This is a genomic window from Pseudomonas paeninsulae (assembly GCF_035621475.1).
GTDB lineage: Bacteria > Pseudomonadota > Gammaproteobacteria > Pseudomonadales > Pseudomonadaceae > Aquipseudomonas > Aquipseudomonas paeninsulae.
This window is the reverse complement of record NZ_CP141799.1, coordinates 2,980,375-3,038,045: the sequence shown is the minus strand read 5'-3', so window position 1 is coordinate 3,038,045 and position 57,671 is coordinate 2,980,375. Positions and strand designations below refer to the sequence as shown.

31 protein-coding genes and 4 pseudogenes (2 of these 35 only partly in view) are annotated in these 57,671 nt (G+C 56.2%); 33 read left to right on the top strand and 2 right to left on the bottom strand.

From position 1 onward, the window contains the following. A protein-coding gene (cysK, locus tag VCJ09_RS13875) for a cysteine synthase A (RefSeq protein ID WP_079202282.1) crosses the window boundary here: on the top strand, positions 1-383 show its end. Its footprint begins 592 nt before the window's first position; only the last 383 of its 975 coding nucleotides appear in the window; the start codon falls outside the window, past its left edge; it ends in the stop codon at positions 381-383. A gap of 118 nt (positions 384-501) precedes the next feature. On the opposite strand, the pseudogene rpoS reads toward cysK, so the two are convergent. Next, positions 502-1,362: pseudogene (gene rpoS / locus VCJ09_RS13870) on the bottom strand (RNA polymerase sigma factor RpoS); the annotation flags it as partial. A gap of 435 nt (positions 1,363-1,797) precedes the next feature. Here rpoS and VCJ09_RS13865 point away from each other — a divergent pair. Continuing rightward, entirely contained in the window at positions 1,798-2,511 is a 714-nt protein-coding gene (locus VCJ09_RS13865; protein ID WP_324730761.1) for a response regulator transcription factor, read from the top strand. Positions 2,512-2,631: 120 nt separating this feature from the next. Here the strand turns inward: VCJ09_RS13865 and VCJ09_RS13860 are convergent, their stop codons facing one another. Next, positions 2,632-4,182: a sensor histidine kinase gene (locus tag VCJ09_RS13860; RefSeq protein WP_324730760.1), complete on the bottom strand. Its 1,551-nt coding sequence runs from the start codon at positions 4,180-4,182 to the stop codon at positions 2,632-2,634. Between the two features lie 517 nt (positions 4,183-4,699). Here VCJ09_RS13860 and ihfB point away from each other — a divergent pair. The 31 genes and pseudogenes from ihfB to VCJ09_RS13705 form a co-directional block, all read left to right on the top strand. Then, on the top strand, positions 4,700-4,984 hold the full coding sequence (ihfB, locus tag VCJ09_RS13855; protein WP_079202277.1) for an integration host factor subunit beta: 285 nt from the start codon (positions 4,700-4,702) through the stop codon (positions 4,982-4,984). A 1,018-nt stretch (positions 4,985-6,002) separates the two neighbouring features. Further along, positions 6,003-16,355 (top strand): peroxidase family protein, encoded by a 10,353-nt coding sequence (locus VCJ09_RS13850; RefSeq protein ID WP_324730759.1) that lies wholly within the window; start codon positions 6,003-6,005, stop codon positions 16,353-16,355. A gap of 577 nt (positions 16,356-16,932) precedes the next feature. Next, positions 16,933-19,971 (top strand): hypothetical protein, encoded by a 3,039-nt coding sequence (locus VCJ09_RS13845; RefSeq protein ID WP_456107304.1) that lies wholly within the window; start codon positions 16,933-16,935, stop codon positions 19,969-19,971. A gap of 1,589 nt (positions 19,972-21,560) precedes the next feature. Further along, positions 21,561-31,931, top strand: a complete 10,371-nt coding sequence (locus VCJ09_RS13840; RefSeq protein WP_324730757.1) for a peroxidase family protein — start codon at positions 21,561-21,563, stop codon at positions 31,929-31,931. 142 nt (positions 31,932-32,073) lie between these two features. Beyond that, a pseudogene (locus tag VCJ09_RS13835) lies at positions 32,074-32,385 on the top strand (Wzz/FepE/Etk N-terminal domain-containing protein); the annotation flags it as partial. A gap of 796 nt (positions 32,386-33,181) precedes the next feature. Then, entirely contained in the window at positions 33,182-33,562 is a 381-nt protein-coding gene (locus tag VCJ09_RS13830) for a GNVR domain-containing protein (RefSeq protein ID WP_324734664.1), read from the top strand. 269 nt (positions 33,563-33,831) lie between these two features. Then, positions 33,832-33,942 (top strand): annotated as a pseudogene (locus tag VCJ09_RS13825) (VapC toxin family PIN domain ribonuclease); the annotation flags it as partial. A gap of 357 nt (positions 33,943-34,299) precedes the next feature. Further along, positions 34,300-35,574, top strand: coding sequence for a Wzz/FepE/Etk N-terminal domain-containing protein (locus tag VCJ09_RS13820; RefSeq protein WP_324730756.1), 1,275 nt, complete (start codon positions 34,300-34,302; stop codon positions 35,572-35,574). A 286-nt stretch (positions 35,575-35,860) separates the two neighbouring features. Then, complete coding sequence (locus VCJ09_RS13815; RefSeq protein WP_324730755.1) at positions 35,861-36,919, top strand: LPS O-antigen chain length determinant protein WzzB; 1,059 nt, start codon at positions 35,861-35,863, stop codon at positions 36,917-36,919. 510 nt (positions 36,920-37,429) lie between these two features. Continuing rightward, positions 37,430-38,932 (top strand): MBL fold metallo-hydrolase, encoded by a 1,503-nt coding sequence (locus tag VCJ09_RS13810; RefSeq protein WP_324730754.1) that lies wholly within the window; start codon positions 37,430-37,432, stop codon positions 38,930-38,932. Between the two features lie 319 nt (positions 38,933-39,251). Beyond that, positions 39,252-39,734, top strand: coding sequence for a transcription/translation regulatory transformer protein RfaH (gene rfaH / locus VCJ09_RS13805; protein ID WP_324730753.1), 483 nt, complete (start codon positions 39,252-39,254; stop codon positions 39,732-39,734). Positions 39,735-39,873: 139 nt separating this feature from the next. After that, positions 39,874-40,368 (top strand): hypothetical protein, encoded by a 495-nt coding sequence (locus VCJ09_RS13800; RefSeq protein WP_324730752.1) that lies wholly within the window; start codon positions 39,874-39,876, stop codon positions 40,366-40,368. A 101-nt stretch (positions 40,369-40,469) separates the two neighbouring features. Continuing rightward, entirely contained in the window at positions 40,470-41,564 is a 1,095-nt protein-coding gene (gene rfbB / locus VCJ09_RS13795; RefSeq protein WP_324730751.1) for a dTDP-glucose 4,6-dehydratase, read from the top strand. Then, a pseudogene (rfbD, locus tag VCJ09_RS13790) lies at positions 41,561-42,454 on the top strand (dTDP-4-dehydrorhamnose reductase). The gene rfbB and the pseudogene rfbD overlap by 4 nt, the downstream one beginning before the upstream one ends. A 1-nt stretch (position 42,455) precedes the next feature. Continuing rightward, a complete protein-coding gene (gene rfbA / locus VCJ09_RS13785; RefSeq protein WP_324730750.1) occupies positions 42,456-43,337 on the top strand; it encodes a glucose-1-phosphate thymidylyltransferase RfbA in 882 nt (293 codons plus the stop codon). After that, complete coding sequence (gene rfbC / locus VCJ09_RS13780) at positions 43,334-43,909, top strand: dTDP-4-dehydrorhamnose 3,5-epimerase (RefSeq protein ID WP_324730749.1); 576 nt, start codon at positions 43,334-43,336, stop codon at positions 43,907-43,909. Before rfbA ends, rfbC begins: the two co-directional genes overlap by 4 nt. 86 nt (positions 43,910-43,995) lie before the next feature. Further along, positions 43,996-44,655, top strand: a complete 660-nt coding sequence (locus tag VCJ09_RS13775; protein WP_324730748.1) for an acetyltransferase — start codon at positions 43,996-43,998, stop codon at positions 44,653-44,655. Further along, positions 44,652-45,338, top strand: a complete 687-nt coding sequence (locus VCJ09_RS13770; RefSeq protein WP_324730747.1) for a WbqC family protein — start codon at positions 44,652-44,654, stop codon at positions 45,336-45,338. The genes VCJ09_RS13775 and VCJ09_RS13770 overlap by 4 nt, the downstream gene beginning before the upstream one ends. Continuing rightward, positions 45,335-46,453: a dTDP-4-amino-4,6-dideoxygalactose transaminase gene (gene rffA, locus VCJ09_RS13765; protein ID WP_324730746.1), complete on the top strand. Its 1,119-nt coding sequence runs from the start codon at positions 45,335-45,337 to the stop codon at positions 46,451-46,453. Before VCJ09_RS13770 ends, rffA begins: the two co-directional genes overlap by 4 nt. A gap of 47 nt (positions 46,454-46,500) precedes the next feature. Then, entirely contained in the window at positions 46,501-47,748 is a 1,248-nt protein-coding gene (locus VCJ09_RS13760) for an O-antigen translocase (RefSeq protein ID WP_324730745.1), read from the top strand. Positions 47,749-47,793: 45 nt separating this feature from the next. Next, positions 47,794-49,059, top strand: a complete 1,266-nt coding sequence (locus VCJ09_RS13755; protein ID WP_324730744.1) for a glycosyltransferase — start codon at positions 47,794-47,796, stop codon at positions 49,057-49,059. A 1-nt stretch (position 49,060) separates the two neighbouring features. Beyond that, positions 49,061-50,020: a hypothetical protein gene (locus VCJ09_RS13750; RefSeq protein WP_324730743.1), complete on the top strand. Its 960-nt coding sequence runs from the start codon at positions 49,061-49,063 to the stop codon at positions 50,018-50,020. Positions 50,021-50,066: 46 nt separating this feature from the next. After that, a complete protein-coding gene (locus VCJ09_RS13745) occupies positions 50,067-51,101 on the top strand; it encodes a polysaccharide biosynthesis protein (RefSeq protein ID WP_324730742.1) in 1,035 nt (344 codons plus the stop codon). 3 nt (positions 51,102-51,104) lie between these two features. Then, a complete protein-coding gene (gene wbjC / locus VCJ09_RS13740; RefSeq protein ID WP_324730741.1) occupies positions 51,105-52,223 on the top strand; it encodes a UDP-2-acetamido-2,6-beta-L-arabino-hexul-4-ose reductase in 1,119 nt (372 codons plus the stop codon). A gap of 23 nt (positions 52,224-52,246) precedes the next feature. Then, on the top strand, positions 52,247-53,380 hold the full coding sequence (gene wecB, locus VCJ09_RS13735; RefSeq protein ID WP_324730740.1) for a non-hydrolyzing UDP-N-acetylglucosamine 2-epimerase: 1,134 nt from the start codon (positions 52,247-52,249) through the stop codon (positions 53,378-53,380). An 8-nt stretch (positions 53,381-53,388) separates the two neighbouring features. Beyond that, entirely contained in the window at positions 53,389-54,639 is a 1,251-nt protein-coding gene (locus VCJ09_RS13730) for a glycosyltransferase family 4 protein (RefSeq protein WP_324730739.1), read from the top strand. Continuing rightward, a complete protein-coding gene (locus VCJ09_RS13725) occupies positions 54,636-55,604 on the top strand; it encodes a UDP-glucose 4-epimerase family protein (protein ID WP_324730738.1) in 969 nt (322 codons plus the stop codon). Before VCJ09_RS13730 ends, VCJ09_RS13725 begins: the two co-directional genes overlap by 4 nt. Positions 55,605-55,696: 92 nt before the next feature. Further along, positions 55,697-55,954 carry a type II toxin-antitoxin system prevent-host-death family antitoxin gene (locus VCJ09_RS13720; protein ID WP_324730737.1) on the top strand — a complete coding sequence of 86 codons (258 nt, stop codon included), beginning with the start codon at positions 55,697-55,699 and terminating at the stop codon, positions 55,952-55,954. A gap of 5 nt (positions 55,955-55,959) precedes the next feature. Next, positions 55,960-56,214, top strand: coding sequence for a Txe/YoeB family addiction module toxin (locus VCJ09_RS13715; RefSeq protein WP_324730736.1), 255 nt, complete (start codon positions 55,960-55,962; stop codon positions 56,212-56,214). A 327-nt stretch (positions 56,215-56,541) separates the two neighbouring features. Beyond that, positions 56,542-57,576, top strand: coding sequence for an MraY family glycosyltransferase (locus tag VCJ09_RS13710; protein ID WP_324734663.1), 1,035 nt, complete (start codon positions 56,542-56,544; stop codon positions 57,574-57,576). Next, positions 57,573-57,671, top strand: the 5' portion of a protein-coding gene (locus tag VCJ09_RS13705) for an acetyltransferase (RefSeq protein ID WP_324730735.1). The gene runs 483 nt beyond the window's last position; 99 of the gene's 582 nt are visible here — the first part of the coding sequence; it begins with the start codon at positions 57,573-57,575; its stop codon lies off the right edge, out of view. The genes VCJ09_RS13710 and VCJ09_RS13705 overlap by 4 nt, the downstream gene beginning before the upstream one ends.

Below are 57,671 nucleotides of genomic sequence, written 5' to 3'. Positions count from 1 at the left end.
CGATTCTCTCCGTGGCGGTCGAGCCGATCAGCTCGCCGGTGATCAGCCAGACCATCGCCGGCGAGGAACTCAAGCCCAGTCCGCACAAAATCCAGGGCATCGGCGCCGGCTTCGTGCCGAACAACCTCGACCTGGCCATGGTCGATCGCGTCGAGCAGGTCAGCGACGAGGATTCCAAGGCAGTGGCGTTACGTCTGATGCGTGAGGAGGGCATCCTTTGCGGTATTTCTTGCGGCGCAGCCATGGCCGCAGCCCTGCGCATCGCCGTCGAGCCGGAGATGCAGGGCAAAACCATCGTGGTCATTCTGCCGGACTCTGGCGAACGCTACTTGTCGAGTATGTTGTTCAGCGACATGTTCAGCGATCAGGAACTGCTGCAGTAAGGGCGGTAAGGAAATTGCGGCGTTGCGCAGAGCTATTTTCCCGACAGCTTCAAACCAACGCCCCGTAACCTGCGGGGCGTTGGTGTATTGATCGCGACGCTTTCCACGTCGCAGGTTGTTATTCGAACAATGCGGCGCTGGAAAGACCATTTCTCTCAAGAATGGTCCGCAGGCGCTTGAGTGCCACGGCCTGAATCTGCCTGATCCGCTCGCGTGTTAGACCGATGCTCTGGCCCATTTCCTCCAGCGTGCACTCCTCCTCATTGCCACGCAAACCGAAGCGGCGTATGACCACCTCACTCTGTCTCTCGGTGAGTTCCGCCAGCCACTCCCTGATGCTGTGTGCCAACTCGCTGTCCTGTACCAACTCGCACGGGTCGTTAGGGTGTTCGTCAGGAAGCGTGTCCAGCAGGGGCTTCTCAGAGCCGAGCGTTGTGTCCAACGAAGCCACGCGAATATTCAAGTCGCGTATGCCCTCGATCTCACTGACGTTTTTTTCCATGAGGTTGGCGATCTCTGCGCTCGAGGGGTCATGATCGAGCTTGCGCGTCAGTTCGCGACCCGCGGCGAGGTATGCGTAGAGCCTCTTGACGATATAGGTCGGCAAGCGGATGGTACGAGTCTGATTCATCAGCGCTCGCTCGATGGCTTCGCGAATCCACCAAGTGCCATAGGTCGAGAAACGATAACCAAGTTCGGGGTCGAACTTGTCCACCCCATGGATCAGGCCGAGATTGCCTTCTTCGATCAGATCTAGCAGGGACAGACCGCGATTGAGGTAGCCACGAGCAATCTTCACCACTAGGCGCAAGTTGCCCTCGATCATACGTTGGCGTGCCTGCGCATCGCCTTGCTTTGTCAGGCGAGCGAAGTGTTGCTCTTCCTGCGGGGTGAGCAGCGAGGAAAATCCGATTTCATTCAAATACAGGCGAGTTGCATCAAGGGCCTGGGTGAAATCGATGGATTTATGATCCTTTGCAGAATTGGGCTTTGCAGGATTGAGCCTGTACTTGCCCGGCGTGAGGGAAGCTGCTGCAGCCTTCTTCGAGGGAGGCTGATTGGCGTAACTGCTAGAGGCGCCAGGTTGTTGGCGTTGGTCAACAGCAAGGTCAGTTCCGAATATTAAGGTCATGTTATTTATCCAGATATTCCTTTAGACCTTAAGATGTAGCAGTACCTGCTTAGCGGGAAGATTCGGAAGTCGAGTCAAATTGTGCGACCTTGGTCTGCTATAAGTACTGGACTATGGTCTGATCGAGTTTTGGCTAGGTGTACAGGTAATGACCGCTCTGATGCTGTCGCGCGCGTGATTTCGCGGCAGGTGAGGAGGTCGCAGGCTGTTAGAGGCAAGTCGTTGCGGTACGGCAAGTGCTTGCACTCACGTCAAAAGTTCGGGGCGACGGAGGAACGATTAATGAGTTCCAGAATAAGGATTTGCATAGTCGACGATCATCCGCTCTTGAGGCAGGGCGTCGCTGCGGCGCTCAGGAGAGTTGCCGAGTTCGAGGTGGTGGAGCAGGGTGGTTCTGCCGATGAAGCCAAAGCTATTGCCAGCAAACACACGCCGGACGTGATGTTGATGGACGTGAACATGCCCGGTGACAGCTTTGCTGCCGTGCGTTCCATCGTTATAGAGACGCCAACGGTCAAGGTTTTGATGTTGACTGTGTCCGAATCCGAAGACGATGCTTACGCCGCTTTGGAGGCTGGTGCCAAAGGTTATGTGCTCAAAGGTATAAGCGGGCCGGAACTGGTGCAGGCGATTAAGAGCGTGGCGCTGGGACAAACCTTTATCACCCCAGGTTTTGCCAGCAAGCTGATCAGCAACCTCAAGAAGCAGAACGACGATGAAAAGGGTATTGCTGAACTTACCCACCGCGAGGAGCAAATCATCCGTGAGGTCGCCAACGGGTTGACCAACCGCGAAGTTGCCGAGAAATTCTCGCTGAGCGAAAAAACCGTTAAGCACTACATGACCAGCGTGATGCAAAAGCTCCATGTGCGTAATCGGGTTGAGGCGGTCACGGCTATCAGGCACCACTGGGATAGTCAGCAAACATCGCGAGTCAGGCAGCGTCAGGCCAGCCAGCGACTGATGCCCTTCCCGCCAGGCAGTGGTATGGATTAGGTGCCACTAGCCGGTTGTCGGAAGAGTAGCCATTGATTCCCCATTAATCTGTTGGGCTTCGTGTGGCTCAGTTGGCGCGGAGCGGCTCAAGCGACAAGCTTGGTATTCTCGGACAGGCGCCTAGACGCTAGTCGCCTCAGAGGGACGCTTGTTTCGGTAGCCCAGCTTGAATTGCGCGCATACCCCGGTGCCAGCGCCGGGCATGGATTGGATGTGGAACTTCCCTCCCAGCGACTCTACGCGGTAGCGCATACCGGCCAAGCCCAGACGCGTCCTGCCTTCACTTGTGGCCATCAGTCTGTCGCTCTCCATGCCGTCCCCGGTATCGGTCACTTGGATGGTCAGCAGCCCCCGGGCATAGGACACGAGGACGGCCTGGCCCTTGGCGTCGGCATGACGATAGGAATTGTTCAACGCTTCCTGGATAAAACGATAGATACAGACCTTGTGCGGTGCCGGCACGTTTTCTGGCAGCGCTATGCAGGTGAGATCGACCTCGGTTTCGGTTCGCTGTCGATGTCGCTGTACCACGAGCTCCAGCTCCTGGCGCAAGCTCATACCGTTGATTTCTGGCAGGGCCAAGCCACGGGAAATTTCGCGAACCTCTCGAAGTGCGTCCTGAGCGGCATTTCTTATTGTCTCAAGTGCATCTCCTTCCGGTTGGGCTCCGTTCTTGTTGTTGCGCCCTTGCACGGTGTTGAGCTCATCGACCCTGACCAGGATCAGGGTCAGCAACTGGGCGGGTCCGTCATGTAGGTCTGCGCCGATACGGCGCAAGGTGAGTTCGTTGATGCGCGAGAATGCCTGGTTTGCGGTGGTGATTTTACGCTGCAGGCCGATATTCTTTGCATGCAGCAGGGCCTGTTCATGCATGTGTTCGCTGAGCGCCTGCTGTTGCCGTACGATGATCCGTTCGCCACGGTGCACGATGGCGAACAGTAGCAACAACATCGAGACGGTAGCGGTGCCAACGATGACCCACACTTCCCGACGGACCTGATTTATTTCTTGCTCAAGCACTTCCGCCAGTTCGTAGAACTCGCCAACGGCAATGATTCGGCCCGTGCCGAACTCGCGCAGTGGGGCATAAATCTCATAGAGAGGAATGCCCAGACTGCGTTCATAGCTATTTTCTTCTTCGTTCAGCTCGCCCCATTCCGTTACCGTTTTTCCCTGTAATGCCAGGGCGATCTCCGTTGTCGAAAACGACTTGTTCACCAGGTCCTTGTTGGTGCTGTAAAGAATTGTGCCGTCCGGGCTCCAGATTTTCACCGAGATCACATGAGCGCTCAGCGTGGGGCTGGTCATCAGGTGGTCAATGGCTTGAGCCGTCTGCACGGAAAGGCTGCTGGTCGTTGTCAGATCCTGTACATAGGGCTCGAGGAAGGTGGTCATGTACAAGGCGCCAGTATCTGCTGCCGCCTGCACTGCCGAGCGTTCGATGGTCTTACTGACGAGGTTGCCGACGAAGGTCATGGTCAACCCCAGAATGATCGACGCGGCAATGACGAATTGACTCGAGCGACTCAAGCGGCGCAGTGCTGCGCATACCCTTTGCCACCCCGGCAGGCGCGAATTCAACGTAGGCGCCGAACTCGATCCGGATACGCCCTGGCTGGCCTTTGGTGGTAAGGCCTGAGATGGGGATGCGATATTCTCCTCGATGGACATCCACACGGCTCCTGAATGCTCTTGCATTAGCGCAACCAGACACAGGCGCTTGATCGCTTGATCTGCCGCCAGACACACGATTGCCCAGGCTACTGGAGCACACCTGACACGATTCGCGCCTGCGCTGATGCCGCACCGTCCGTGTCTGGGGCCAACCAGAGATCCGCATACACGCCTTGATCCTTAAGACTAGTTCAGCCACAGAATTTGCGCAGGCAAGGGAGTCCGCGTGGCGCGGCTTTTGGCTCCTCACTAGCCATCAATAGCGGCTGCGTCGCACCGATCAGGGGGAGGGATGGCGGCCATTTGCCGGGTCAACCTGCTTGATTCATGCAGGAGTGACCTGGCGGTGCTCCTGCAGCAGGCGGCGACGCCAGATCAATCTGCTCACGCGTGGGTGGAGGGGCGCCGAGTCACTCAGCCGAAATCCATTGTTTTATGGGCTGTTCAAATGCTGATCAGCATGCTAAAACAAGTCTATCGAGTGATCTAGCCGCTTGAAAAAGAAGGGAAAACCATGACCAAGTCGGAGTTGATCGAAAGGATCGTCACCCATCAGGGGCAGCTCTCAAACAAAGATGTCGAGCTGGCCATCAAGACCATGCTGGAGCAGATGTCCCAGGCATTGGCTACGGGGGACCGCATTGAAATTCGCGGCTTTGGCAGTTTCTCGCTGCACTACCGCGCCCCTCGCGTGGGCCGTAACCCAAAAACCGGCCAGTCGGTACCACTGGATGGCAAGTTCGTGCCGCATTTCAAGCCGGGTAAGGAGCTGCGCGATCGGGTCAACGAGGACGAGTAGAGTCGCTTGCAAGGTGCTGAACCCACTGAAGTGGGCTCAATGTGCTGATGTTCTCGGTCTTTCCCTGGTTAGCTATCGATATTTCCGCTTCTGATGCCCCTTTGCTAACGCGCTGAGCTGTCGGCAAAGATCTGCAGTGCCCTCCTTCTATGAGCTGGTGGTCCCTAGTACGGTGGCCGCGCACCTCTCCTCACACACTTCCCTAGTGCGTACCCGCTGGCCTGTCAGTAGCAATGGCGCCGTCAGCCAGATGTGTTCTTCCTATTTACTGCTGATTCTGCTGATTATCAGGTTGCATAACGCCTGGATGGCATATGCGTCGAATCGGTAAAGCTAAATAGTGGACTTCAACATAAGCCATAAGCCATAAACCAGGGCGGCCGCGGAAGCGGAGTGTAACTAAGTGAGGCACCACAGCAGGAAAATTTCACATCTAGCTGATTAAATGTGAAGAGTTAGTTAGTGAGTTGTGAAAAATTCGTTAGTTAAATGTGAAAAGTTTGTTATTTTTTGCTAGCAATTTGTTTTTTAATATTCGTGATATAAATCAGTCGCTTGCGATATCGCATTGGTAAGAAAATATTTATTGGCGATATATTGACATGGTCCACTTCCCGGACTTTAGTCTAGGCGTGAGTGATTGCTGACGAAGCATATTGCGCAGGAGAGGGCGCAGTGGCTTATGCCAGCCACCGACGGAAGAGACACACTATGAACAGTGTTTCGCGTCACCTGAAAGCACAGCTTTCATTGCTAGGGCATTTCTTCGATCCACAACTCCGTGGACCACCCTATGCCTGAGGCTCAACGCCGAGCCTTGTTTCGGCGTTGATGGGATAAAGCCAAATCATGTTGGGCGCTGATCAGCACAGGCTATCGGTGTAGAGAGCGTTTGGTCCTATCCCTGGCATTAGCCATTTTCTGAATTGCAACGCTGAGCCACGCCTTTGCGAGGTCGATGCACGTCCGTGGCTTTCTGTTTTTGCGCTTCCGCGCTTTGAGCATTGAGGTAACAGCCATGGCCACCTTCATCAAGTCCGATCTTGAGTTCATTCTTCAGCAGATCCTCATTTCCGAAGCGCATGCCGCTGGTGGTGATCTCCTCGATTTGCTGCCTAACGTACAAGTGCCCTGGGGCCTTCGCACCATCGACGGGAGCTACAACAATCTCTTGACCGGGCAGAACGGCTACGGCGCCGCCGACACGATTTTTCCGCGCCTGACCCCGCCAGTATTCAACCCGGCGGAGGCGGGCACCTCCTACAGCCAGGCCAGTGGTTTGGTGATCGACTCACAGCCGCGCATCATCAGCAACCTGATCGTCGATCAGACCGCCAATAACCCGGCAGCGGTTGCTGCCGCGGCGGGTAATCCTGGGGGCACCACTGTTGTCAGTCCCGGCCTGGATGGCGTATTTGGCACGCCCGACGATACCGATGTCTTCTTTATCCCGAACATCAAGCCGGACTTCGGTCTGACTGCGCCGTTCAACCAGTGGATGACCTTCTTTGGCCAGTTCTTCGACCACGGCCTCGATCTGGTGACCAAAGGCGGTAGTGGCACCGTATTCATACCGTTGCAGCCGGATGACCCGCTTTACGTACCGGGTAGCCCGACCAACTTCATGGTGCTCACCCGGGCCACCAATTTGCCCGGCCCGGACGGCATCCTGGGTACTGCCGACGACATCCACGAGCAGGCAAACACTACTTCGCCCTTTGTCGACCAGAACCAGACTTACGGCTCGCATGCCTCGCAACAGGTATTTCTGCGCGCCTATCAACTCAACAGTTCCGGTGCGCCGGTGGCCACTGGCAAGCTGATCACCAATCGCGACCTGGGTGCCGATGGCAAGTTTGGTACTGCCGACGATAGCGAAATCGGTGGCATGGCGACCTGGAAGGTGGTCAAGGCGCAAGCCCGTGACCTGCTCGGGATCAACCTGACCGACGCCGACTTCGACAACGTGCCGCTGCTGGCCACCGATCAATACGGCAATTTCATCAAAGGGCCGAACGGTTATGCGCAGGTAGTGATGCGTACCCCTGGCGCCAACGGCATCCTCGGCGATGCCGACGACGGCACCACGCTGGTTGAAGGCAATCCACTGGCTCCAGTCGACCTGACCAATGCCGTGCGCACGGGTCACCAGTTTTTGATCGACATCGCCCACAACGCCGTGCCGGTGGGTCAGGCCGGCAACATGCTTACACCGGATGCCGACAGCGTAGCCGGCGGGCCGGTAGCCGCAGGTTTCTACGACAACGAATTGCTCGACGCGCACTACATCGCTGGCGATGGCCGGGTAAACGAGAATATCGGCCTGACAACTGTGCATCACGTCTTCCACTCCGAGCACAATCGACTGGTCGAGGTGAGCAAGAGCGTGGCGCTGCAGTCGAATGACCTGGCTTTTCTCAATCAGTGGTTGCTGACGCCAGTGGTTTCACTGCCGACGACCCAAGCTGAGATAAACGCCCTGCAGTGGAACGGTGAGCGGTTGTTCGCGGCGGCGAAATTCGGCACTGAAATGCAGTATCAGCACTTGGTGTTTGAGGAGTTTGCCCGGACTGTCTCGCCACAAGTCGATATCTTCCTCGCGCCGAATGGCTACGACACCCAGGTTGATCCATCGATCGTTGCCGAGTTCGCGCATACGGTGTATCGCTTCGGCCACTCGATGCTGCTTGAGACCATCGATCGCCTCGATCCAAACTTCGCCTCAAGCGAGATCGGCCTGATCGCGGCCTTCCTCAACCCGCTGGAGTTTGCCAACAGTGGCCCGACTCCTGACGAGGCTGCCGGCGCCATTGTGCGTGGCGTGACCCGTCAGGTCGGTAACGAGATCGATGAGTTCGTCACCGAGGCCTTGCGTAACAACGTGCTGGGCCTGCCACTCGACCTGGCCGCGATTAACCTGGCCCGCGGCCGTGACACCGGCATCCCATCACTGAACGCGGCGCGCAAGACTTTTTACGAGATGACCCACGACAGCCAGCTGACACCCTATACCAGCTGGGCCGATTTCGTGATGCACATGAAACACCCCGAATCCTTGATCAACTTCATCGCCGCCTACGGCACCCACGCGAGCATTACCTCGGCGACAACGCTCGACGGCAAGCGTGCCGCTGCCACCGCCATCGTGCTCGGCGGCGCCGGTGCGCCGGCGGATCGGCTCGACTTCCTCAATAGCACCGGGGTTTGGGTCAGCGGACCTGGCGGTGTCACCATCACCGGTCTGGATGCGGTGGATTTCTGGATCGGCGGCCTGGCCGAGCAGCAGATGCCGTTCGGTGGGTTGCTCGGTTCGACCTTCAACTTCGTCTTCGAGACTCAGCTGGAGGCCTTGCAGAACGGCGACCGCTTCTATTACCTGTCGCGCACTGCGGGGCTCAATTTCGGCACCGAGCTGGAGAACAACTCCTTTGCTCAGTTGGTGATGCTCAATACCACCGCCAGGCATCTGCCGGGCAACATCTTCCTGACCCCGGACTTCATCCTTGAGGTCGATCAGAGCAAGCAGTTCAATGCGGGGCTGGGCAGCGCCGATCCGTCAAACGGCAATTTGCTGATGCCGTTGGTGATTCGCGATAACCCCAACACACCGGGGCCTGACTCGAATTACCTGCACTACACCGGTAGCGCCACTGTGGTGCTCGGCGGTACGGCCGGCGATGACATCCTGATTGCCGGCGACAGCGACGACGACACCCTCTATGGCGACGCCGGCAATGACCGCCTCGAGGGCGGCTACGGCAACGACCTGCTGTTTGGTGGCGACGGCGACGACATCATCACCGATATCGGTGGCGACGACGTGATCCACGGCGATGCCGGCAACGACGTCATCCATGCCGGCAATGGCCTCAACCTGATTTTCGGCGGGACGGGCAATGACTTCATCGTCACCGGTGAAGACATTTCCGAGGTGTTCGGTGGCCCTGGTAATGACTTCATCCTCGGCGCCAAGGTCAACGGGCAGATGGCCGGTAACGAAGGCGACGACTGGATCGAGATCGGCAGCCAGGACGGTGCGCCCGGCGATAACTTCGATCCGTTCGCCCGTGATCAGATTATCGGCAACGATGTGTTTATCGGCGGTGGTGGCTTCGACGAATTCATCGGCGAGGGTGGCGACGACATCATGGTCGGCAGCCAGGGCGAGGATCGCTATGGCGGCATGTCCGGTTTCGACTGGGTCACCTATCAAAGCGATAAAACCGGCGTGTTTGCCGATATGAATTTCCGCTTCGTCAATGTACCGGCGCTGCCGGCGTCGAACGGCTCTGTCCTGGATCGCTTCGAACAGATCGAAGGGCTGTCGGGCTCGAAGTTCAACGACGTCTTGATTGGCGACAATGCCGACGCGACCTTTATCGCCACCGCCGGTGCCTATGGCAGCGTGATGACCAACATCGCCCTGATCGACGGCATGCAGGCATTCCTCGACAGCATGCTCGGTGCCGGGCAAACCTCGTTCGGCGCCGGCAACATTCTGTTGGGCGGCGATGGCAGTGACATCATCGAGGGCCGTGGCGGCGACGACTTGATCGACGGTGACAAATCGCTGAGTGTGCGGATCAGCGTGCGGGCCAATATCGACGGTAGCGGGGCCGAAATTGCCAGCTATACCAGCATGGTGCCGATGGTTCCGCTGATGCTCAACGGCACCTACAACCCCGGACAACTGGTGATCGTTCGTGAGCTCCTCGCGGGATCAGGGGGGTTCGATACGGCGGTGTACACCGGCTTGATGTCGGAATACATCGTTACGCAAAATGCCAACGGCACCTATACCGTTGCAGACACCCTGATCAATGGCGACGGCGTCGATACGCTGCGCAATATCGAACGGATTCAGTTCAACGATCAGGCACTGGTGCTGGCTCCGGGCTTGAACGCCGAGCCAGTGGGGCAGTTGACCATCCTCGATGCCGCCACCAATACCGTGGACAACACCCCGGCCAAGGGGCAACTGTTGCGCGTGTCGGCTGCCGGCGTCAGTGACGGCGACAATATTAATGTAGGCAATCCGGGCGGGACGATCAGCGGAGGTATCTCCTACGTCTGGCAGTTTGAGGCAGTGCCGGGTAGCGGTATTTATGAAGACATCAAATCGGCCTTCGGTGGCGGCTTTCTCAGCGTAACGGGCCCGACCTTCAAGGTGACAGCGGATCTGGTCGGCTTCGCGCTGCGCGTCAGGGCGGTCTACACCGATGGCCACGGCGTGCTGGAGCAGGCTTTCTCGGCGCCGAGCGCGGTGGTTATCGACGCACCTACTCCTGCGCCGGCACCTGCGCCTATTGTTACTGAGGTTTTTAGCGGTGGTGCCGGCGTGCATTTCATTCGCGCCGACCTCGATTTCATTCTTGATCAGATCCGTATTTCGGAGCGGCAAGTAGCCGGCGAAGACCTGCTTAACCTGCTGCCGAACATTGAAGTGCCGTATGGCTTGCGCACCGTTGATGGCTCCTTCAATAACCTGGTGACCAAGCAAAGCGGCTACGGTGCGGCCGACACGGTGTTCCCGCGCTTGACCGATCCGGTGTTTAACAACGCGCAGCCCTTGTCGCCCTCGTTGGGCGGCGATGGCGTAACGCCTACCTCGTATAGCCAGACCAGCGGCCTTGTGCAGGATTCGCAGCCGCGCACCATCAGTAACCTGATCGTCGATCAGACCAATAACAACCCCGCGGCGCTGGCGGCTGCGGCGGCCAATCCTGGCTCGCAGCTTGTCGTCAGCCCCGGCCTGGACGGTATCTTTGGTACCGCCGACGACACCCTGGTCAACTTCATCCCCAATGTGACGCCGGACGCCGGTTTCACCGCGCCGTTCAACCAGTGGATGACCTTCTTCGGCCAGTTCTTCGACCACGGCCTGGACCTGGTGACCAAGGGCGGCAGCGGTACGGTGTTCATACCGCTGCAGCCGGACGATCCACTGTTCAACCCGGCTCCGGGGGCACCTAATTTTATGGTGTTGACCCGGGCCACCAACCTGCCGGGACCGGATGGCATCCTCGGTACTGCCGACGACATTCACGAGCACAGCAACACCGACTCGCCGTTCGTCGACCAGAACCAGACCTACGGTTCGCATGCCTCGCAGCAGGTGTTCCTGCGCGCTTATGAGGCGAATGGCGCTGGTGCGCCGGTTGCCACCGGTAAGCTGATTGTCAACCGCGACCTCGGTGTCGACGGCCAGTTCGGCACTGCCGACGATAACGTGATCGGCGGCATGGCCACCTGGAAGGTGGTCAAGGCGCAAGCACGCGACATGCTCGGCATCAACCTGACGGATGCCGACGTCGACAACATTCCACTGCTCGCCACCGATGCTTATGGCAATTTCATCAAGGGGCCTAATGGTTTCCCGCAGGTGGTGATGAAGGGCGCCGACGGCATTGCCGGCACCGCAGATGATGTGCTGGTGGAAGGCAACCCGCTGGCCCCGATCGACCTGACCGATGCCGTGCGCACCGGTCACCAGTTCCTGGTCGACATCGCCCACAATGCGGTGCCGGTGTTCGTTGGCGGTGTTTTGGCGCCGGACAGTGACAGCGTGGTGGGCTTGTCCGAGCCGGGCACCTACGACAACGAGTTGCTCGACGCGCATTACATCGCCGGCGACGGCCGGGTCAACGAGAACATCGGCTTAACCGCCGTGCACCACATCTTCCACTCCGAGCACAATCGGCTGATTGATCAGACCAAGGAAATCGTACTCGCCCAGAATGATTTGACCTTCCTCGCCGAGTGGCTGCTACCCGGCACCGCACCGGTCTCACTGCCGGCCAGCCAGGTGCAGATCGATGCCCTGCAATGGAACGGCGAGCGGTTGTTCCAGGCAGCGAAGTTCGGCACCGAGATGCAGTATCAACACCTGGTGTTCGAGGAGTTCGCGCGCAAGATATCACCGCTGGTAGATCCGTTCTTCGCGCCGAATCAGGTGTATGACACTGCAATCGATGCCTCGATCGTCGCCGAATTTGCCCATACGGTGTATCGCTTCGGCCACTCGATGTTGCTCGAGACCATCGATCGCCTCGATCCGAACTTCGCTTCCAGCGAGATCGGCTTGATCGCGGCTTTCCTCAACCCATTGGAGTTTGCTCCGAATGGATTGACCCCTGATGAGGCGGCTGGCGCCATTGTCCGTGGTGTGACCCGTCAGGTTGGCAACGAAATCGACGAGTTCATCACCGACGCCCTGCGTAACAACCTGGTCGGTCTGCCGCTCGACTTGGCGGCGATCAATATTGCCCGTGGTCGCGACACCGGCATTCCATCGTTCAACGCGGTACGTCGGGAGTTCTACGCCGCGACCGGTGACGCCCAACTGAAGCCTTACATCAGTTGGGTCGACCTGCTGCAGCACCTCAAGCATGCCGAGTCGGTGATCAACTTCATTGCCGCCTACGGTACCCATGCCGAGTTGCTAGCAACCGATGTGAATACATTGGTCGAAATGCGCGCGGTGGCGACCGCACTGGTGATGGGCGGCAGCGCGGTGATCAACGCCGGAGGGGTGGGCGGAACCGAGCGCACCTTCACCGCCGATGATGCCGACCGCATGGCCTTCCTCAACAGTGCGGGTATCTATGCCAACGTAGCGGGGGTGACCACCACCGGTGTCGATGCCATCGACTTCTGGATCGGCGGCCTGGCCGAGAAGCAGCAGCCGTTCGGCGGCCTGCTCGGCTCGACCTTCAATTTCGTCTTCGAGAACCAACTCGAAAAGCTGCAGGACGGCGACCGCTTCTACTACCTGAACCGCACGGCTGGGCTTAACTTCGGCACCGAGTTGGAGAACAACTCGTTCGCCCGTTTGATCATGGCCAATACCAATGCCACTCACCTCTCGGGCCTGGTGTTCCTGACCCCTGAGTTGATCCTTGAGGTCGACCAGAGCAAACAGTTCAATGCGGGCTTGGGCAATGCCGATCCATTGGGCAGCAATCCGCTCATCCCGCTGGTGATTCGCGACAATCCCAACACTCCGGGGCCAGACTCGAACTACCTGCGCTACACCGGTGCAGCGACCGTGGTGCTCGGCGGCACACCCGGCGATGACATCCTGATCGCGGGTTCCAGTGACGATGACACCGTCTATGGTGACGCGGGCAATGACTGGATCGACGGAGGTTACGGCAATGACATGCTGTTCGGTGGCAGCGGTGACGACATCATCACCGACATCGGCGGCGACGATGTCATTCACGGCGACGATGGCAACGATGTGATTCAGGGTGGTCCTGGCATCAACCTGATCTTCGGTGGCTTTGGCCAGGACTTCATCATCACCGGTGAGGACGCATCAGAAGCCTCAGGCGGCGGAGGTAATGACTTCATCCTCGGCAGTCGCGCCAACGAGCAGGATATGGGTAACGAAGGCGACGACTGGCTAGAGGGAGGCACCGCCGACGGCTCGCCGGGCGACAACTTCGACCCGTTCGGGCGGGACAATGTAATCGGTAACGATGTGTTCATCGGCGACGCTGGCCCCGACAAGTTCAATGGCGAAGGCGGCGACGACATCATGGTCGGTAGCGCCGGCGAGGGGGACCGTTACATTGGCGGCTCTGGTTACGACTGGGCCACCTTCAAGAATGCGCTGGGTGGTGTCGAGGTCGATATGGACAATATCCTCTTCGATCAAGTACCGGTGCCAGGGGCTAGTGGTTCGATTTTGACCCGTTTCCAACTGATGGAAGGGCTATCTGGCTCGGCGTACGGCGACATTCTGCATGGCGATAACTCGACACCGACCACGCTCGCCGCGGCCGGTGCCTATGGCAGCGTGCTGACCAATATCGGCTTGATCAATGGCCTGCAGGCGTTCCTCGACAACATGCTGGGAGCCGGTCAGACCTTCTTCGATGGCGGCAACATTCTCCTCGGCGGCGATGGCAGTGACATCATCGAAGGCCGCGGCGGCAACGACCTGATCGATGGTGACAAGTGGCTCAACGTACGCATCAGCGTACGCGCCGGTGTCGACGCCAATGGCCTGCCAACAGGACCTGAGATCGCCACCTTCGACAGCATGGTTCCGCTGATCCCGTTCATGATGAACAGAACCTACAACCCGGGACAACTGCAGATCGTCCGAGAAATCCTGCCCGGCTCCGGCGGCTTCAACTTCGACACCGCGATGTTCACCGGACCGCTGGCGAACTACACGGTGGTCGAGAACACCAACGGTACCTACACGGTCATCGACAACGTCGGCCTGGATGGCATCGACACGCTGCGCGGTATCGAGCGCTTGCAGTTCAACGATCAGTCGATTGTGTTGGTCGATGGCCTGAACGCAGAACCCGTAGGTTTGGCCACGATCAACGACAGCACCCCGGAAGTCGGCTCCTTGCTGGCGGCCAATGTGGCGGGGGTGACCGATGCCGACAATCCGGGTATCGGTCGAGTCACCGGGCCGGTGAGCTATTTCTGGCAGGTCGACCGTGGCACCGGTGTCTTTGAGGACATCACCGTCATCGTCCTGGGGCAGGTAACGCGTATGTCCGGGCCGACTTATCGGGTGACAGCCGATCTCGCCGGCCTGCAATTGCGGGTAAAGGCCATCTACCAGGATGCCCACGGCGTGCTGGAGACCGTGTTCTCAACCCCGACCGCCACGGTTTCGGCAGTGGCAGTCAACGACGCACCGGTCGGCACCATGCTGATCAGTGACACCACGCCGAATGTCGGCCAGCTGCTGACCGCTACTCGAGCCTTCACCGACCCGGATGGCCCGGCCAACCCGGTGCTGTCGTTCCAGTGGCAGTCGGGTAACGGTGGCGTCTTCAGCAACATCGCCGGCGCGACCATCGCAACCTTCACCCCGACCCTGGCGCTGACCGGGCAGCAACTGCGCGTAGTGGTTACCTACACCGATGACCTTGGCACGCTGGAGACGGTGACCTCGGTGGCCACCTCGGTGGTGACGAATTTGATTGTCGGCACGGCAGGGAACGATGTGCTGAACGGTACGGCGTTCGCTGATGAGATCCAGGGGTTGGCTGGGAATGACGTGCTGAATGGGTTGGGGGGGGATGACGTTCTGGACGGTGGCGAGGGAGATGATGTACTCATTGGTGGTGCGGGAGCCGACATCATGATCGGCGGTGCAGGTAACGACGTCTATGAAGTCACTGAGCTTGGGGACGTTGTGGTCGAAGGGGTAGGGGGCGGCATAGATACAGTTTGGACCTCGCTGGCGAGTTACACGCTGAGTGCCAACGTCGAGAACCTGTTCTTCGGAGGTAGCGGCAACTTCACCGGCATTGGCAACGCCCTCAATAACACGATTGTGGGCGCTGCTGGTGACGACGTACTTATTGGTGGTGCGGGAGCCGACATCATGGTGGGTGGCGCCGGTAACGACGTCTATGAAGTCACCGACCTTGGCGATGTAGTGGTCGAAGGGGTAGGGGGCGGCACGGACACGGTGTGGACCTCGTTGGCGAGTTACACGCTGAGTGCCAACGTCGAGAACCTGTTCTTCGGAGGTAGCGGCAACTTCACCGGTATTGGCAACGCCCTCAATAACACGATTGTGGGCGCTGCTGGTGACGACGTACTTATTGGTGGTGCGGGAGCCGACATCATGGTGGGTGGCGCCGGTAACGACGTCTATGAAGTCACCGACCTTGGCGATGTAGTGGTCGAAGGGGTAGGGGGCGGCACGGACACGGTGTGGACCTCGTTGGCGAGTTACACGCTGAGTGCCAACGTCGAGAACCTGTTCTTCGGTGGTAGCGGCAATTTCACCGGCATTGGCAACGCCCTCGATAACACGATTGTGGGCGCTGCTGGTGACGACGTACTTATTGGTGGTGCGGGAGCCGACATCATGGTTGGTGGCGCCGGTAACGACGTCTATGAAGTCACCGACCTTGGCGATGTAGTTGTCGAAGGGGTAGGGGGCGGCATAGACACGGTGTGGACCTCGCTGGCGAGTTACACGCTGAGTGCCAACGTCGAGAACCTGTTCTTCGGTGGTAGCGGCAACTTCGTGGGTACCGGTAACGCGCTCAATAACGTGATCGTAGGCGGGAGCGGTGACGATACTCTGACTGGCGGTGCCGGCAACGATACTCTGATCGGTGGTCTCGGTAACGACACCTTCATGTTCGGAGCAGGCTTTGGCAATGACATGATCATGGACTTCGACGCCAACCCGGTCGGCGGCCAGGACCTGCTCAACATCGCGGCACTGGGTGTTACCGCGGCGAACTTCGCGGCCAACGTGGTCATCGCCGATGTTGGTGCTGACACCTTGGTTTCGGTTGGTGGTGGCTCCATCCGCTTGGTGGGCATCAATGATGCGACCACCATCACTCAGGCTGACTTTATCCTGGCGGTATGAGGAGACTCTGAGACAGGAGCTGGCCAAAAGCTGTTGCGAAGTGCGGCGTAACAAGCCGCACTTCGCATTTATTAACCCACTGCTGGCTGAAGCGAAGGAGGGATGATGAATCAGGTATGTTGGACCGGCCTAAATAGACGATTGAGCTGGCTTGCAAAGGTGAAGGAGCGAGCTTTGCATCGCGATGTTTTTTCGCCAGCCGCAATTGTTCAGACGGATCCCAGCCGGCGTATGCGCAATCAACCACAGCAACGGCGGTGGTGGTTGCCCCTACCTAAGCTCATCGAAGATTAATTGCAGCAATGCAACATGCCCAAAAATGGAAGCCATACCCTCGGCGCCTTGCTTCAGGTGCCCCCAGCCTCTGCGCTGAGGGGGAACAGGGAAACCGGTGCGTGCTGCGCTTGATCACTCAGGTCAATAGCCGCAAGACAATTAACCCCTCCTCCCTGAAAAGCTGATGCGAGCTGCGTAGAGAGCATGCTGGGGTAGCAGGATCGCCGCCCCGGATGCTCGTCCCTCGGTTCCGGCCGCGATAAACAATCATGTCCAAACGACGCACTTTTCAACCCGCAGCTTGTCCAATTCGTTGCAAAACCGTGTTTACCATTTCGTTCAATGCGAGGGTATATTCATGGCTCTTATCACAGGAACAGAAGCAAACGACGTCCTATTAGGCACCCCGGGAGATGACCAAATATTCGGCCTGGGTGGCGCCGACACGCTCATCGGTGGCGCGGGTAACGACACGATGGCCGGCGGCGCCGGCAACGATACCTATGAAGTCACCGAGTCCGGGGATGTGGTGCTCGAAGGCGCCGGCGAAGGCACGGACACGGTGTCGACCTCGCTCGCGAGCTACACGCTGGGTGCCAATGTCGAAAACCTGAACTTCGACGGTAGCGGCAACTTCACCGGCATCGGCAACGCGCTCGACAACACGATCGTGGGCGGCGCCGGCGACGATACGCTCATCGGCGGCGCGGGAGCCGATACGATGGTTGGCGGCGCGGGCGACGATACCTATGAAGTCACCGACCTTGGGGACGTGGTGGTCGAGCTTGCCGACGAAGGCACGGACAGGGTGCGGACCTCGCTCGCGAGCTACATGCTGGGTGCCAATGTCGAAAACCTGAACTTCAGCGGTAGCGGCAACTTCACCGGCACCGGCAACGCGCTCGACAACACGATCGTCGGGGGGGCAGGCAACGACACGCTCATCGGCGGCGCTGGGGCCGATACGATGGTCGGTGGCGCGGGCAACGATACCTATGAAGTCACCGACCTTGGGGACGTGGTGTTCGAGCTTGCCGGCGAAGGCACGGACACGGTGTGGACCTCGCTCGCGAGCTACACCCTGGGTGCTAATGTCGAAAACCTGTTCTTCGGCGGCATCGGCAACTTCACCGGCGCCGGCAACGAGCTCGACAACACGATTGGCGGCGGCGCCGGCAACGACACTCTCATCGGCGGCGCCGGCAACGACACGCTCATCGGCGGCACCGGCAACGACACGCTCATCGGCGGCACCGGCAACGACACGCTCATCGGCGGCGCCGGTAACGACACGCTCATCGGCGGCGCCGGGGCCGACACCATGGCGGGTGGCGCGGGCAACGATACCTATGAAGTCACCGACCTTGGGGATGTGGTGATCGAGCTTGCCGGCGAAGGTACGGACACGGTGCGGACCTCGCTCACGAGCTACACGCTGGGTGCCAATGTCGAAAACCTGAACTTCGACGGTAGCGGCAACTTCACCGGCATCGGCAACGCGCTCGACAACACGATCGTGGGCGGCGCCGGCGACGACACGCTCATCGGCGGCGCGGGAGCCGATACTATGGTTGGCGGCGCGGGCAACGATACCTATGAAGTCACCGACCTTGGGGACGTGGTGGTCGAGCTTGCCGACGAAGGCACGGACACGGTGTGGACCTCACTCGCGAGCTACACCCTGGGTGACGATGTCGAGAACCTGTTCTTCGGCGGTAGCGGCAACTTCACCGGCATCGGCAGCGCGCTCGACAACACGATCGTGGGCGGCGCCGGCGACGACAACCTCCAGGGGCTGCGTGGTAACGATGTGCTCATCGGCGGTGCCGGGGCCGATACGATGGCGGGTGGCGAGGGCAACGATACTTATGAAGTCACCGACCTTGGGGACGTGGTGGTCGAGCTTGCCGACGAAGGCACGGACACGGTGCGGACCTCGCTCGCGAGCTACACGTTGGTTGCCAATGTCGAGAACTTGATATTCAGTGGTAGCGGCAACTTCACGGGCATTGGTAACGCGCTCGACAACACCATTGTAGGCGGCGCCGGCGACGACACGCTCATCGGCGGCGCGGGTAACGACATCATGGCCGGCGGTGCCGGTAACGATACCTATGAAGTCACCGACCTTGGGGACGTGGTGGTCGAAGGCACAGGAGCAGGCACGGACACGGTCTGGACCTCGCTGGCGAGCTACGCGCTGAGTGCCAATGTCGAAAACCTGTTCTTCGGCGGTAGCGGCAACTTCACCGGCACCGGCAACGCGCTCGACAACACGATCGTGGGCGGCGCCGGCGACGACACGCTCATCGGCGGTGCGGGTAACGACATCATGGCCGGCGGTGCCGGTAACGATACCTATGAAGTCACCGACCTTGGGGACGTGGTGGTCGAAGCCGCAGGAGCCGGCACGGATACGGTGCGGACCTCGCTCGCGACTTACACCCTGGGTGCCAATGTCGAAAACCTGCTCTTCGTCGGTAGTGGCAACTTCGTGGGCATCGGCAACGCGCTGGCCAACACGATCGTGGGCGGCGCGGGCAACGACACGCTCATTGGTGGCGCGGGAGCCGACATCATGGCCGGCGGTGCCGGTAACGATACCTATGAAGTCACCGACCTTGGGGACGTTGTGGCCGAGCTTGCCGGCGAAGGCACGGACACGGTATGGACCTCGCTCGCGAGCTACACGCTGGGTGCCAATGTCGAAAACCTGTTCTTCGGCGGTAGCGGCAACTTCACTGGCATCGGCAACGCGCTCGACAACACGATTGTGGGCGGCGCCGGCGACGACACGCTCATCGGCGGTTCGGGTGCCGACACCATGGCTGGCGGCGCCGGTAATGACACCTATGAAGTTACTGATCTAGGGGACGTAGTCAGTGAAGGTGCCGGAGCCGGCACGGACTCGGTGTGGACCTCGCTGGCGAGTTACACGCTGAGTGCCAACGTCGAGAACCTGTTCTTCGGTGGTAGCGGCAACTTCGTGGGTACCGGTAACGCGCTCAATAACGTGATCGCAGGGGGGGCTGGCAACGACACACTCATTGGTGGGAACGGCGATGACGTGCTGATTGGAGGTCTTGGCGACGATACCTTCATGTTCGCCGCTGGCTTTGGCAACGACCTGATCATGGACTTCGACCCCAACCCGGTCGGTGGCCAGGATCTGCTGAATATCGCGGCACTGGGTGTTACCGCTGCGAATTTCGCAGCCAACGTAAGCATCGCCGATGTCGGAGCGGACACCTTGGTGTCCGTCGGCGGCGGCTCCATCCGCTTGGTAGGTATCAACGATGCGACCACCATTACCCAAGCAGACTTTATCCTGGCGGTATGAGGAAACCGTTACACGAAGTAAGACATAAACTGATGCGGTGTGGAGCTTGGCTTCGCACCGCATTTTTAGTTCAGCCGATATTTCAGGGGCGGAGAAGATATTGCTAACGGCTTCTATGGGATGACTCCCTGTAAACCAGATCACGTTACTCAAAGCTCAGAACAACTCGACCCACGACGGTACAGTGCAAGTCGACAGACAAACGCGCTTCATAAACAGGGCTAGCAACAGCAGAAGCAGTAACAGGCTAAGACATACGGCGACAGGGCCCAGCATTCATTTAGATGGCTGCATCTTCTGCAGTCCAGCTCCCGGAGTACACCAAATCGTATGTGTACAGCAGGCAGGCCTCCAGCAGGTTGCCCCCGCTGCTGGGCATAGCTCGGAGCAAGCGCTTCGATGCTGTCTCGCTTCAAGGGCGAGCCCATTCCCAATCGGTGTGCGGCAACCTGCCCATTCTCGTCACCCCAGACCCCCTGGCTACAGAGGCGACGTTAGCCCTCGGTATCACATGACCGTTCACTTGCCCCATCTGATGATTTCTCCCCCCTGAGCAGCTTGTCGGGCAAATAACTCATTCTCAATGTTCGGCCCGTTGCACAACCGGCTCCGGGTTGGTGTTGCGCTTGTGGCGTCAAAAAAACAACTTTTTGAAATTGATTGGTTGTTGGGTAGACATAGACCGCTTTGAGCTACCCGTACAACAGTATCCGGCAGGCTGTAGTTGCCTCTGAGCCCTTGGCCAAGATGGGGTGGAGTAGTTGGGGCTTGCTGCGGTGCGCGGGGTCCAGCCACTAGACGGAGCAGTCACAAGCGGCTAACGGCGCCGAGAGTGGGTTGATGGCTTGCAGATTTCGCTTCTGATTTGCTCCGCATGCTTGTCGGGCAACCTCTCCTCGGATTATCCACGCGCCAGAGCACGAGCGAGTCGTGCTGTCCTTGGTGTGCGACCGGTATCTGGCGGTTAGGAATAAGGCTGCTGCTCAGGCCTTCAAGCTTGAGCCGCAGCCTGGAAAATAGATGGTGGACCGCGCTTTAAAGCTGGGCTGGTTTGATAATGCACAGCGCTTGTCACGGTTGTATATTATAAAAAATCCATTAAAAACAATTAAATAACTATTCTGTTGGTTTTTATATTATTCGGTGTCGAATCCTTGACAACTCCTCGGAGTGGAACTTTTATAGAGAGTGTGAAAGGAGCGTTAAAAAGCTGTGAAGGGAGCGTGATTGATTTAACGGATGCGTGACGAAGGTGAGAGGCGCCGTCATCCGTTTCTGCTAATGCACAACCCAGGAGTAACACCGTGGACAGAGCCAAGCTCGCCTGCATGATGGCGGTATGCCTCAAGTTCGTTTTATCGGCCCACCTGCGTGGCCCCCCCGCCTGCGATAAAGCTCTGCCTTAGCGGCTAGAGCACCCAGGGACATCGTCCTCGATAGCTGACCACTGAAGACCGCGAGTCATTGAGCGTGGTGTGGCTGAGGGCATCGCCCGGAAAACTGAGTTTTCAGTCTCTTCGCAAGAATGCGGAGTGGATTTCTTGCAGCCTGGATTTAGACCGGTTGCAGTCAGCATTGAGGAAGCAACCATGGCCAACTTCATTAAATCCGACCTCGAGTTCATCCTTCAGCAAATCCTGATTTCTGAAGCCCATGCTGCAGGCACCCCCCTTATCGATTTGCTGCCCAATACCGAAGTTGGGTTTGGGCTACGTACGGTCGATGGCTCGTTCAATAACCTGATCGATGGGCGTACGGATTTTGGTGCCGCTGACACGCTGTTTCCTCGCTTGCTCACCCCAGTATTCAATGCTGCGGAGGGGGGCACCTCCTATACCCAGACCAGCGGCCTGGTGTTCGATTCGCAGCCGCGCATCATCAGCAACCTGATCGTCGATCAGACCGCCAATAACCCGGCGGCAGTGGCCGCTGCGGCCGGTAATGACGGCGCCACCGTTGTGGTGAGCCCTGGGCTGGATGGCGTTTTTGGCAATGCCGACGATCAGGATGTTTTCCTGATTCCGAACATTGCCCCGGACGAGGGGCTTTCGGCGCCGTTCAACCAGTGGATGACCTTTTTTGGCCAGTTCTTCGATCATGGTCTCGACCTGGTCACCAAGGGCGGCAATGGCACCGTGTTCATGCAGCTGCAGCCGGATGACCCACTCTTCGTGCCGGGCAGCCCGACCAACTTCATGGTGCTCACCCGGGCCACTCAGGTGGCGGGGCCTGGCGCGGATGGGATTCTCGGCACGGCCGACGATACCGTTGAGCATGAAAACACCACCTCGCCGTTCGTCGATCAGAACCAGACCTATGGTTCGCACTCCTCGCAGCAGGTGTTCCTGCGCGCCTATGCGGTCAACGCAGACGGCAAGCCGGTCGCGACCGGCAAGTTGATCACCAACCGTGACCTCGGCGCCGATGGTGAGTTCGGCACGGGCGACGATATGGAAATCGGCGGCATGGCCACCTGGAAGGTGGTCAAGGCCCAGGCGCGCGACATCCTCGGCATCAATCTCACCGATGCCCAGTTCGACAACGTGCCGCTGCTGGCTACCGATCAGTACGGCAACTTCATCAAGGGCCCCAACGGCTATCCGCAGGTGGTAATGGCGGGCAACGTCTTGGTCGAAGGCGACCCCTCCGCTAATGGCGGGCTGGGCATCAGCCTGGACAACGCGATAGGCACCAATCACCAATTCCTCATCGACATCGCCCACAACGCTGTACCGGTGGGTCAGAACGGCAACATGCTTACACCTGATGCAGACACCGTTGCCGGCGGGGCAGTCGGTGCAGGCTTCTACGACAACGAACTGCTCGACGCGCACTACATCGCCGGCGATGGCCGGGTGAACGAGAACATCGGCCTGACCACGGTTCACCACATTTTTCACTCCGAGCACAATCGCCTGGTTGAGCAAACCAAGAGCGTGATTCTCGACTCAGGTGATCTGGCCTTCCTCAATCAATGGTTGTTGACGCCAGTCGCTGCAGTGCCCGCCAATCTCTCCACTCTGGAATGGAACGGTGAACGGCTGTTCCAGGCCGCGAAGCTCGGCACTGAGATGCAGTATCAGCACATCGTATTCGAGGAATTTGCGCGCACCATTCAACCAAATGTCGATGCCTTCATTGACTTCGATGACACCATCAATCCGTCGATCGTCGCCGAGTTCGCCCACACGGTTTACCGCTTCGGTCATTCGATGTTGCTCGAGACCATCGACCGTCTGGACCCGAACTTTGTCTCCAGCGAGATAGGCTTGATCGCCGCCTTTCTCAACCCGTTGGAGTTTGCCGCAAGCGGCCCCACTCCCGATGAGGCCGCTGGCGCCATCATCCGGGGTTTGACCCGTCAAGTCGCTAACGAAATCGACGAATTCGTCACCGAGGCCCTGCGCAATAACGTCTTGGGCCTACCGCTCGACCTCGCCGCGATCAACATCGCCCGTGGCCGCGATACTGGTGTGCCGTCCTTGAATGCGGCGCGTCGTGAGTTCTATGCCGGTACGGGTGACTCGCAACTGAAGCCCTACACCAGTTGGGGCGATTTCGTGCTGAACATCAAGCACCCGGAATCGCTGATCAACTTCATCGCCGCCTACGGCACCCACGGCAGCATCACTGCCGAAACCACACTGGACGGCAAACGTGCGGCGGCGTCGGCCATAGTGCTCGGCGGCGCAGGCGCGCCGGGCGACCGATTCGACTTCCTCAACAGCACCGGGGCCTGGGCCAGCGGCGCTAATGGTGTGACCACCACGGGTCTCGATGCGATCGACTTCTGGATCGGTGGCTTGGCCGAGGCGAAAATGCCGTTCGGCGGCATGCTCGGTTCGACCTTCAACTTCGTCTTCGAGACCCAGCTTGAGGCGCTGCAGAATGGCGACCGCTTCTACTACCTGCACCGTTTGGCTGGACTGAATTTCGTCCATGAGTTGGAGCAGAACTCCTTCGCCGAACTGGTGATGCGCAACACTGATGCCACCCACCTGCCAGGTCAGTTGTTCCTGACTCCTGGGTTGATTCTCGAGGTCGATCAAACCAAGCAGTTCAATGCTGGACTGGGTAGCGCCGATCCCGTCAGCGGCAATCCGCTGATGCCGTGGGTGATTCGCGATAATCCGGCGACCGTGGGCCCTGATGCCAATTACCTGCGCTACACCGGCGGAGAGCACGTGGTGCTCGGTGGTACCGCCGGCGACGACATCCTCATCGGCAGCATCGGCGATGACACCCTGTATGGCGACGCCGGCAACGACCGCCTGGAAGGTGGCCACGGTAACGATGAGATCCAGGGCGGCGCCGGCGACGACATCATCACCGACATGGGCGGTGACGATGTGATCAAGGGCGGCGACGGCAACGACGTGATCCACGCCGGCAATGGTATCAATCTGATCATCGGCGGCCGTGGTAACGACTTTATCGTCACCGGTGAGGACATCTCCGAGGTGATTGGCGGTGAAGGCAACGACTTCATCCTCGGCAGCAAGATGAACGTGCAGATGGCCGGTAACGAGGGTGACGACTGGATCGAAATCGGCAGCCAGGACGGCGCGCCCGGCGACAACTTCGACCCCTTCGGCAGCGACTCGGTGATCGGTCACGACGTCTTCCTCGGTGACGGCGGCTTCGATGAAATGATCGGCGAGGGCGGCGACGACATCATGGTCGGCAGTGCCGGTCCGGACAAGATGAAGGGTATGTCCGGCTTCGACTGGGCCACCTTCAAGGACAGCCGTTACGGCGTGAGCGTGGATTTCCTGGCCAACGCCTTTAACGAGACCCCGCTGTCGCCGTCGATAGCGGCTGTCACCACCAAGTTCGCCCAGATGGAGGGCTTGTCCGGTTCGGCCTTTGCCGACCAGCTACGCGGCGATCATGCAGACGCGGCGCAGATTGCTGCCGCTGGCGCCTATGGCAGCGTGCTGACCAACAATCACATTGACCTGATCACCGGCCTGCGGGCCTTCCTCGGCCAGGCGGCAGCCGGCCCGGACGGCATCCTGGGTAACGCCGACGATCAGTTCGGCAGCGGTAATATTATCCTCGGCGGCTCTGGCAGCGACATCATCGAGGGGCGTGGTGGCGACGACCTGATCGATGGTGACATGTGGCTGAACGTGCGCATCAGCGTGCGCGCCAACATAGACGGCAGCGGTCCCGAGATCGCCAGCTTCACCAGTATGAAACCCATGGTGCCGCTGATGCTCAATGGCACCTACAACCCCGGGCAACTGGTGATAGTGCGCGAGCTGATGACGGGCGCGGTGGGCTTCGACACCGCCATGTTCACCGGCAACTTCGCCGACTACCTCATTAGCGTCAACAACAATGGCACACCCGGCGATATCAACGACGACATCATCACCGTAACCGATACCTTCATCGGCGGTGATGGCGTCGACCGCCTCACCCATATCGAGCGTCTGCAGTTCAACGATATGGCCTATGTCAACGTCAATGGCGTGTTGGTACAGCAGACCCCAGGTTCTATCCTGGCCGGCAACACTGCCCCTGTGGGCCAGGTGAATATCATCGGTTCGGTGCAAGTGGGCCAGACTCTGGTCGCCTCGGTCGCCGCTGTGACCGACGGCGACAATGTCACGGGTACCAACCTGAGTGGCGCGGTCACCGGCCGGGTCAGCTACTACTGGCAGGTCGAACTGGTTCCAGGCGATGGGTTCTTCGAGGATATCCTGACCTTCGGTGGTCTGCCGGCCGTAGGGCAGAGCTTCAAGGTCACGCCAGACCTGGAGGGCCTGAATGTTCGTGTGCGGGCGGTCTACCAGGATGGCAACGGCGTGCTTGAGAGTGTCTTCTCGGCGCCGACTGCGGATGTCGCCGCGGGTGCGCCAGTGGTACCGCTGGCGCCGCTGCCGGCGGAATCCAGCACCAGCAGCCTGGGCATGCACCTGATTCGCTCGGACCTGCAGTTCATCCTTGACTCGATCAAGATCGCCGAGCGGCATGCCGCCGGTGAGGATCTGCTGTCCCTGCTGCCGCACGAGCGTTCACCGCTCGGACTGCGCACCGTCACCGGTGACCTCAACAACCTGCGCACCGATCAGAGCCACTTCGGCGCCGCCGATACGGTGTTCCCGCGGATGCTCGATCCGGTGTTCAATGAAGCTGATCCATTGAACGTCACAATGGGCGGAGATGGTGTTACACCCACTTCGTACAACCAAACCAGCGGTTTTGTTCAGGACGCACAGCCGCGCATCATCAGCAACCTGATCGTTGACCAGACCGCCAACAACCCGGCGGCTGTCGCGGCGGCTGCCGCTGCGCTGGCCCAGGGTTCCGCGACTGTGCTGAGCCCAGGCCTGGATGGGATATTCGGCACCGCCGACGATAAAGAGGTGTTCTTCCTGCCCAACGTGGCGCCGGACGAAGGCCTGTCCGCTCCGTTCAACCCCTGGATGACCTTCTTCGGCCAGTTCTTCGACCATGGCCTGGACCTGGTGACCAAGGGCGGCAGCGGCACGGTGTTTATCCCGCTGCAGCCGGACGACCCGCTGTTCAACCCGGCTCCGGGGGCGCCTAATTTTATGCTCCTGACCCGTGCCACCAATCAGCCGGGGCCGGATGGCGTGCTGGGCACTGCCGACGACATCCATGAGCAGAGCAACACCACCTCACCGTTCGTCGACCAGAACCAGACCTATGGCTCGCACGCCTCGCAGCAGGTATTCCTGCGCGCCTATGACGCCACCCCGAACGGTCCGGTGTCCAATGGACGCCTGATCACTAACCGGAACTTGGGTGATGGCATCTTCGGTAACGGAGACGACAGCGAGATTGGCGGCATGGCCACCTGGGCGGTGGTCAAGGCCCAGGCCCGTGACATTCTCGGCATCAACCTGACCGATGCCCAGGTGTTCGATGTGCCGCTGCTGGCCACCGATCAGTACGGCAATTTCATGAAAGGGCCAAACGGCTTCCCGATGGTTGTTATCCGTACTGGCAATGGCGCAGATGGCATCGCCGGTACCGCGGACGATACGACCATTTTGGTCGAGGGTAATCCGGCGGCACCGGTCGATCTGACCAATGCCGTGAGTACCGGTCATCAGTTTCTCATCGATATTGCTCACAACGCCGTACCGATCAACCAGCAGACCGGAGCAGCACTGACGGCTGATGCCGATGATGTGGCGGGCGGCCCAGTAGCGGCGGGCACCTACGATAACGAACTGCTCGACGCCCACTACATCGCCGGTGACGGCCGGGTCAACGAGAACATCGGCCTGACCGCGGTGCACCATATCTTCCACTCCGAGCACAATCGAATGGTCGCCCACACCAAGGATGTGGTGCTGGCGAGCAACGATGTGGCCTTCATCAACGAATGGCTGCTGACCCCGATCGCCTCGCTACCGGTTGGCCAAGCGGCGATCGACGCGCTGGTGTGGAACGGTGAGCGGTTGTTCCAGGTCGGCAAGTTCAGCACCGAAATGCAGTACCAGCACCTGGTGTTCGAGGAATTCGCGCGCACCATTCAGCCGCAGATCGACGTCTTCACCGGTCCTACCCAGGGCTATGACGCCGATATTGACGCCTCGATCGTCGCCGAGTTCGCGCATACCGTGTATCGCTTCGGTCACTCCATGCTGACCGAAACCATCGACCGCCTGGACCCGAACTTCGTCAGCAGCGAGATCGGCCTGATTGCCGCCTTCCTCAACCCGCTCGCGTTCGCCGACAGCGGCCCGAGTCCGGATGAGGCTGCTGGTGCCATAGCGCGCGGGCTAACCCGTCAGGTCGGTAACCAGATTGACGAGTTCGTCACCGAGGCGCTACGCAGCAATCTGGTTGGCTTGCCGCTGGACTTGGCCGCCATCAACATCGCCCGGGGGCGGGATACTGGCATCCCGTCGTTCAACGCGGCGCGTCGCGAGTTCTACAACATGACTGGCGACAGCCAGCTGAAGCCGTACACCAGCTGGGTCGATCTGCTGCAGAACCTCAGGCACCCAGAGTCGTTGATCAACTTCATCGCCGCCTACGGCACCCATGCCGAACTGCTGGCGGCCGACGTCAATACACTGGCTGAAATGCGTGCGGTGGCGACCGCACTGGTTTTGGGCGGCACGGCTGTAATCAATGCCGGCACGGTGGACGAGCGGACGTTCGATGCCGATGCCATAGCGGGAGATCGCCTGAGCTTCCTCAATAGCGTGGGCGCCTATGCCAATGTTGGCGGCGTTACCACCACCGGTGTCGATGCGATCGACTTCTGGATCGGCGGCCTGGCCGAAGCCATCATGCCGTTCGGCGGCATGCTCGGATCGACCTTCAACTTCGTCTTCGAGACCCAGATGGAGGCCCTGCAAAACGGCGATCGCTTCTACTATCTGGATCGTGTCGCTGGCTTGAATTTCGTCACCGAACTGGAGAACAACTCGTTCGCCAAGATGGTGATGAACAACACCAACGCTACCCACCTGCCGGGCCTGATCTTCCTGACTCCGGGGTTGATTCTCGAGGCAGATAAGACCAAGCAGTTCAATGCTGGGTTGGGCAATGACGATCCGCTTGGCGACGTGATGCGCGATAACCCCAACACCCTTGCAGTGGAGGCCAACTACCTGCATTACACCGGTGATGAGCACGTGGTGCTCGGTGGTACCGACGGCAATGACACCCTGATCGGCAGCATCGGCGACGACACCATCTGGGGCGACGCCGGCAACGACCGCCTCGAGGGCGGTGACGGCAACGACATGATTCGCGGCGGCGACGGCGACGACATCATCACCGACCGCGGCGGCGACGATAATATCCAGGGCGATGGCGGCAACGACGTCATTCACGGCGGTAACGGCATCAACCTGATCCTCGGCGGTTTCGGTCAGGACTTCATCATCAACGGTGAGGACAGCACCGAGACCTTTGGTGGGCCGGGCAACGACTTCATCCTCGGTAGCAACGGCGACGAGCAGAACGCTGGTAACGAGGGTGACGACTGGCTTGAAGGCGGGCACCTGGATGGCAGCCCAGGCGACAACTTCGACCCGCTCGGGCTGGATCTGGTGGTCGGTAACGACGTCTACATCGGCAGCGGTGGCCCGGACATCATGAATGCCGAAGGCGGCGATGACATCATGGTCGGCAGCGCTGGCCCTGGTGACAAGTACATCGGCGCCTCTGGCTTCGACTGGGCGACGTTCAAGGACGATTTGACCGGGGTGGAGATCGACCTAAATGTTCGCGCCGCCAACGCGGCACCAGGGCCGGTAGCGGCTGGTATCCTGGCGCGCTTCAAGGAAGTGGAAGGTCTGTCGGGCTCGAAGCACAGTGACATCCTGCGCGGCGACGATGCTGACGCAGCGGTGATCGCCACAGCCGGCGCTCAGGGTAGCGTGCTGACCAATATTGCCCTGATCAACGGCCTGCAGGCTCTGCTCGATAACGCCATTGGCGATGGCATTACCCCAGTCACCTCGTTCGGTGCCGGTAACATCATCCTCGGTGGCGATGGCAGTGACATCATCGAGGGCAGAGCCGGTGACGACATCATCGACGGCGACAAGTGGCTGAATGTGCGCATCAGCGTACGCGCCGGCGTCGACGCCAATGGTTTGCCGACTGGCCCTGAGATCGCCACCTTCGACAGCATGCGGCCTCTGGTTCCGCTGATGCTCAGCGGCTTCTATAACCCAGGACAACTGCAGATCGTCCGCGAAATCCTACCGGGGTCTGGCGGTTTCAACTTCGATACGGCCGCGTATTCCGGACTCATGGCGAATTACACCATCATCGATAGAGGTAATGGTAACTACACGGTTATCGATCTGGTCGGGACCGACGGGGTCGACCAACTCAGCGGTATCGAGCGCTTGCAGTTCAACGACCAGTCGGTCGTGTTGGTCGCCGGCTTGAACAACGAAGCCGTAGGTCTGGCATCAATCAACGACAACACCCCTGAAGTGGGCTCGCTGCTGAGCGCAGGGGTTGAAGGCGTAACCGATGCTGACAACCCTGGACTGGGTCGGGTAACTGGACCGGTCAGCTACTACTGGCAGGCTGATTTTACCGGGACAGGCTTGTTCGAAAACATCACAACTGAGACGGGTGTGGGTTTGGAGACGGCGGTTGGTAAAACCTTCCGCGTTACCTCTGACGTCGTTGGACTTCAACTGCGGGTCAAGGCCATCTACAAAGATGCTAACGGTGTTCTTGAAACCGTGTTCTCGGCAGTGACTGACCCGGTAGCAGCGGTATCCGTCAACGACGCACCGGTGGGGACCATGCTAATCAGCGATACCACGCCGAACGTGGGTCAACTGCTGACAGCGACCAGAGCCTTCACCGATCCAGACGGCCCGGCCAATCCGGTGCTGTCGTATCAGTGGCAAGCCAGGAGTGGTGCTGCGGCCTTCGCGAATATCGCTGGCGCGACTACCGCGACCTTCACCCCGACCCTGGCGCTGACCGGGCAGCAACTGCGCGTGGTGGTTACCTACACCGATGACCTTGGTACGCTGGAAACAGTGACCTCGGTGGCGACCTCGGTGGTGACTAATCTGATTGTCGGCACGGCAGGGAACGATGTGCTGAACGGTACGGCGTTCGCTGATGAGATCCAGGGGTTGGCTGGGAATGACGTGCTGAATGGGTTGGGGGGGGATGACGTTCTGGACGGTGGCGAGGGAGATGATGTACTCATTGGTGGTGCGGGAGCCGACATCATGATCGGCGGTGCAGGTAACGACGTCTATGAAGTCACTGAGCTTGGGGACGTTGTGGTCGAAGGGGTAGGGGGCGGCATAGATACAGTTTGGACCTCGCTGGCGAGTTACACGCTGAGTGCCAACGTCGAGAACCTGTTCTTCGGAGGTAGCGGCAACTTCACCGGTATTGGCAACGCCCTCAATAACACGATTGTGGGCGCTGCTGGTGACGACGTACTTATTGGTGGTGCGGGAGCCGACACCATGGTTGGCGGCGCCGGTAACGACGTCTATGAAGTCACCGACCTTGGCGATGTAGTTGTCGAAGGGGTAGGGGGCGGCATAGATACAGTTTGGACCTCGCTGGCGAGTTACACGCTGAGTGCCAACGTCGAGAACCTGTTCTTCGGAGGTAGCGGCAACTTCACCGGTATTGGCAACGCCCTCAATAACACGATTGTGGGCGCTGCTGGTGACGACGTACTTATTGGTGGTGCGGGAGCCGACACCATGGTTGGCGGCGCCGGTAACGACGTCTATGAAGTCACCGACCTTGGCGATGTGGTTGTCGAAGGGGTAGGGGGCGGCATAGACACGGTGTGGACCTCGCTGGCGAGTTACACGCTGAGTGCCAACGTCGAGAACCTGTTCTTCGGAGGTAGCGGCAACTTCACCGGCATTGGCAATGCCCTCAATAACACGATTGTGGGCGCTGCTGGTGACGACGTACTTATTGGTGGTGCGGGAGCCGACATCATGGTGGGTGGCGCCGGTAACGACGTCTATGAAGTCACCGACCTTGGCGATGTAGTTGTCGAAGGGGTAGGGGGCGGCATAGATACAGTTTGGACCTCGCTGGCGAGTTACACGCTGAGTGCCAACGTCGAGAACCTGTTCTTCGGCGGTAGCGGCAATTTCGCGGGCACTGGCAACGCGCTCGACAACGTAATCGTGGGCGGCGCCGGCAACGATACACTCACCGGAGGTGCAGGCAACGACGCGCTCAACGGTGGCCTCGGCAACGATAGCTTCGTGTACTCAACGCTGAACTTTGGTAACGACACGATCACGGGCTTCGATGCCGACCCGACCGGCGGGCAGGATCTACTTGATATTGCTGCGCTCGGAGTAACTGCGGCGAACTTCGCTGTCCATGTAACCATCGCAAATGCCGGTGCGGACACCTTAGTGACGTTCGGTGGCGGTTCCATAGTGCTGGTAGGTGTCGCCGATGCCACTGTCACCCAAGCAGACTTTATCCTGGCGGTATAAGGAGGCCGCCAACAAAGAGGCATAGACTAATACAGCATGGGGAGGCTCCTCGCCCCCCGTGCTTTTTTTTATTTGTGGGCTGCGTTCTGCGCACCGCTTGCCGTAGGTATTCGATGGTGCGCGGAGCGCACCCTACAAGCCCATGCCTTTGAGGCAGAACAAATCTGCCAAAAGACTGTCACTCCCCTGGGCACAAAGGGATGGGCCTGCTACTGCCTACCTAAAAGGGGCAGGGCGCTCAAGGAGGGGGTTTAAAAGCGATCGTGTACCATGCGATAGACCTGTGTTTAGACGGACCCTAGCCGACATATGCCTGAACAACTGCAGTGTACCTACCTATAACAACGATGAAATCGATCTGGTCGAGCTGCTTCGATCACTGTTTCAGCAGAAATACCTGATTCTAGCCATTGCCTCCCTCGTCACCCTGGGTGTAGCTGCTTACGCCTTTCTGGCCACTCCGCACTATCAGGTGCAAAGCCTGCTACGTCCGGTGGATCGGGGCAGCCTCGATGAACTGAACGGAACTGGCGTCTACGAGCTGACCCCGGCCGAGGTGTTGAGTCGCGTGGGGGCAGGACTGTCGTCCTATGAAAACCGCATCGCCTTTTTTCGTGAGAATCAGGCGCTTTTCAGTGGGATGGTCACGCCGGGCCGTTCGTTGGAGCAGGCCTTTGAAGAGTTCAATCGTTCGGCGTTCACCATGCTGCAAGTCGATCCGAAAAGGCCCAACAGTCTGAGCGAGTTCGTCGGCATATCGCTGACTTACCCCAGGGGCGTGGAAGGCGTGGCGGTCGTCAATGGCCTGGTCGGCTCTGTGCTGGAGAGTGAGCGGGCGCGAATCGCCACAGACCTGAAGGTGCTGATCGCCAATCGCTTGTTTAGCCTCGAGCAAAAAATCGAAGCGGCGCGAGCCAGTTACGAGGCAAGCAAAGAGGCACGAATAGCCACTCTGCTCGAAGAGGATGCCTTGCAGCGGGCTCAATTGCAGGACGAGCTACACGCTTTACGTGGCGAATTGAAAACGCGTCGCGAGAATTACATTAAACAACTCGACGAAGCCATCCAGATAGCCGAATCCCTAGGTATCCAGAAACCCACCACGCCCTCGGCCATGGCTGATGTGCAGCGCCAGGGGCAGGTCGTGCGCGCTGAAGTCAACAGCCGAGAGATTCCGCTCTATTTCATGGGCAGCGAAGCCTTGACGGCCGAGCGCGAGGCTTTGAGCGCGCGCCTCTCCGACGATTTCAGTGAGCCACGGATTGCCGAGATCGAGAAGGAACTGGTGTTGCTCAGCCAAAATCGTCAGGTGGAAATCCTTGAGAATCGCCAGAACAAAGACCTGTACCTCAAGGATCTGGCGGAATGGCGCCAGGAGGCGGGCGGCTCAACTCAAAGGAATCAAGTTCGATACCAGCGGCCTGCAGTTGGTTCGGCTGGATCAGCAGGCACTCGAACCGCTCGCGGCCGTCAAACCGAAGAAGGCACTGATCATCGGCCTGGGCGGAGTCGCCGGCCTGATGCTCGGAGTCTTCGCAGCATTGCTGCGCCCCAGGCAAGCCGACAAATCGTACTCGCACAGCAGTACGCCGTTGACTCCCCACATTCACGAATCGCGTGACTTTATGTAGGAGGCGCGCCCCGCGGCGATGGCGGACAACGTCCGCCCAAAAAACCAAGCATCGCGCCGGGGCACGGAACGCCGCCCGGAGCCTCCTATAAGAGCGGCGGGCACCGCACTTGATCGTTCCCACGCTCCGCGTGGGCATGCAGTCTGGGGCGGTTCGGCGCGTCCCGACACAATGGAGGCAGAGCGTCCTGGCCGGGGTGTTCGCCCCAAAACCCAAACATCAAGCCTGGCGGGTTGGGAGAATTGCAGTCGGATTTTTCAACGGCCTGCTACGACATGATGATCGCCGGCCATACCCGCGCAGAAGGCTTGATCCTGGGCACCAATAACCTGAAAGAGTTCCAGCGTGTTCCAGGGCTACGCCTAGAAAACAGGGTGTAGGCTGGGTTGCCGTGCTCCCTCAGGCGCGCAGCGAACAGTCCGGCATGGTGCGGCCTTTCGGGTGGCGTACTGCTTCGCGAGTACACGCTACAACCAAAGCCACAGGGCGAGGTGACTATGATCTGCGTCACAAAGTTCCCGTCCGTCTGTCAGTAACTGCAGATCGCTTGTCAAGGCTTGTAATGTCGTACGGCGCTGGCACAATGCCGCGAAATCTCTGCCAATGGGATGGGCGCAAGCCCTTCAAACCGTGTGCTCCAGCGCGAGTGCCAGCTGAATGGGACAACAACAAGACTCCAAGGATCGTTGTCCCTGTTGGCGAATTAGTGATGCCATTTTTGAAGATGGATCTTGACCGTGAATGCGATCTCCCCCCCGATACAACAAACCTCCAGTGATGAAATCGACCTGGCTGCGTTATTTCACGCGCTCTGGGAACAGAAGCTACTGATTGCACTGGTGACGGTGCTGGTCGGCATGGCAGCGGCAGCTTATGCCTTTCTGGCGACCCCTGAATACCAAGTGCAAAGCGTACTACGCCCTGCGGCAATCAAGGATCTCGATGCCCTGAATCGCACTGGCGTTTATGAGTTGACGCCCAAGCAAGCCATGCAGCGCGTCGGCGCTTCCCTGGACTCTTACGACAGCCGACTGGAGTTCTTTCGCGCCAATCAAGGCTTGTTCGAGGTCTTGCGTCAACCCAATCGTAGCCTTGAGCAGACCTTTGAAAGCTTCAATCAGCAAGCCTTCAAGATGCTCCTGCCCGACGCCAAGAAAACCGATAACCTGAGCGCCTATGTCGGCATTCAGTTGACCTATCCGCAGGATGTCAAGGGTGTCGCTCTGGTCAATGGCCTGGTCGAATATGCCTTTCAGCTTGAGCGTGAGCGCATCGCCGCCGATTTAGCGGTCGTGATCCAGAATCGCCTGAATCAACTCGAAGCGCAGATGAGCGCGGCTCGCGCAAGCTACGAAGCTAACAAGAGCGCCAGGATTGCCAAGCTGCAGGAGGCAGACAATCTTAAGCGTGCAAATCTACAAGACGAACTCAAGGCCTTGCGCCAACAGCTTAAAACTCACCGCGACAACCGCGTTGCTCAGCTGGATGAGGCCATTCGTATCGCCAAGGCGCTGGGTATCAGCAAGCCTGCTACGCCGTCCTCTTTGGGCGAGGGCGAGAGGGTGACGCAAGGTAGCGTGATTCGCACCGAGGTCAACAACCAGCAGATACCGCTGTACTTCATGGGTAGCGAAGCGCTCGAGGCCGAGCGTAATGCCTTGCTGCAGCGCCGCTCGGATGATTTCACTGAGCCGCGTATCGCGCAAATTGCCAAGGAGCTGCAGTTGCTGGCGAGCAATCGCCAGATTGAAGTGCTCAATAAGCGTGAGAATGAGGACTTGTTTCTCAAAGATTTGGCCAGCTGGCGCGAAGAGGCTGCGCGCTTGCGCAACCTTGACGTCGATGTATCAACCCTGGCGCTGGTCACCATCGACCAGTTAGCGATGCAACCGATCAAGCCGATCAAGCCGAAAAAAGCTCTGATACTGGCTTTGGGTCTGGTGCTCGGCGGTATGCTCGGTCTGTTCATCGCCTTGCTGCGTAATATGTTGCGGCGGCCCACGCATGATTAACTTGGGTGCTTGAATAGGGCGCTTCCTGCGCGCCCACTGCGCAATGGTTTTGCCCCGGTTGTACTGCGCCCGGACGAGTTGCTTCAACACTATTCTGTAACCGCCGCCGGTTCGTCAGTGGAGGTATGCGGGAACAGTCGATACCCTCGATTGAGTCAAGCGACTGGTCGGTAGGGGGCTTGTATTGTATGGCGTTGCTGGCAGAATGCGCTCCTTGCGAAACCCTCTGCTATGCGAGTGGCATTGCGTTTGAGTAATCGAATTTTTGACAGAAGATGGACCTACAGTGATCGAACAAACATCCCCGCGCCAAACTAATGATGATGAAATCGATCTTGTTGAGCTGCTCTACGGCCTGTGGACGCAAAAATGGTTGATAGTCCTGGTTACCGTGGTATTCGCTGCGGGTGCTGCGTCGTATGCCTTTTTCAGCAAGCCGGTTTATGAGGCGCATGCCGCTGTACTGCCACCTTCTCTCAGCGACATTGCTGGCTTCAGCCTGGGACGAACGGGTGAGAGTGGCTTGAAGCCATTTTTGGTTAGCGCTGTATATGCAGTTTTTACTCGTAATCTGCAGTCTGAGAAGTCTCGTCGTCAATTTTTCAGGGAAATCTATTTGCCGTCCCTGGATAAAGCACAACGCTCTGGCTCTCAGGATGGTCTTTACAAGGCGTTCAATGGGGCATTCAGCGTCAAGGCGCTGGATAAAAATCAGCCTGACCGCTATTCCATTGTTGTCGAGCACTACAATCCTGAACTAGCGTCGACTTGGGCTAAATCTTATATCGATCAGGTGGCCGAACGATCATTGGATGAAATGCTTCAGAACTCTGAGCGCGAACTTGCGGTGCAGGCCCGCAATATCGAGCAGCGAATCAAATCAGAGCGCACCAGTGCCAAAGCTCGCAGAGATGACCGCACAAAGCAATTGCAAGAGGCATTGACGGTGGCAGAGGCGATAGGCCTTGATAACCCTCCCGTTATCACTGGGCTAGGTTCGAATGACAGCGAGCTTTCCGCTTTTATGGATGGCAGCTTGATGTATATGCGTGGTGCCAAAGCACTACGTGCAGAAATGCAAGTGCTGCTGGCTCGCACATCTGACGATCCGTTCATTCCAGTGTTGCGTGACCTGGACGCGCGATATCAGTTATTCGCGGGTGTCAGTCTTGATCCGAGCAATGTTGCTGTCTTCCGCCAAGACGGGGAGATCGAAGTACCGGATCAGCCCATAAAGCCGAAAAAGCCCCTGATCGTGGCGTTGGGTGTGGTGCTGGGCGGCATGCTGGGCGTATTTATCGCGTTGATTCGCCTGATGCTAAGAAAACGCTCCGCCAAGGCCTGATGCGTAGTGGCCGCCGGAAAGCCGTGGATATTCGCGGCTGAAGACCAAGGTGCAGAATAGCTGAGGAATGATTGCATCCATGCTCTGCGTTCGCCAAGGGTTCTTGTCGTGCAGGTATGACTTGGGCATCGCCTTTTAATAGGCTATGCACCCATTATGTGTTGGGCGCCGCTTTTGTAGGGTGGGTTAGGTGCGGACGCCAATCGCCGCTATCTGCACAGGCTCTTGCCGCGCCGTAACCCACCATTGATGCTGTAAGACCGCACCATTGCCGGCCTAACGACCGGGTGGCGGGTTACGCCTTCGGCTAACCCGCCCTACGCAAGACCTTGCAACACATCACGGGTACATAGCTTTTTAATAGGTACTTTCACGCTGGTATCTATTGATCGAACATTTGTACTTGTAGGGTGCGCCCCGCGCACCAAGACTGCAAAGATAAGCAATGGACTGCAGCCGGCAATGTACCATCCACCGACCATCGTTAATGGACTAACACGGATCAATAACATGGACTACCCCGATATCCTGCACCATGGCGCCAAAGACGGCGTGACCGGCTCCTGTCACCAACTGCTGATGGACGCACAGCACAGCCTGTTGATCGACTGTGGCCTGTTCCAGGGCGCAGAAACCTCGGCCGAAGGCAACTCCGCTGCCGATCGCCTGGCCATCGAGTTCCCTCTGGATACGATCAAGGCATTGGTCGCCACCCACGTGCATATCGACCACGTCGGGCGCATTCCCTACCTGCTGGTCGCCGGTTTCAAGGGGCCGATACTTTGCAGTGAGCCCTCGGCCAAACTGCTGCCCATCGTGCTGGAGGATGCCTTCAAGCTCGGTTTCAGCCGTGATCAAAAGCAGGTCGAGCGCTACATCAAGTTGATCGAGCAGCGCATCATCGCCTTGCCCTACAAGACCTGGTTCACTCTGCAAGACACGGAGAACCTGATCTGCCGCATTCGCCTGCAGCGCGCCGGACATATCCTCGGATCAGCCTATGTGGAAATCGATCTGCATTACCCCCAGTCCAGCGAAAAGAAACGCATCGTCTTCTCCGGCGACCTGGGCGCGCCGCATGCGCCGCTATTGCCTGCACCCAAACCGCCGTATCGCGCTGACATCCTGGTGATCGAGAGCACCTACGGCGACCGCCTGCACGAAGACCGCCGCACCCGCCGCCAACGCCTGGAACGCGTCATCGAACAAGCCCTGGCCGACAACGGCACGGTTCTGATCCCCGCGTTCAGCATCGGCCGCACCCAGGAGTTGCTTTACGAACTGGAAGACATCATCCACCGCAAAAAACTCAATGCCTCGCGGGCGAGCGAAAATCCCTCTACCGCTCTTGGGGGGAGGGGTAAGGCCAGCAGTGCGGACCAAGCCGAGATCGATTGGCCCGCGTTGCCTATCATTCTCGACTCGCCCCTGGCCAGCCGCTTCACCCAGGTTTACCGTGAGTTAAAGCCCTTCTGGGACAACGAGGCGTTGCAGCGCGTCAAGCAAGGTCGCAATCCGCTGGGCTTTGAGCAACTGCTGACCGTCGACAGCCACCAGGCCCATCTGGCCATGGTGCGCCACCTGACGACAACCGCTCGTCCGGCCATCGTCATCGCCGGGAGCGGTATGTGCAGCAGCGGTCGAATCGTTAATTACCTGAAAGCCATGCTCCATGACCCGCGGCATGACGTACTCTTCATCGGTTACCAGGCGCAAGGCACACCCGGTCGAGCCATCCAGATGTATGGTGAACGCGGTGGTTACGTGGATTTAGACGGCGAGCGCTACAACATTGGCGCCAAAATCAATACCATAGGCGGCTATTCAGCCCACGCAGATCAGAAAGGTCTGCTGGGTTTCGTGACACGCATGCGTATCTGGCCCAGCCAGGTGCGCATCGTCCATGGCGAAACCGGAGCCAAGCACGAACTCGGCGAACGCCTCAAGGCGCTCTACAGGCAGGCGCAGCGGAACCTGGAGCTATTAATCCCCAGTGGCACCAACGATGCCTGACTGTAGGAGCCAGCTTGTGACCCACATGGATGTGGGGCAAGCGGTAAGCCATAAAACACCCGTTTTTGTAGGAGCCAGCTTGCTGGCGATCCAACAGGTCGCCACATAACCGGCACCTGACGACACAGATAAATGTGGCCTCAACAGCCCAAAAACCTTCCTATCCATCCCAACGGCTGGCTAGGCTAAAACGAATTCTACAACCGGCTCAACCAGGCCAGCTGCAAACAGGAGTGAACTGTCGGTCTGCAAATGCTGCGCCGATTCGCTTGTTACCCATATGAATGTAAGCGCTACGAATCCCATAGGCATTGCAGGTATGGCTCCGGCCTGGTACCTCGTGTACTGCAAGCCCCGCCAGGATGAGCGAGCAGAAGAGAACCTGCTACGCCAGGGCTACACCTGCTATCGGCCGCAGCACAGCTGCGAGCGGATCGTGCGTAACCGTCGGCAAATCATCGCCGAATCGCTGTTTCCTGGTTACCTGTTCATTCAGCTGGCTGCCGATGCCAACTGGGCACCCCTGCGCTCGACTCGAGGGGTCAACCGCATAGTGGGTTTCGGCAGCATGCCGCTGCGGCTTGATAACAGCCTGATTACGCACCTGCAGCAACGCACTGCAGCGCCTGTTAAACTGGGCCTCGAGGCAGGGGATAGCGTACGCATTACCGAAGGCAGCTTTGCCGAGCTGGACGCCGTCTTCGTAACAATGGATGGCGAGCAACGCGTGATACTGCTGCTCAATATGCTCAACCGCCAGCAACAGATCAGCATGCCGCTGGTGAGCATCATCAAGAACTGAATTTGTCTCGGCAGCGGCCGAGGTCAAGGCTACACCCTGGCTATGCCAGTAAAAGTTAAAGCTTGCGACGTTCTCAGGAAACCAACGGTAAATCCTGGGGCGGTAGCGTGTCTGATGCAGATCAAACCTCCACTCGCGCATGCACGTGAAGGAGGGTCCGGGCGGCGTTCCGTGCCCCAGCGCGATGCCTTTTGATTTTTTGGGCAGACGTTGTCTGCAATCGCAGCCGAAGTCACTCCCTCAAGGAATTGGCGGTACCAAAGGCCTTTGTAGGAGGGCCGACCCGGCGCGATGCTTTGAGTTTTTAGAGCTCTCGTTCTTATGGCTGCTGGTCGCCGAGTTGATCAGCACTCAGGGCAAGTCGCTTTCGCAACTGGTCGGCGAGCGCATGGCCGCCGCCCCATGCAGCGGCGAGATCAACTACGCCGTCAACGATGCCACGGCCGTGATCGAGGCGGAGCAGGAGTACTATGCCGAGCAAAACCCGAAAGTGAATACCACCGATGGCATCAGTCTGGAGTTCGCTGATTGGTGCATGAGTCTGTGCGCGTCGAATGCCGAGCCGTTGTTGCGACTTACATATAGAATCCTGCGCCAATCCCGCTCTTGTGGCCAAGCAAGTGAAGGTGATTGAGGCTCTCCTGGCCGGCGATTAAAACTTAGGACGTTGAGTTACCGAAGGCTAGCCACACTTGGGCAGCTTAATTTCCCACCTAGATGGATTGTGAACAACGCATGAAAATCCTCGTTACAGGCGGCGCCGGCTTTATCGGATCTGCAGTCATTCGGCACATCATCCACAATACCGCCGACAGTGTGGTGAATCTGGACAAGCTCACCTATGCCGGCAATCCCGAGTCCCTGGCCGAAGTCAGCGATAGCGAGCGCTACGTGTTCGAAAAAGTGGACATCTGCGACCGCAGCGAACTTGACCGCGTGTTGCGTGAACACCAACCGGATGCGGTCATGCACCTGGCTGCCGAATCCCATGTGGATCGCTCCATTGATGGCCCAGCGGCTTTTATCGAAACCAATATAGTCGGCACCTATACCCTGCTGGAGGCTACGCGCCAATACTGGCAAGGCTTGGCTGCAGTACGTAAAGCGTCTTTCCGCTTTCATCACATTTCGACCGATGAAGTGTATGGCGACTTGGAAGGCACCGATGACTTGTTCGTTGAAACCACGCCTTACGCACCCAGTTCGCCTTACTCCGCCAGCAAGGCCAGCTCGGATCATCTAGTGCGCGCCTGGTTGCGCACTTATGGCTTGCCTATCCTGATAACCAACTGCTCGAACAACTACGGGCCGTATCACTTCCCCGAGAAGTTGATTCCATTGGTTATCCTTAATGCACTGGAAGGCAAGCGATTGCCGGTGTACGGCAAGGGCAACCAGATTCGTGACTGGCTCTATGTCGAAGACCACGCCCGCGCGCTCTATAAAGTAGTGACCGAAGGCCAAGTAGGGGAGACCTACAATATCGGCGGTCACAACGAGAAGCAGAACATCGAAGTCGTCCACACCCTCTGTGACCTCCTCGATGAACTCCGTCCTGTAGGGGCCAATTCATTCGTCAAACATCTGTCCAGCTACAAAGACCTCATCTCCTACGTGCAGGATCGCCCTGGCCACGACTTGCGCTATGCCATAGATGCTAGCAAAATCCAGCGCGAACTCGGCTGGACCCCGGAAGAAACCTTCGAGTCGGGTATCCGCAAGACAGTTGAGTGGTACCTGTACAATCCTGAATGGGTCGCCCATGTGAAAAGTGGCTCCTACCAACAATGGCTGGACAAGAATTACCGCTCAAGGACGACGACTGCATGAAAATTCTCCTGCTTGGCAAGAATGGCCAAGTTGGCTGGGAGCTGCAGCGCTCCTTGCAGCCGTTGGGGCAGGTGATTGCTCTGGATCGTGCCGGGGGAGCGGGCCTGGTTGGTAATCTCGGCGATCTGGCTGACCTTGAGCAAACGCTGTGCGACCTCAAGCCGGATATCGTCGTCAATGCCGCCGCCTATACCGCCGTCGACAAGGCCGAAAGCGAGCCTGCCCTGGCGAGGCGCATCAATGCCGAGGCGCCGCAGGTGTTGGCCGACACCATGGCCAAACTGGGCGGCTGGCTGGTGCACTACTCCACCGACTACGTGTTCGACGGCAGCGGCCAGCAACCCTGGCAAGAAGACCAGCAAACCAACCCACTGAATATCTATGGGCAAACCAAGCTGGAGGGCGAGCAAGCTATCCAGAGTAGCGGCTGCAAACACTTGATCTTTCGTACCAGCTGGGTTTACGCCGCGCGTGGCAACAACTTCGCTAAGACCATGCTCCGGTTGGCCGCCGAGCGCGAACAGCTGAAGATCATCGATGACCAGATCGGCGCCCACACTGGTGCAGAGTTGATCGCCGACATCACCGCCCACGCACTACAAGCCAGCAAGCGCAAGCCTGAGGTCAGCGGCCTTTACCACCTGGCCGCCGCAGGCGAGGCTTCCTAGTATGACTATGCTCGCTTCGTGATCGACCACGCGCGTAATGCCGGAGCAGAACTGGCGGTGCAGCATATCGGTGCGATTGCGACCAGCGATTACTCGACCCCAGCCCAGCGCCCCCTCAACTCACGACTCGATTGCCGCAAACTGCATGATACTTTCGGCCTGCAGTTGCCTGAATGGCAAAGCGGCGTGACGCGCATGCTCATAGAAACACAAGGATATTGAGATGAATCGCAAAGGCATTATTCTCGCAGGCGGTTCCGGTTCTCGCCTGCACCCGATCACCCTGGGGGTTTCCAAGCAACTACTGCCGATCTACGACAAGCCGATGATTTACTACCCGTTGTCGGTCCTGATGCTCGCGGGCATTCGCGAAGTGCTGATCATCTCCACGCCAGAAGACCTGCCGAACTTTCGCAAGTTGTTGGGCGACGGCAGTCAGTTTGGTATTCAACTAAGTTACGCCGAGCAACCGACACCGGATGGTTTGGCGCAGGCCTTTATTATTGGTGCCGAGTTCATCGGCGACTCTTCCGTGTGCTTAGTGCTTGGCGATAACATATTTTACGGCCAGCATTTCTCCGATAACCTGCGTGCGGCCACTCAGCGCGAGCATGGTGCCACGGTATTCGGCTATCACGTGGCGGACCCCGAACGCTTCGGCGTGGTTGAGTTCGACAGTCAAGGTCGCGCCATCAGCATCGAAGAGAAGCCGGCAAAGCCCAAGTCCAACTATGCCGTGACTGGGCTGTACTTCTACGACAACCGAGTGATTGAGGTTGCCAAAGGCATCCAGCCCTCCGCCCGTGGCGAGCTGGAAATTACCGATGTAAACCGCTTCTACCTCGAAGAGCAAAGTCTCAATGTGGAAATGCTCGGCCGTGGCTTTGCCTGGCTGGATACCGGCACCCACGAATCGTTGCTGGAAGCGGGGCAATTTGTGCACACCATTGAGCACCGCCAAGGCCTCAAAGTCGCTTGTTTGGAAGAGATCGGTTTCCATAACGGCTGGCTTAGCGCGGCTCAAGTACGTGAACAAGCCGAGCGCCTGAAGAAGACCAGCTATGGTCAATACCTGCTCAATCTATTGCAGGATGTCCCGTCATGAAGCTGATCCAGACCAGCATTCCCGATGTGGTCATTATCGAGCCGGCGGTATTCACCGACGAACGCGGCTGGTTTATGGAGAGCTTCAACGAGAAACGCTTTCATGACGAGTTACAAAAGCTTGGCTTGCCGGTGCCGCGTCCTTTTGTGCAAGACAATCACTCCTGTTCGAAAAAGGGGGTGTTGCGCGGTCTGCACTATCAACTACCGCCGCATGCTCAAGGTAAGTTGGTGCGCGTTACCGAGGGCGCTGCCTTTGATGTGAGTGTGGATATTCGGCAAGGTTCGGTAACCTTCGGTCAGTATGTGGGCATTGAGCTAAGTGCGACTAATCACAAGATGCTCTGGATTCCAGAGGGCTTTGCTCATGGGTTTGTCGCGCTGGATGAAAATACACATTTTCATTATAAATCCACGGATTACTATTCAAAGAGGTGCGAGGCGGCGATTCGTTGGGGTGATCCTGAATTGGGTATCCAATGGCCGAAAATGGAGCAATTGATCATTAATGACAAGGATCGGACGGCGCCTTTTTTAGTGAAATATGAGGCGCGAATTCGTAGAATTTGTTAATTGTTACTATATAATTTTTACTTTGCGAGTAATGGCTTGCAGCCATTGTCATTATTTGATTAGTAAATAATTTTGGAGGCTTTTCGATGGAGCTTATCATTTATGGTGGCGGAGATTTCTCAAGGCTTATGAGACGTTATTTCGAAAGTTATTCGGATTATAAGGTTGTCTCTTATTGCTTGGATAGTGAATACATTTCAAGCGCTTTCATTGATGGAGTCCCAGTTGTTTCTTTTGAAGAGGTTGAAAAATACTATCCTCCAGAGAGATGCGAGATGTTTGTTGCTGTAGGATACTCTAGTATGAGAAGCAGAGTGTCTATGTATAAAAAAGCGAAAAGTAAAATGTACAAAATGCCTAATTATATCAGTAGTCGGGCTGTAGTTGAGTCTGGAGTTTTTATGGGGGATAATAATGTAATTTTCCAGGGTGTTCAAGTCGAGCCGTTCGTGATAATTGGAAGTAATAATATTATTTGGTCTTCTTCAGTTATTTGTCATGATGTGGTCGTTGGCGATCATTCATTTATTGCGGCTGGCTCAACTGTAGGTGGTTTTTCATTTATAGGAAATAATTGTTTTCTGGGGTTCAATTCTACAATTATTCAAAATATAACAGTGGCTGACGAAAGTCTTGTAGGTGCTTGTTCTTTGGTTACCTCAAATACCAATAGCTTCTCTAGAAATATTGGGGTTCCGGCAAAGGAAGTTGCGCTTCATGTAGAAGAAGGAATAAAGATAAAATGAAAAAAGTCGCCATAGTTCAGTCTAACTACATTCCATGGAAGGGATATTTCGACATGATCGCCGCCGTGGATGAGTTTATTCTCTACGACGATATGCAGTTCACCAAAAATGACTGGCGCAACCGCAACCAAATAAAGACACCGCAAGGGACGCAGTGGCTAACAGTGCCTGTTGGTAAAGATATCAGTCGACGCATACGGGATGTGGCCCTTGATTCTAGGTGGCAAGTAAAGCATTGGAAGTCTTTAGAAAGTAACTATCGCCGAGCGCCACATTTTGATGAGATAGCGGTATGGTTAGAGCCTCTATACATGGCGCAGTCTTACGCTAATTTATCTCAAATGAATCGTCAATTTATCGAGGTTGTCTGCAGTTATCTTGGTATCAAGACCGTGATAAGTAACTCATGGGATTACACTCTTGTTGACGGGAAAATCGAGAGACTTGTCGATCTTTGCCGTCAAGCAGGAGGTACGGAGTACATCTCAGGCCCTGCGGCCAAAGATTACATTGAAGAGCGCGTATTCACTGATATGGGAATCAAGTTGAGTTGGTTTGATTACTCGGGATACAGTGAATATCCACAGCTTTGGGGTGAGTTTACCCACGGTGTTACCATTCTCGATTTATTATTCAATTGCGGGATGAGCTCGCCTAATTACATGAGGCATGTTACCCAGTGATCGCATTTAACAAACCTCCCTATACCGGCAACGAAGATCAATATGTACTCACCGCCATGCACAGCGGAAAAATTTCCGGCGATGGCGAATTCAGTAAGCGTTGTCACGCTTGGTTCGAAGAGCGGCTTGCATGCAAGAAAGCACTGCTCACGCCATCATGTACTCATGCTCTGGAAATGGCCGCAATATTGATCGATATACAGCCTGGCGATGAGGTTATCATGCCAAGCTACACGTTTGTTAGTACTGCAAATGCTTTTGTGTTGCGTGGTGCAAAAATTGTTTTTGTTGATATTCGCCCGGATACGATGAATATCGATGAGGAACTTATCGAGGCTGCGATCACCCCCCAAACAAAAGCAATAGTTCCTGTCCACTATGCAGGCGTCGCCTGCGAAATGGATACTATTATGACTATCGCTGCGCGGCACGAACTGTTTGTGATCGAGGATGCCGCCCAGGGGATGATGTCCACTTATAAAGGCAGGCCACTGGGAAGTATTGGTCATATGGCGGCTTACAGCTTCCATGAAACCAAGAATTACACCAGTGCTGGCGAGGGCGGTCTGTTAATTATTAATGATGAGCGTTTTGTTGCTCGCGCTGAAATAATCCGGGAGAAAGGCACCAACCGCAGCCAGTTCTTCCGAGGTATGGTTGATAAATACACGTGGGTGGATCTAGGCAGTAGTTATTTACCGTCGGAATTGCAGGCTGCGTATTTGTGGGGCCAACTTGAAAAAGCCGAAGAGATAAATGCTGCGCGCTGCGAGTCCTGGCATGAGTATTATCAATCTTTTCTCCCGCTTGAGCGATTAGGTCTGGTTGAGCTTCCACATGTTCCTGTTGAATGCGCCCATAACGCGCACATGTTTTATCTTAAACTGAAAGATATTGATCGAAGAGCTCAGGCTATTAAATCGCTCAAGATGGCTGGGGTGCAGGCGGTATTTCATTACGTGCCCTTGCACTCATCCCCTGCGGGCAAGAAACATAGTATTTTCGTTGGTGAAGATAAGTATACAACTGCAGAAAGTGAGCGCTTGGTTAGGCTGCCCATGTGGTTCGGGTTGGACAGCTGTTCAATAGCGAAGGCCGTTTCGGCACTGTCCTAACTAGGTAATCTGGGGTTGGTATGAATTTTCATCTTGGATATATGTAAGTGGGACCGATCTACAGCGCTTTATTAACAACGATAGCCCAGTTTTCTAAAATAGCGGTGGGCTTCGTTCTATTGAAGCTTATAGCTATTAACTTAGGTCCAGAAGGGTTAGGTACGCTGGGTCACTTCATGAGCGCGGTAACCATACTCTCCCTGCTGGCCGGTGGCGGAGTGATGAATGGAATAATTAAGTATGTCGCAGAGTATCGCGTTCAGCCGCAGAGGTTAAAGGATTTTATTTCTGCGGTTATTAGTTATTCCCTGTTCTTCTCGTTGGTGTTTCTGGTAGTTGGCGTGGTCTTCTCTGGGTACATTGCTGATTTTCTATTGGGAACCCCAGATTATTATTGGCTTGTCGTACTCCTTGCGGTTGCACAAATGGGCTTTGCTTTTACCAATACAGTTACCGGTGTTTTTAATGGATTAAGAGATACTAAAACATTTGCTAAAATACAGATCGTTGGAAGTTTACTAGCGCTGCCTCTCGCTTGGTTTGTAGTTGCGAACTATGGGATTGCAGGTTCTGCAATTGCTATAGTGATGGTGATATTTTGCTGTGTATTCCCCGCCATTTTTTATTTCAAGAAGTCATCTTTTTTCGCGAATTTAAGTTTTTCGGCGATAAATAAGTCGGATTTCAAAAGGCTTTCGTCGTTTACCTTGATGTTGATGACCAGTGCGCTTGCATTTCCGCTGGTAGAAATAGTTGTGCGTGAATTTTTGATACGAAATAGTGGTTATGCCGAGGCGGGCATCTGGCAGGCAGCTCTAAGGTTGTCTGGTGCGTACCTGAGTTTTTTTGCTGTGTTCTTGGCCTATTACTTTATGCCGCTCATATCAGCAGAGCAAGATAAGAGGGTAATCCAGTATCATGTTTTTCGTTTTATGCTTCTGGTGATGGGTGTGTTTATATTCGGTGCCGTAACGCTGTATGTAGGAAGGGATTTTTTTATTCCATTACTTTTATCCAAGGATTTTGTAGTGCTTGAAAGCCTGATCGTCTACCAACTGGTTGGCGATTTTTTCAAGATATCGGCTTATGTTGTTGGCTTTGTTGGGGTGGCTAAGGCAGCTACTAAGCTTTATGTGGCGGCTGAAATTGTTCAGAGTGTATTATTTATTCTGTTCGGAATTTTTTTCTATCAGTATTATTCGGATGTTAAAGGGGTAATGATTGGGTATGCTTTTTCTTGCTTTTCATATTTTCTGATTTGTGTGGTTGGTTTTTTTGTATATTTGAGGCGCTAAAATTTCGTGACGCGTAAATGAATTTATATTTAAAGGGGGTTGGTGATGTTGATCTTGGCTAATACGCTTTCTTTTAATGGGGGCACTACGTTTATCTTAAGGCTGTGTCGGGAGTTTTTGCGCAGAGATAAGAGGATTGGTGTTCTTGTTTTAATTAACGACGTGGATAAAAAGTTGCTGCTTGAAATTGAGAAGTATGCAGATGTCTACTTTCTTGGCGACTATCAGCGGCCATTATTTTCTTGGACGTTTAGTAGTCAGCTCGGGGTTTTTTTTCCGCTAGACTTTAAGTCTCTTAAGGTTCTATTTCATCGTTATGATAATTGCGTTCATGTGATGGGGGTTTTTGGTTTGCTTTTTGCTGCGCGTTTCATCAAGAAGCAGTCAACTTCCCTTAAGATGTCAGTTGGAATATACCACCAAAATGAATTCATGTTTTCTGACGCTAATTATTACTTCGCCAACATCGCCAAAGCTATATTTTCGAAGTTGGGTGCCGACGCAGTAATTTTATTTAATGAAAATTGTGTGACTTCTTATTCTGTTTTTTTTGATAACGATTATTCTTCTTCGGTATTGGTGCCAGTTGGTATAGATTTGCCTGTAATGACTCGTGAGATTTATGGAGATAGTTCATCTGGTCGGATTGTATCGATTGGTAATCTTTATAACTTTAAAAGTTATAATATGCATATTATTAATTGCATGCCGTTTTTCTTGATGGGGAATCCATCGATTGTTTACGAGATATATGGGGCTGGTCCATTTGAGAAAAATTTAAAGGAGTTGGTGGCATCGCTTGGCATCGAACACGCGGTCTTTTTTAAAGGACAAATTCCTTACTCGGAATTACCTGATGTGCTCGCTGGGGCTTTTCTTTTTGTGGGGAGTGGGACTGCAATCGTTGAGGCGTCGGCACTTGGCATTCCGTCACTAATAGGTATTGAGTCTACTCGCGAACCTATCACGTATGGCTTTCTTAGTGATGTTGAAGGTTTTTCATATAATGAAATGATAGAGGGAAAGAAGGTTTCCCTGATGCTTGATACGATTAAGACGTTGCTCCACGATTCAGATGCATGGCTTGATGTGGCGATAAAATGCAAGGGGAAAGCGAGCAGTTTTTCAGTTATTCATACTGTTGATGGATTTCAACTACAGGGCTCGCGTGATTTTTGTGTCGGGCCGAGCGAAGTTAATGGCTACTCAAATATTCGGGCACTAATCTCTTTCCTGTGTTGTGGGGTTAAGCATACGTTAGGCGTGGATGTAAGATTTGCTAATCGCAGAGATCAGGGGACTTTAGGTTGATATGCGCATAAAGAATTCAACGTGCCAGGCGCTTTTTTTTGCTTCTATATTTTTTTTAGTAAGTCTTTATGTTTTTCCATATTTTACTGGGGGTGATCAATTCGGCTATCGCTCATTCTATGAGGGTGTGAGTGCTCTTTCTTTATTTGATGCATTTGATTTTTATATGAATTCTCTGGGGACTATGGAACCTGGGTATTTTGTTTTTGTTTTTATTTTTTCTTCTATTTTTGATAAGGATTTTATTTTTTCGACTGTTAATTTTCTCTTTGCTTATCTTGGTTTTTTGTGGCTTGTAAGGAGTCGTGTTAGCCGGTGGATCGTTGTTTTGTTATGCTTTAATTTTTATTTTTTTGTTTTATTGTTCTCCGCAGAGCGCCTTAAATTTTCGATCTTGTTTTTTCTGTGTGGGGTTTATTGTTTTGGATTTTTTCGCTATTTTTTCTGGATAGGATCTATATTTGTGCATGTGCAAGTTGTCTCACTTCTGGTTTCGGCGCAGTCTTCTCGTTTTTTGATGTTTTTAAAGTCGTTATCAAGAGGGGCGGCTGGGTTTGATTTTTTTGTTTTAATGATTGCGCTACTTGTTTTGGTCGCGATTTTCATTATTTTAAGAGAGCATATTTCGAGCAAGTTTTATTTTTATTATGCGTTGGCTGGAGGTTATCAAGGGCTTTTCAAACCTGTTTTTTTTACGTTGCTTGCGGTCATATATGCTAAAGGCAAATGGGCAGAGGCGCTTGTGGCGGGTTTGCCAATTATTTTATTGGCTTTTTTTGTCGGTTCAGATAGGGTTACCATAATCTCTTATTTTGTTTTTATGTACTATGGCCTTAATTTTCGGCGCGGACTTAATCTTGCCGTTATCTCTTCATCTGTATATTTTGCGGTAAAGGGTGTAATTTTTTTGAGTAATATAATACGGTTTGGTGATGGGTTTGCGCTCTCTGCGTCAGGATAGAGGCGCTCTCTTAAGAATATTGCAGATAAAACACTTGGAATTGAATATGTTTAAAAACAAAATCCTCCTCATTTCTGGCGGTACCGGATCTTTCGGCAACGCCGTGCTCAAACGCTTCCTCGCCAGCGATATTGCTGAAATTCGTATTTTCAGCCGTGACGAGAAGAAGCAGGATGACATGCGTAAACACTATGCCAATTCCAAGCTGAAGTTTTATATCGGCGATGTGCGGGATTATCAGAGTGTACTGAACGCTACTCGCGGCGTGGATTACATCTTTCATGCGGCGGCGCTCAAACAGGTGCCTTCTTGCGAGTTTCACCCGATGGAGGCCGTCAAGACTAATGTGATCGGTACGGATAACGTGCTGGAGGCGGCGATCCAGAATGGCGTCAAGCGGGTGGTTTGCCTGAGTACCGACAAGGCGGTGTATCCGATCAACGCCATGGGTATTTCCAAGGCGATGATGGAAAAGGTTATGGTGGCCAAGTCGCGTAATGTCGATGAAACTAAGACGGTTATTTGCGGCACTCGTTACGGCAATGTCATGGCTTCGCGTGGTTCGGTGATTCCGTTGTTTATCGAGCAAATTCGTGCCGGTAAGGCGCTGAGTATTACCGACCCGAACATGACCCGTTTTATGATGACGCTGGGTGATGCAGTCGATCTGGTGCTCTACGCCTTTGAACATGGTAATAACGGTGACTTATTCGTACAGAAGGCCCCCGCCGCTACGGTCGAGACGCTGGCTCGTGCGCTGACCGCGATGCTCGGCAAGCCCGAGCACCCGATTCAGGTCATTGGCACTCGTCATGGCGAGAAGCTTTATGAGGCCTTACTCAGTCGCGAGGAAATGGCCTGCGCTGAGGATATGGGGGAGTACTTCCGCGTGCCGCCGGATCTGCGTGACCTCAACTACAGCAAGTTTGTAGAGCAGGGTGAAGAGAAGATTTCGCACATGGAAGATTACAACTCGCATAACACCGAACGCTTGGATGTGGAAGGTATGCAACGCCTGCTACTCAAGCTTGAGTTTATGCGTGCCATCCAGCGTGGCGAGCACGCAATAACGGAGGAGTGAGTGATGAAGGTACTGATCACTGGCGCTAATGGCTTTGTTGGCCAGAACCTTGTTGCGCATTTGAGTGAACGTGCGGATGTCGAGGTGTTGCGTTTTACGCGTGAAGATTCGTTGGCGAGCTTACCTAGTCTTGTTGCGCAGACGGATTTCATTTTTCACCTTGCAGGAGTCAACCGTCCGCAAAATCCGCTTGAGTTTCAGACCGGCAATACTGATCTGACACGCGCGCTGTGCGAGGCCATCAAGGTCAGTGGTCGGCAGATTCCTGTGCTGTACACATCATCAAGTCAGGCCGAACTCGATAATCCGTATGGCAGCAGCAAACGCGGTGCCGAAGAGGCATTACTTGAGCTAGCAGGTACCAGTGGTGCCGCAGTGCATCTGTTTCGTTTGCCCAATGTATTTGGTAAGTGGGCGCGCCCGAATTACAACTCTGCGGTGGCGACCTTCTGCCATAACATCACCCGTGATCTGCCTATCCAGATTAATGATCCCCATGCGCGCATCAATCTCGTCTACATCGACGATGTGGTCAGTCATTTCATCGCGGTCATGGATGGCCTGTTGGTTGGCGAGCCGTTTGTCAGTGTCGATCCGCAATACAGCATCACTATTGGCGAACTGGCCGAACAGCTCCATACCTTCCGCGACAGCCGCAAGTCGATGATCTCCGAGCCAGTTGGTACTGGGCTGGTGAGGGCTTTGTACTCCACTTACCTCAGCTACTTGCCGCCCGAGCGTTTTACTTACGAAGTGCCGAAATACGGCGACCAGCGTGGTGTGTTCGTGGAAATGCTGAAAAGCAAAGACTCTGGGCAGTTTTCTTACTTTACTGCGCATCCGGGCATTACCCGTGGCGGGCATTATCACCACTCCAAGACCGAGAAGTTTCTGGTCATAAAGGGCAAGGCTTGTTTCCGTTTCCGACAGATTGTTTCCGGCGAGTTCTACGAGCTGTTCACTGAGGGTGATAAGCCTGAAATCGTCGAAACCGTACCGGGTTGGACGCATGACATTACCAATGTCGGCGATGACGAAATGATCGTGATGCTCTGGGCCAATGAGATTTTTGACCGTGAACACCCTGATACCTATACCCGCGTAGTGGGTACTGAGGCATGAGCGGCTGCGAACAGGAAACTGCAATGAAAAAACTCAAAATTGTCACAGTGGTGGGCACTCGCCCGGAGATCATTCGCCTGTCGCGGGTAATGGCCAGGCTGGATGAGTGCTGTGAGCATGTGTTGGTGCATACCGGTCAGAATTACGATTATGAGTTAAATCAGATTTTTTTTGATGACCTGGGTATTCGCAAACCGGATCACTTTCTCAATGCTGCCGGTAGCAGCGGTGCGGAAACCATCGGCAATGTGATTATTGCGGTGGATCGCGTGTTGGCTGAGGTGCAGCCTGAAGCCTTGTTAGTGCTCGGTGATACCAACAGTTGCATGGCTGTGATTCCCGCCAAACGCCGCAAGATTCCGACCTTCCATATGGAAGCCGGCAACCGCTGTTTCGACATGCGTGTACCGGAAGAGATTAACCGGCGCATCGTCGATCACACCGCCGATATCAACCTGACCTACAGCACCATCGCGCGTGACTATCTGCTGCGCGAAGGCCTGCCGCCAGACATGATTATCAAGACCGGTAGCCCTATGTTTGAGGTGCTCAATTATTACCGTGAAGGTATTGATGCCTCTGATGTGTTGGAGCGCTTAGGCTTGGAAGCGGGCAAGTTCTTTGTGGTCAGTGGTCACCGAGAAGAGAACATCGACTCGGACACGAACTTCCTAAAGCTGGTGGATGTGCTCAACACGGTTGCCGCGCATTACGGTTACCCGGTAATTGTCTCCACTCATCCGCGCACGCAAAAACGTGTGGATGCGATGGGCGTGGTATTCCATGCCAACGTGCGACTGCTAAAGCCGTTGGGTTTCAAGGATTACAACAAGCTGCAACTTACCTCTAAGGCGGTGTTGTCGGACAGCGGCACGATCAATGAAGAGTCCTCAATCCTCAACTTCCCTGCATTGAATATCCGTGAAGCGCACGAGCGCCCGGAAGGCATGGAAGAAGCTGCGGTGATGATGGTCGGCTTGGAAACCGAGCGAGTCATGCAGGGATTGCAGATACTAGAGTGCCAAGCACGCGGAGAAGAACGCAGCCTGCGCATGGTGGCCGACTACAGCATGCCCAACGTTGCTGAAAAAGTGGTGCGGATCATTCACAGCTATCGCGATTATGTGATGCGCAATGTCTGGAAGCGGAACGACTGAGCCTTCGCATGTCTGAGAAAAAATTGAAGGTTCTGATTGTCAGCCAGTATTTCTGGCCAGAAAACATGCGCATCAACGATCTCGCCGAGGGATTGATTCAACGTGGGCACGAGGTCACTGTTTTGACTGGCTGGCCCAATTATCCGGAAGGACGCGTATTTGAGGATTATCGTCGCTCGCCCGAGCAGTACGCTGAGTATCGGGGTGCAAAGATCGTGCGGGTACCGTTCGTTCCGCGTGGCAAACGTAGCATCACTCTCATCCTGAACTACGTGTCGTTCTTCGTTAGTGGATCAGTGTTGGGCAGTTGGAAACTGCGCGGAAAAGAATTCGACGCGATTTTCGTCTATGCGGTATCGCCGATTATGTCGGCTATCCCCGCACTTGTGATTGGCAAGTTGAAGAGGGTGCCCGTATTTATCTGGGTGCTTGATTTATGGCCAGAGACATTAAAGGCGGTTGGTGTATTGGGCAATGCACGCCTGCTAGCGCTGGTTGGCAAAGGTGTGTCTTGGATATACAACAGGGCCGACTACCTGCTCCTTCAGTCGAAAGCATTCACTGCCAGCGTGACACAGTACTGCACGCGCGCAATGCCCCCCGAGCGGTTGGTGTATTTCCCAAGCTGGGCCGAAGATGGCTTTTCTAGCCTGCCGGCGGAGGGGTCGCCGCTGATTGAGCGTGACCTTCGATCTTTCACGGTTTTGTTCGCCGGAAACCTGGGGGAAGCGCAGGACTTTCCCGCCATTCTCGATGTGGCCGAGGGCTTGCGCGGCGAGTTGGCCATACGCTGGGTTATTGTTGGCGACGGTAGGATGAGCGAGTGGCTTGAGCAACAGGTCAGCGAGCGAGGGTTGGACAATGTGTTTTTGCTGGGACGCCACCCACTTGAGGCCATGCCTCCTCTGTTCGCAACAGCCGATGCGCTGCTAGTCTCGTTAAAGACCAACGAAGTATTCGAAAAAACCATCCCCGGCAAGGTACAGGCCTACTTGGCATCCGGTAAGCCGATCCTGGGCATGATCGATGGTGAAGCTGCCCGCGTCATCGAAGAGGCCGATGCCGGCCTGACCTGTCGCTCGGGAGATCGTCAGGGGTTTGCCAGAATTGTCAGCCAGATGGCGCAAATGAGCCCGTCACAGCGGGAGGCCAGGGGCGCCTCAGGTAAACGTTATTACGAAGAGCATTTTTCTAAAGCAAAGCTCTTTTCGAGTTTGGAGGGCTTGTTTCACCAGGCTACTCTCAGGGGCAGAAATTGACGCTAAAAACAGTGCTTTTGACTGGCAGTACAGGATTCGTCGGACATCCCTTGCTTTTACGCATGTCTACTGACGGTTTTAGTGTGGTGGCGTGCTCGAGAACTCCTATATCGGAACTGCCTGTTGGCGCGATCAACGTACCTATTACTGCTCTCAATGGCGCCACTGACTGGAAAGTTGCTTTGGCCGGCGTGGAAGTGGTGATTCATGCGGCCGCTCGCGTTCACGTCATGCACGATGAGTCTTCCGACCCGCTCGCCGAGTTCCGCAAGGTCAACGTCGATGGCACCTTGAACCTTGCCCGCCAGGCTGCGGAGGCGGGTGTAGGCCGCTTCATATTTATCAGTTCGATCAAGGTCAATGGTGAGGGCACTCCTGTCGGTGTGCCTTACGTTGCTGATGGTCAGGCAGCGCCTGCGGATCCGTACGGCATTTCCAAGATGGAGGCTGAACAGGGGTTGCGTGCGCTTGCAGCCGAAACCGGGATGGAGGTTGTGATTATCCGGCCGACGTTGGTCTATGGGCCGGGTGTGAAGGCCAACTTCCTCAATATGATGCGCTGGCTGCACAAGGGCGTTCCTCTACCTTTCGGGGCTATTTATAACCAGCGCAGCCTGGTTGCCTTGGACAATCTGGTCGACCTGATTGTGACCTGTATCGACCACCCCACTGCCGCTAACCAGACTTTTCTGGTTAGCGATGGCGAGGATCTTTCGACTACCGAGCTATTGCGCAGAATGGGCGTTGCCTTGGGCAAGCCAGCCCGGTTGTTACCGGTGCCAAGTCGGTTGTTGGAAGCCGGGGCGGCGATGCTGGGCAAGCAGGCTCTTGCCCAGCGCTTGTGCGGTTCACTACAGGTCGACATCAGTAAGACACGTGAACTATTGAACTGGTCCCCGCCGGTCAGCGTCGATGAGGCGCTGCGCAAGACGGCGGAGCATTTTTTGCGGCATCGCATGCAATGATGCGCCGTAGGCTATAAGCCGCCCAAGTAATGCTGTCATTGAGGTTATGTACGCGTTTGTGTACGCTTTAGACGACTTATGAGGAGCTCAGCATGCAAGCCATCAACTACACCACCGCACGGCAGCACTTGGCAGAAACCATGGATCGAGTGAATAGCGACAGGATGCCTCTGCTGGTCACGCGGCAGAAAGGTGAACCGGTGGTGATGATGTCTTTGGCCGACTACAACGCCCTAGAGGAGACCGCCTATCTGCTCCGCTCGCCGGCCAATGCGCAGCGCCTGATCACGTCGGTCAACAGCCTGCGTGCAGGTAAGGCACAGGCGCATCAACTCAGCGACGAAGAGTGATAGGCGTGAACATTCTCTTCACGCCCGAGGCGTGGGACGACTATCTCTGGTTTCAACAGAACGACAAGGCCGGACTCAAACGAATCAACCTACTGATCAAGGATGCTCAGCGCAGCCCGTTCGAGGGTATAGGCAAGCCTGAGCCGCTCAAGCACAACCTGAGTGGCTTCTGGTCGCGCCGCATCAGCGAGGAGCACCGGCTGGTCTATACGGTTGATGATGGCGCATTACAGATCGTGCAGTGCCGCTATCACTACTGATTTTGGCAACCTATTTTTGTGTCGGTTTTGTTGTAAGTCGGTGTAGTGCTGAGTTCGCATTTACAGTGATCACTATCAGCCCTTAACAGGAATACGACCTTTTTGGCTCTGTACCCGTTACGTGTTGCGTGGGTAACCCTTCACGTATGGGTTAGCCGCAGGCGTAACCCACCATTTTTGCGACGATTAATCTGGTTTCCGCCGTATCCGTTAGCGGGTTACGCAGCTGCGCGGCTAACCCGCCCTACAAAAGCACCCTACGAATGCGCCACTCAACACAGTTAATGGGCACATGGTTTTTTTGCTGACTCAGGACGTTGATTTTTGATGATAATTTGGTGGTGGTTGCCGGCTATTGCTGGCGTTTCGTTTTTTTTGACCTGGGTTTTGCGTCGCTATGCCCTGGCCCGCAGCCTGATGGATATCCCCAATGCCCGTAGTTCGCACTCGGTGCCGACGCCGCGGGGCGGTGGCGTGGCTATCGTGGTGAGCTTTCTGCTGGTCTTGCCATTGATGGCCGGTATGGACCTTATTGCGTGGCCATTGGCTTGGGCGTTGTTGGGTGCTGGTGCGGGCATCGCTGTGTTGGGCTTTCTCGATGATCATGGACATATCGCCGCGCGCTGGCGTTTGCTTGGGCATTTTTCTGCAGCTATCTGGGCGCTGTTCTGGTTGGGTGGCTTGCCGCCGGTGGTTCTGTTCGGTTTCACCTTTCATCTGGGGTGGCTTGGTCATGTGCTGGCCGCGGTGTATCTGGTGTGGTTGCTGAATCTGTATAACTTCATGGATGGCATCGACGGGATTGCCAGTGTCGAAGCCATTTGTGTGTGCCTGGGTGGTGCATTGTTGTATGCGCTGTTGGGCTTCGCTGGCTCAGCTCAACTTACGGCTTGGGTTATGCCTATGTTGCTGGCGGCTGCGGTTGCGGGTTTTTTGTTCTGGAACTTCCCGCCGGCACGCATCTTTATGGGCGATGCGGGCAGTGGCTTTCTCGGGATAACCCTGGGGGTATTGTCTCTGCAGGCAGCCTGGGTGGCGCCGCAGTTGCTGTGGAGTTGGTTGATCCTGCTCGGGGTGTTCATCGTTGATGCCACCTTTACCTTGCTGCGCCGGCTGTTGCGCGGTGACAAAGTTTATGAGGCCCACCGCAGCCATGCCTATCAGTATGCTTCGCGCCGCTTCGGTCGGCATTTGCCGGTGACTCTTATTGTGGGTGGCATCAATCTTCTCTGGCTGTTACCTATTGCGCTTTGGGTTGGTCTTGGCGGGATAGATGGTTTGCTGGGGCTGTTGATCGCTTATCTGCCTTTGCTGGGCCTGGCGGTGAAATACCATGCTGGTGAGTTGGAGCAGCGGACATGAGTGGGCGAACATTACTGATCGTCGGAGCAGGCGGGCACGGTAAGGCGGTTGCAGAGGCGGCGCTGTTGAGTGGCGAATGGCAGCGGATCGCTTTT

Excerpts from the sequence above, each read along its gene's own strand:
- VCJ09_RS13865 (WP_324730761.1), top strand. The coding sequence starts at position 1,798 with ATGAGTTCCAGAATAAGGATTTGCATAGTCGACGATCATCCGCTCTTG.
- VCJ09_RS13860 (WP_324730760.1), bottom strand. The coding sequence starts at position 4,182 with ATGTCCATCGAGGAGAATATCGCATCCCCATCTCAGGCCTTACCACCA.
- ihfB (WP_079202277.1), top strand. The coding sequence starts at position 4,700 with ATGACCAAGTCGGAGTTGATCGAAAGGATCGTCACCCATCAGGGGCAG.
- VCJ09_RS13850 (WP_324730759.1), top strand. The coding sequence starts at position 6,003 with ATGGCCACCTTCATCAAGTCCGATCTTGAGTTCATTCTTCAGCAGATC.
- VCJ09_RS13840 (WP_324730757.1), top strand. The coding sequence starts at position 21,561 with ATGGCCAACTTCATTAAATCCGACCTCGAGTTCATCCTTCAGCAAATC.
- VCJ09_RS13810 (WP_324730754.1), top strand. The coding sequence starts at position 37,430 with ATGGACTACCCCGATATCCTGCACCATGGCGCCAAAGACGGCGTGACC.
- rfaH (WP_324730753.1), top strand. The coding sequence starts at position 39,252 with ATGGCTCCGGCCTGGTACCTCGTGTACTGCAAGCCCCGCCAGGATGAG.
- VCJ09_RS13800 (WP_324730752.1), top strand. The coding sequence starts at position 39,874 with ATGCACGTGAAGGAGGGTCCGGGCGGCGTTCCGTGCCCCAGCGCGATG.
- rfbB (WP_324730751.1), top strand. The coding sequence starts at position 40,470 with ATGAAAATCCTCGTTACAGGCGGCGCCGGCTTTATCGGATCTGCAGTC.
- rfbA (WP_324730750.1), top strand. The coding sequence starts at position 42,456 with ATGAATCGCAAAGGCATTATTCTCGCAGGCGGTTCCGGTTCTCGCCTG.
- rfbC (WP_324730749.1), top strand. The coding sequence starts at position 43,334 with ATGAAGCTGATCCAGACCAGCATTCCCGATGTGGTCATTATCGAGCCG.
- VCJ09_RS13775 (WP_324730748.1), top strand. The coding sequence starts at position 43,996 with ATGGAGCTTATCATTTATGGTGGCGGAGATTTCTCAAGGCTTATGAGA.
- VCJ09_RS13770 (WP_324730747.1), top strand. The coding sequence starts at position 44,652 with ATGAAAAAAGTCGCCATAGTTCAGTCTAACTACATTCCATGGAAGGGA.
- VCJ09_RS13755 (WP_324730744.1), top strand. The coding sequence starts at position 47,794 with ATGTTGATCTTGGCTAATACGCTTTCTTTTAATGGGGGCACTACGTTT.
- VCJ09_RS13750 (WP_324730743.1), top strand. The coding sequence starts at position 49,061 with ATGCGCATAAAGAATTCAACGTGCCAGGCGCTTTTTTTTGCTTCTATA.
- VCJ09_RS13745 (WP_324730742.1), top strand. The coding sequence starts at position 50,067 with ATGTTTAAAAACAAAATCCTCCTCATTTCTGGCGGTACCGGATCTTTC.
- wbjC (WP_324730741.1), top strand. The coding sequence starts at position 51,105 with ATGAAGGTACTGATCACTGGCGCTAATGGCTTTGTTGGCCAGAACCTT.
- wecB (WP_324730740.1), top strand. The coding sequence starts at position 52,247 with ATGAAAAAACTCAAAATTGTCACAGTGGTGGGCACTCGCCCGGAGATC.
- VCJ09_RS13730 (WP_324730739.1), top strand. The coding sequence starts at position 53,389 with ATGTCTGAGAAAAAATTGAAGGTTCTGATTGTCAGCCAGTATTTCTGG.
- VCJ09_RS13720 (WP_324730737.1), top strand. The coding sequence starts at position 55,697 with ATGCAAGCCATCAACTACACCACCGCACGGCAGCACTTGGCAGAAACC.
- VCJ09_RS13710 (WP_324734663.1), top strand. The coding sequence starts at position 56,542 with ATGATAATTTGGTGGTGGTTGCCGGCTATTGCTGGCGTTTCGTTTTTT.